Source organism: Lolliginicoccus lacisalsi (assembly GCF_014841105.1).
In the GTDB taxonomy this organism is placed as follows: domain Bacteria; phylum Actinomycetota; class Actinomycetes; order Mycobacteriales; family Mycobacteriaceae; genus Lolliginicoccus; species Lolliginicoccus lacisalsi.
The window spans coordinates 377,740-433,468 of sequence record NZ_JACYWE010000002.1 but is presented as its reverse complement, the minus strand read 5'-3'; the positions used below and the strand labels follow the sequence as shown (position 1 = coordinate 433,468).

Annotated in this window: 55 protein-coding genes, 1 tRNA gene and 1 pseudogene (2 of these 57 running past the window's edge); 34 read left to right on the top strand and 23 right to left on the bottom strand. The window is 69.3% G+C overall.

From position 1 onward, the window contains the following. The 5 genes from proC to HT102_RS05500 form a co-directional block, all read left to right on the top strand. Positions 1-835, top strand: the 3' portion of a protein-coding gene (gene proC, locus HT102_RS05520; protein WP_192038380.1) for a pyrroline-5-carboxylate reductase. It extends 2 nt beyond the left edge of the window; the window shows 835 of its 837 coding nt (coding positions 3-837); its start codon straddles the left edge of the window (only 1 of its three bases is visible, at position 1); it ends in the stop codon at positions 833-835. 231 nt (positions 836-1,066) lie between these two features. After that, positions 1,067-1,252, top strand: a complete 186-nt coding sequence (locus HT102_RS05515) for a helix-turn-helix domain-containing protein (protein WP_192038457.1) — start codon at positions 1,067-1,069, stop codon at positions 1,250-1,252. Positions 1,253-1,477: 225 nt separating this feature from the next. Then, entirely contained in the window at positions 1,478-1,579 is a 102-nt protein-coding gene (locus HT102_RS05510) for a 30S ribosomal protein bS22 (RefSeq protein ID WP_003402602.1), read from the top strand. Between the two features lie 183 nt (positions 1,580-1,762). After that, positions 1,763-2,917, top strand: coding sequence for an NAD-dependent epimerase/dehydratase family protein (locus HT102_RS05505; RefSeq protein ID WP_408611308.1), 1,155 nt, complete (start codon positions 1,763-1,765; stop codon positions 2,915-2,917). 20 nt (positions 2,918-2,937) lie between these two features. Beyond that, positions 2,938-4,062, top strand: coding sequence for a lysophospholipid acyltransferase family protein (locus HT102_RS05500; RefSeq protein WP_192038378.1), 1,125 nt, complete (start codon positions 2,938-2,940; stop codon positions 4,060-4,062). 15 nt (positions 4,063-4,077) lie between these two features. Here the strand turns inward: HT102_RS05500 and HT102_RS05495 are convergent, their stop codons facing one another. Then, positions 4,078-4,989, bottom strand: coding sequence for an HAD family hydrolase (locus HT102_RS05495; protein ID WP_192038456.1), 912 nt, complete (start codon positions 4,987-4,989; stop codon positions 4,078-4,080). 210 nt (positions 4,990-5,199) lie between these two features. Between HT102_RS05495 and HT102_RS05490 the strand changes: the two genes are divergently transcribed. From HT102_RS05490 to HT102_RS05455, 8 genes are all read left to right on the top strand, one after another. Continuing rightward, positions 5,200-5,436, top strand: a complete 237-nt coding sequence (locus HT102_RS05490; protein WP_192038455.1) for a glutaredoxin family protein — start codon at positions 5,200-5,202, stop codon at positions 5,434-5,436. Positions 5,437-5,714: 278 nt separating this feature from the next. Next, entirely contained in the window at positions 5,715-7,073 is a 1,359-nt protein-coding gene (locus tag HT102_RS05485) for a glutamyl-tRNA reductase (RefSeq protein ID WP_192038377.1), read from the top strand. After that, complete coding sequence (hemC, locus tag HT102_RS05480; RefSeq protein WP_192038376.1) at positions 7,066-8,037, top strand: hydroxymethylbilane synthase; 972 nt, start codon at positions 7,066-7,068, stop codon at positions 8,035-8,037. Before HT102_RS05485 ends, hemC begins: the two co-directional genes overlap by 8 nt. A gap of 53 nt (positions 8,038-8,090) precedes the next feature. After that, positions 8,091-9,653, top strand: coding sequence for a bifunctional uroporphyrinogen-III C-methyltransferase/uroporphyrinogen-III synthase (locus HT102_RS05475; RefSeq protein WP_192038375.1), 1,563 nt, complete (start codon positions 8,091-8,093; stop codon positions 9,651-9,653). Positions 9,654-9,715: 62 nt separating this feature from the next. Further along, on the top strand, positions 9,716-10,696 hold the full coding sequence (hemB, locus tag HT102_RS05470) for a porphobilinogen synthase (RefSeq protein WP_192038374.1): 981 nt from the start codon (positions 9,716-9,718) through the stop codon (positions 10,694-10,696). Further along, on the top strand, positions 10,693-11,301 hold the full coding sequence (locus tag HT102_RS05465; RefSeq protein WP_192038373.1) for a hypothetical protein: 609 nt from the start codon (positions 10,693-10,695) through the stop codon (positions 11,299-11,301). The genes hemB and HT102_RS05465 overlap by 4 nt, the downstream gene beginning before the upstream one ends. Beyond that, on the top strand, positions 11,294-11,704 hold the full coding sequence (locus tag HT102_RS05460; protein WP_192038372.1) for a hypothetical protein: 411 nt from the start codon (positions 11,294-11,296) through the stop codon (positions 11,702-11,704). Before HT102_RS05465 ends, HT102_RS05460 begins: the two co-directional genes overlap by 8 nt. Beyond that, positions 11,701-12,153: a hypothetical protein gene (locus HT102_RS05455; protein WP_192038371.1), complete on the top strand. Its 453-nt coding sequence runs from the start codon at positions 11,701-11,703 to the stop codon at positions 12,151-12,153. Before HT102_RS05460 ends, HT102_RS05455 begins: the two co-directional genes overlap by 4 nt. On the opposite strand, the gene HT102_RS05450 is transcribed toward HT102_RS05455, so the two are convergent. Genes HT102_RS05450 through HT102_RS05425 form a run of 6 tightly spaced genes read right to left on the bottom strand, consistent with a single transcriptional unit; the run spans position 12,121 to position 17,249 of the window. Next, positions 12,121-13,041, bottom strand: coding sequence for a 5-oxoprolinase subunit C family protein (locus HT102_RS05450; RefSeq protein WP_192038370.1), 921 nt, complete (start codon positions 13,039-13,041; stop codon positions 12,121-12,123). The two genes, HT102_RS05455 and HT102_RS05450, sit on opposite strands and share 33 nt — an antisense overlap. Further along, positions 13,038-13,688, bottom strand: a complete 651-nt coding sequence (locus HT102_RS05445) for a 5-oxoprolinase subunit B family protein (RefSeq protein WP_225443233.1) — start codon at positions 13,686-13,688, stop codon at positions 13,038-13,040. The genes HT102_RS05450 and HT102_RS05445 overlap by 4 nt, the downstream gene beginning before the upstream one ends. Beyond that, positions 13,669-14,427 (bottom strand): LamB/YcsF family protein, encoded by a 759-nt coding sequence (locus tag HT102_RS05440; RefSeq protein WP_192038369.1) that lies wholly within the window; start codon positions 14,425-14,427, stop codon positions 13,669-13,671. The genes HT102_RS05445 and HT102_RS05440 overlap by 20 nt, the downstream gene beginning before the upstream one ends. Positions 14,428-14,455: 28 nt before the next feature. Beyond that, positions 14,456-15,304, bottom strand: coding sequence for a metal ABC transporter permease (locus tag HT102_RS05435; RefSeq protein ID WP_192038368.1), 849 nt, complete (start codon positions 15,302-15,304; stop codon positions 14,456-14,458). After that, positions 15,304-16,140 carry a metal ABC transporter ATP-binding protein gene (locus HT102_RS05430; RefSeq protein ID WP_192038367.1) on the bottom strand — a complete coding sequence of 279 codons (837 nt, stop codon included), beginning with the start codon at positions 16,138-16,140 and terminating at the stop codon, positions 15,304-15,306. Before HT102_RS05430 ends, HT102_RS05435 begins: the two co-directional genes overlap by 1 nt. Beyond that, positions 16,137-17,249 carry a metal ABC transporter solute-binding protein, Zn/Mn family gene (locus HT102_RS05425; RefSeq protein ID WP_192038366.1) on the bottom strand — a complete coding sequence of 371 codons (1,113 nt, stop codon included), beginning with the start codon at positions 17,247-17,249 and terminating at the stop codon, positions 16,137-16,139. The genes HT102_RS05430 and HT102_RS05425 overlap by 4 nt, the downstream gene beginning before the upstream one ends. A 119-nt stretch (positions 17,250-17,368) precedes the next feature. Here HT102_RS05425 and HT102_RS05420 point away from each other — a divergent pair, with 119 nt between their 5' ends. Further along, positions 17,369-18,457: a LacI family DNA-binding transcriptional regulator gene (locus HT102_RS05420; protein WP_192038365.1), complete on the top strand. Its 1,089-nt coding sequence runs from the start codon at positions 17,369-17,371 to the stop codon at positions 18,455-18,457. Between the two features lie 32 nt (positions 18,458-18,489). Here the strand turns inward: HT102_RS05420 and otsB are convergent. From otsB to HT102_RS05405, 3 genes and pseudogenes are all read right to left on the bottom strand, one after another. Then, positions 18,490-21,036, bottom strand: a pseudogene (gene otsB, locus HT102_RS05415) (trehalose-phosphatase). Continuing rightward, entirely contained in the window at positions 21,033-22,526 is a 1,494-nt protein-coding gene (locus tag HT102_RS05410; RefSeq protein WP_192038364.1) for an alpha,alpha-trehalose-phosphate synthase (UDP-forming), read from the bottom strand. Before HT102_RS05410 ends, otsB begins: the two are co-directional and overlap by 4 nt. Before the next feature lie 79 nt (positions 22,527-22,605). After that, a complete protein-coding gene (locus HT102_RS05405) occupies positions 22,606-22,776 on the bottom strand; it encodes a hypothetical protein (protein ID WP_192038363.1) in 171 nt (56 codons plus the stop codon). Positions 22,777-22,995: 219 nt separating this feature from the next. Here HT102_RS05405 and HT102_RS05400 point away from each other — a divergent pair, with 219 nt between their 5' ends. The 3 genes from HT102_RS05400 to HT102_RS05390 all read left to right on the top strand — a co-directional run bounded on the left by HT102_RS05400 (position 22,996) and on the right by HT102_RS05390 (position 27,054). Then, complete coding sequence (locus tag HT102_RS05400) at positions 22,996-24,732, top strand: ABC transporter ATP-binding protein (protein ID WP_192038362.1); 1,737 nt, start codon at positions 22,996-22,998, stop codon at positions 24,730-24,732. Next, positions 24,732-26,528 carry an ABC transporter ATP-binding protein gene (locus tag HT102_RS05395; protein ID WP_192038361.1) on the top strand — a complete coding sequence of 599 codons (1,797 nt, stop codon included), beginning with the start codon at positions 24,732-24,734 and terminating at the stop codon, positions 26,526-26,528. The genes HT102_RS05400 and HT102_RS05395 overlap by 1 nt, the downstream gene beginning before the upstream one ends. 286 nt (positions 26,529-26,814) lie before the next feature. Next, entirely contained in the window at positions 26,815-27,054 is a 240-nt protein-coding gene (locus HT102_RS05390; RefSeq protein WP_192038360.1) for an MbtH family protein, read from the top strand. Between the two features lie 104 nt (positions 27,055-27,158). On the opposite strand, the gene HT102_RS05385 is transcribed toward HT102_RS05390, so the two are convergent. After that, positions 27,159-27,536, bottom strand: a complete 378-nt coding sequence (locus HT102_RS05385; RefSeq protein WP_192038359.1) for a nuclear transport factor 2 family protein — start codon at positions 27,534-27,536, stop codon at positions 27,159-27,161. Positions 27,537-27,675: 139 nt separating this feature from the next. Here HT102_RS05385 and HT102_RS05380 point away from each other — a divergent pair. Then, positions 27,676-27,748 (top strand) — tRNA-Thr (locus tag HT102_RS05380). A 117-nt stretch (positions 27,749-27,865) separates the two neighbouring features. Here the strand turns inward: HT102_RS05380 and HT102_RS05375 are convergent. Next, on the bottom strand, positions 27,866-29,152 hold the full coding sequence (locus tag HT102_RS05375) for a tetratricopeptide repeat protein (protein WP_192038358.1): 1,287 nt from the start codon (positions 29,150-29,152) through the stop codon (positions 27,866-27,868). A gap of 163 nt (positions 29,153-29,315) precedes the next feature. On the opposite strand from HT102_RS05375, the gene HT102_RS05370 reads away from it, so the two are divergent. Beyond that, complete coding sequence (locus HT102_RS05370; protein ID WP_192038357.1) at positions 29,316-30,026, top strand: dienelactone hydrolase family protein; 711 nt, start codon at positions 29,316-29,318, stop codon at positions 30,024-30,026. A 201-nt stretch (positions 30,027-30,227) separates the two neighbouring features. Here the strand turns inward: HT102_RS05370 and HT102_RS05365 are convergent, their stop codons facing one another. From HT102_RS05365 to HT102_RS05355, 3 genes are all read right to left on the bottom strand, one after another. After that, complete coding sequence (locus tag HT102_RS05365; RefSeq protein WP_192038356.1) at positions 30,228-30,632, bottom strand: hypothetical protein; 405 nt, start codon at positions 30,630-30,632, stop codon at positions 30,228-30,230. Between the two features lie 106 nt (positions 30,633-30,738). Then, positions 30,739-31,473 carry an ABC transporter gene (locus HT102_RS05360; protein ID WP_192038355.1) on the bottom strand — a complete coding sequence of 245 codons (735 nt, stop codon included), beginning with the start codon at positions 31,471-31,473 and terminating at the stop codon, positions 30,739-30,741. A 219-nt stretch (positions 31,474-31,692) separates the two neighbouring features. Next, positions 31,693-32,124, bottom strand: a complete 432-nt coding sequence (locus HT102_RS05355; RefSeq protein ID WP_192038354.1) for an HIT family protein — start codon at positions 32,122-32,124, stop codon at positions 31,693-31,695. A gap of 132 nt (positions 32,125-32,256) precedes the next feature. Here HT102_RS05355 and purD point away from each other — a divergent pair, with 132 nt between their 5' ends. From purD to HT102_RS05320, 7 genes are all read left to right on the top strand, one after another. Continuing rightward, complete coding sequence (purD, locus tag HT102_RS05350; RefSeq protein WP_192038353.1) at positions 32,257-33,510, top strand: phosphoribosylamine--glycine ligase; 1,254 nt, start codon at positions 32,257-32,259, stop codon at positions 33,508-33,510. Between the two features lie 47 nt (positions 33,511-33,557). After that, positions 33,558-34,679 (top strand): pyridoxal phosphate-dependent aminotransferase, encoded by a 1,122-nt coding sequence (locus HT102_RS05345; RefSeq protein ID WP_192038453.1) that lies wholly within the window; start codon positions 33,558-33,560, stop codon positions 34,677-34,679. A gap of 110 nt (positions 34,680-34,789) precedes the next feature. Further along, on the top strand, positions 34,790-35,404 hold the full coding sequence (locus tag HT102_RS05340; RefSeq protein WP_192038352.1) for a TetR/AcrR family transcriptional regulator: 615 nt from the start codon (positions 34,790-34,792) through the stop codon (positions 35,402-35,404). Positions 35,405-35,532: 128 nt separating this feature from the next. After that, positions 35,533-36,972: an adenylosuccinate lyase gene (gene purB, locus HT102_RS05335; protein ID WP_333473291.1), complete on the top strand. Its 1,440-nt coding sequence runs from the start codon at positions 35,533-35,535 to the stop codon at positions 36,970-36,972. An 8-nt stretch (positions 36,973-36,980) separates the two neighbouring features. Next, the gene (locus HT102_RS05330) at positions 36,981-37,397 is read left to right on the top strand and encodes an HIT family protein (protein ID WP_192038351.1); all 417 of its coding nucleotides are present in this window, start codon (positions 36,981-36,983) and stop codon (positions 37,395-37,397) included. Positions 37,398-37,538: 141 nt separating this feature from the next. Continuing rightward, the gene (locus HT102_RS05325; protein ID WP_192038350.1) at positions 37,539-38,444 is read left to right on the top strand and encodes a phosphoribosylaminoimidazolesuccinocarboxamide synthase; all 906 of its coding nucleotides are present in this window, start codon (positions 37,539-37,541) and stop codon (positions 38,442-38,444) included. Then, positions 38,441-40,534, top strand: a complete 2,094-nt coding sequence (locus tag HT102_RS05320) for a S9 family peptidase (RefSeq protein ID WP_192038349.1) — start codon at positions 38,441-38,443, stop codon at positions 40,532-40,534. The genes HT102_RS05325 and HT102_RS05320 overlap by 4 nt, the downstream gene beginning before the upstream one ends. 27 nt (positions 40,535-40,561) lie before the next feature. Here HT102_RS05320 and HT102_RS05315 read toward each other — a convergent pair whose 3' ends face one another. Then, the gene (locus tag HT102_RS05315) at positions 40,562-41,323 is read right to left on the bottom strand and encodes a substrate-binding domain-containing protein (RefSeq protein WP_192038348.1); all 762 of its coding nucleotides are present in this window, start codon (positions 41,321-41,323) and stop codon (positions 40,562-40,564) included. A gap of 108 nt (positions 41,324-41,431) precedes the next feature. Between HT102_RS05315 and HT102_RS05310 the strand changes: the two genes are divergently transcribed. From HT102_RS05310 to HT102_RS05295, 4 genes are all read left to right on the top strand, one after another. Next, on the top strand, positions 41,432-41,923 hold the full coding sequence (locus HT102_RS05310; RefSeq protein WP_192038347.1) for a glutathione peroxidase: 492 nt from the start codon (positions 41,432-41,434) through the stop codon (positions 41,921-41,923). A gap of 108 nt (positions 41,924-42,031) precedes the next feature. After that, a complete protein-coding gene (locus HT102_RS05305) occupies positions 42,032-42,736 on the top strand; it encodes a DUF2334 domain-containing protein (protein WP_192038346.1) in 705 nt (234 codons plus the stop codon). 89 nt (positions 42,737-42,825) lie between these two features. After that, the gene (locus HT102_RS05300; protein ID WP_192038345.1) at positions 42,826-43,578 is read left to right on the top strand and encodes an ABC transporter ATP-binding protein; all 753 of its coding nucleotides are present in this window, start codon (positions 42,826-42,828) and stop codon (positions 43,576-43,578) included. Then, entirely contained in the window at positions 43,578-46,121 is a 2,544-nt protein-coding gene (locus HT102_RS05295) for an ABC transporter permease (protein WP_225443232.1), read from the top strand. The genes HT102_RS05300 and HT102_RS05295 overlap by 1 nt, the downstream gene beginning before the upstream one ends. 221 nt (positions 46,122-46,342) lie before the next feature. On the opposite strand, the gene HT102_RS05290 is transcribed toward HT102_RS05295, so the two are convergent. Beyond that, positions 46,343-46,999 (bottom strand): MBL fold metallo-hydrolase, encoded by a 657-nt coding sequence (locus HT102_RS05290; RefSeq protein ID WP_192038344.1) that lies wholly within the window; start codon positions 46,997-46,999, stop codon positions 46,343-46,345. A 132-nt stretch (positions 47,000-47,131) separates the two neighbouring features. Between HT102_RS05290 and purS the strand changes: the two genes are divergently transcribed. Both purS and purQ read left to right on the top strand, forming a co-directional pair. After that, positions 47,132-47,377 carry a phosphoribosylformylglycinamidine synthase subunit PurS gene (gene purS, locus HT102_RS05285; protein WP_192038343.1) on the top strand — a complete coding sequence of 82 codons (246 nt, stop codon included), beginning with the start codon at positions 47,132-47,134 and terminating at the stop codon, positions 47,375-47,377. Next, positions 47,374-48,051, top strand: a complete 678-nt coding sequence (gene purQ / locus HT102_RS05280; RefSeq protein WP_192038342.1) for a phosphoribosylformylglycinamidine synthase subunit PurQ — start codon at positions 47,374-47,376, stop codon at positions 48,049-48,051. The genes purS and purQ overlap by 4 nt, the downstream gene beginning before the upstream one ends. Before the next feature lie 15 nt (positions 48,052-48,066). Here the strand turns inward: purQ and HT102_RS05275 are convergent, their stop codons facing one another. Next, positions 48,067-49,323 carry a glycosyltransferase 87 family protein gene (locus HT102_RS05275; RefSeq protein ID WP_225443231.1) on the bottom strand — a complete coding sequence of 419 codons (1,257 nt, stop codon included), beginning with the start codon at positions 49,321-49,323 and terminating at the stop codon, positions 48,067-48,069. Positions 49,324-49,582: 259 nt separating this feature from the next. Between HT102_RS05275 and HT102_RS05270 the strand changes: the two genes are divergently transcribed. After that, positions 49,583-50,674, top strand: a complete 1,092-nt coding sequence (locus tag HT102_RS05270) for an acyltransferase family protein (protein ID WP_192038340.1) — start codon at positions 49,583-49,585, stop codon at positions 50,672-50,674. Here HT102_RS05270 and HT102_RS05265 read toward each other — a convergent pair. From HT102_RS05265 to HT102_RS05245, 5 genes are read right to left on the bottom strand one after another with little or no spacing between them, the layout of a single operon-like run. Beyond that, positions 50,671-51,183, bottom strand: a complete 513-nt coding sequence (locus tag HT102_RS05265; protein WP_192038339.1) for a hypothetical protein — start codon at positions 51,181-51,183, stop codon at positions 50,671-50,673. The genes HT102_RS05270 and HT102_RS05265 overlap by 4 nt on opposite strands. Next, complete coding sequence (locus HT102_RS05260) at positions 51,180-52,430, bottom strand: DUF58 domain-containing protein (RefSeq protein WP_192038338.1); 1,251 nt, start codon at positions 52,428-52,430, stop codon at positions 51,180-51,182. The genes HT102_RS05265 and HT102_RS05260 overlap by 4 nt, the downstream gene beginning before the upstream one ends. Next, positions 52,427-53,347: an AAA family ATPase gene (locus HT102_RS05255; protein WP_192038450.1), complete on the bottom strand. Its 921-nt coding sequence runs from the start codon at positions 53,345-53,347 to the stop codon at positions 52,427-52,429. The genes HT102_RS05260 and HT102_RS05255 overlap by 4 nt, the downstream gene beginning before the upstream one ends. A gap of 59 nt (positions 53,348-53,406) precedes the next feature. After that, positions 53,407-53,862 carry a hypothetical protein gene (locus tag HT102_RS05250; RefSeq protein ID WP_192038337.1) on the bottom strand — a complete coding sequence of 152 codons (456 nt, stop codon included), beginning with the start codon at positions 53,860-53,862 and terminating at the stop codon, positions 53,407-53,409. Between the two features lie 29 nt (positions 53,863-53,891). Beyond that, positions 53,892-54,863, bottom strand: coding sequence for a DUF4129 domain-containing protein (locus tag HT102_RS05245; RefSeq protein WP_225443229.1), 972 nt, complete (start codon positions 54,861-54,863; stop codon positions 53,892-53,894). A gap of 166 nt (positions 54,864-55,029) precedes the next feature. Here HT102_RS05245 and purL point away from each other — a divergent pair, with 166 nt between their 5' ends. After that, positions 55,030-55,729, top strand: the 5' end (the start) of a protein-coding gene (gene purL / locus HT102_RS05240) for a phosphoribosylformylglycinamidine synthase subunit PurL (RefSeq protein WP_192038336.1). The gene runs 1,643 nt beyond the window's last position; 700 of the gene's 2,343 nt are visible here — the first part of the coding sequence; it begins with the start codon at positions 55,030-55,032; the stop codon falls past the right edge of the window.

Below are 55,729 nucleotides of genomic sequence, written 5' to 3'. Positions count from 1 at the left end.
GGCGAGCATTGCAGTACTAGGCGGTGGCCGGATCGGCGAGGCATTCCTCGCGGGATCGTTGTCGTCGGGAGTGGACCCCCGGGATGTCGTGGTGTCCGAGAAGTCGGAGAAGAGGGCGAGGGAGCTCAGTCGGCGGTATGGGGTGCGCTCCATGTCGGTGCGCGACGCGGGCGAGGAGGCGAGCACCTTGGTGATCGCCGTCAAGCCGGGTGACGCGGAGGGCGTGGTTGCTGCTCTCGTGGACGTGATCGAGGTCAGCGAGAAGGACAAGCTGGTCGTGTCGCTGGCGGCCGGGCTGACGACGGAGTGGTTCGAGTCGCAGCTGCCTGCTGGCACGGCCGTTGTGCGGGTGATGCCCAATACGCCAATGCTGGTCAACAAGGGCATGTGCGTGGTCGCGGGGGGCCGCTACGCCACCGAGGAGCACCTGGCCGCGGTGTCCACGATGCTCGAGCCGGTGGGCCGGGTGCTGGTGATGCCCGAGTCATCGATGGACGCGGTCACCGCGGTATCGGGATCCGGCCCCGCGTACTTCTTCCTCATGGTCGAGGCAATGGTCGACGCTGCGGTGACGATGGGGCTGCCGCGACCTGCTGCTCTCGAGCTCGTCGTGCAGACGATGGTGGGCGCGGGAGAGATGCTGGTCGGCGAGGAGGAGCGTGGGGGCGCGCTGCCGCTGTCGGTGGCCTCGGACCTGCGCTACGCGGTGACCTCCCCGGGCGGCACGACTGCCGCAGCGCTCGCTGAGCTCGAGCGGCAGGGGTTCCGGGGCGCGGTGCTCGATGCCCTCGGAGCAGCGCGCGCACGCTCGGTGGAGCTCGGGAAGCGCGGTTGAGCGCTGGGGCTGCAGGACGGGGCGCTGAGGGTCCGTTTTGTGCCCTATTTGGGCCCACTCGTCGCATCAGGCACACGTGTCCCGGTAAGCTCGGGGGGACACGCGCGTGTCAACACTGCCGGAGGGGAAGCCGGTGGCGCGCAGCGTGCCGGAGGTGAAACCAGTATGGCCACAGATATGCCGCCCGCGGAGCCCGCGGGACCAGGGCGTGATGAGAACGTGACCCAATCGATGTTCGGCTCGACGCAGTTCCTCACGGTCGCCGAGGTCGCCACGCTCATGCGTGTCTCCAAGATGACGGTCTACCGGCTCGTGCATAGCGGCGAGCTGCCCGCTGTGCGGGTCGGGCGGTCTTTCCGGGTCCACGCGAAGGCTGTCCATGACTACCTGCAGACCGCGTACTTCGATGTGAGCTGATTGCCCGTGCGGGCGGGAAATCGCCCTGGGACCCGCTCGGTTACCAGGTCGCGGTGGATGACCGGTAATATGGTCCTTCGGCGCGTCGGCTGTCGTGCGATCAATGCCGGGTGATGTGCAGCTGGTGCTTATCCGGCTTCCAGCCCGCGTCCTGGTCGGCAGGCGGCGTGATGCGTGCCAAGGCCTATCAAGAGAATTCGTCAAGCAGAACTAAGGGGCACCCATATGGGCTCAGTGATCAAGAAGCGGCGCAAGCGCATGTCGAAGAAGAAGCACCGGAAGCTTCTTCGTCGCACCCGGGTGCAGCGCAGAAAACTTGGCAAGTAGCGGGGGCTAGACCGTTGCCTCCTGAACGGTCTAGTATCACCGCAAGCTGATCGATGCCCAACGTGCCCGCCACGATCATGACGTGGTGGGCACGGGTTTTTTCGGCATCGATCCGGACATGATGCGGTCGCGGTCCCGCAGCGGGATTGTTGACGTCCTCGATCGCGCACTAGGGTAGGAATGGTGAGCACGAAAGTGGAGGAGCAGCAGGTCGTGGCGGAGAACCGTGACGATGGATCCCCCACGGATGCCGTCGGGAGCAACGAGCCCGGCCGGGATGACGCGGGGGCCAAGCCATCTGATGCGCCGCGCGTCGTGCTGGTCACCGGTGCCAGCCGGTTCCTCGGCGGGTTCCTCACCGCCCGGCTCGCTCAGAATCCCGACATCGAGCGGGTCATCGCGGTCGATGCGATACCGCCATCCAAGGACATGCGCCGCCGCATGGGGCGTGCCGACTTCGTCCGCGCGGACATCCGAAATCCACTCATCGCCAAGGTCGTGCGCAACGCCGAGGTCGATACCGTCGTTCATCTCTCCATGGCCTCGCACCCCTCGCGCAGCGGTGGCCGCGCGGCCACCAAGGAGATGAACGTCATCGGCGCGATGCAGTTGCTCGCCGCGTGCCAGAAGTCTGATCACGTGCAGCGCGTGATCCTCAAGTCCTCCTGGTCCATCTATGGATCGAGTGCCAAGGATCCGGCGATGTTCACCGAGGAGATGAGTGCCCGCAAGCCGCCGAAGGGCGGATTCGCGCGCGACTGCCTCGACGTCGAGGGCTATACCCGTTCGCTCGGCCGCCGCCGCCCCGACATCGCCACGACGATCCTCCGGCTCGCGCCGATCATCGGGCCCCGGCTCGAGACCGATCTGACGAGCTACCTGCTGCAGCCCATCGTGCCCACGATCCTCGGACGGGATCCGCGCCTGCAGATGCTCCACGAGGAGGATGCGCTCGCCGCGTTCGAGCGCGCCACGGTCGCCGGTTCGCCTGGCACCTACAACATCGCCGCGGATGGCGTCATTGCCCTGTCGCAGGCCATCCGGCGCGCCGGGGGCGTCCAGGCGCCCCTCGTGCCGCCGATGTTCCCCCTCGTCTCCAGCCTCCAGAAGCGGCTGGGCATGCACGACTACGCGGGAGACCAGCGCGACTACCTGGTCTTTGGCTGCGGGCTCGACACCTTGCGCATGCGCGAGAAGCTCGGATTCCATCCACGGTGGACGACCATGCAGGCATTCGACGATTTCCTCCGCAGCCGGAAGTCGTCCCGGATCATCGATCCGGAGTCCGTCCGTCGGCTCGAATCGAAGGTTGTCGCCGCGGCAGCGCGGTGGGCATGACGCAAAGGGAGAGCACAGGCATGGCCAAGGTGATTCCGCTCCACGGTGATGCGTTCCAGCGCCGAGCCGCTGGGGCCGCCGCAGCGCACGACGCCCCCGGCAACGACCTCATCCAGCAGCATCCGCCGGTGCCGTCCGAGGACACCGATGACGAGGCGACGGCCGGCCAGGAGGAGGCGGCGGGGACTGACCTCACCGCCGAGGAGTTCGACGATCCACGTGCCGCGGGCGATCCCGGAGCAGACGCCGAGGACACCGGGCACTTCGCGCTGCCGATCCCACTGCCGCTCGGTGGATTCCGCAACAAGATCGCTATGCAGGTATCGGACACCGCCGCGTTCCTGCGCCGCCGCATCACGGGCGACTACGAGATCGATGAGTTCGGCTACGACGAGCACCTCAACGACAATGTGCTGCTGCCCCTGCTGCGCCCCATGTACGACAAGTGGTTCCGCGTCGATGTCACCGGCATCGAGAACCTGCCCGAGAAGGGTGCCGCGCTCATCGTTGCCAACCACGCGGGCGTGGTGCCCATCGACGGGCTGATGACCTCGGTGGCGGTGCACGATCGGACCCCCGGCCATCGACCCATGCGGATGCTCGCCGCCGACCTGGTGTTCGACATGCCCGGTGTCTCCAGCGTCGCCCGCAAAGCCGGGCATACGCTCGCCTGCAACCCCGACGCCGAGCGCCTGCTCCGCAATGGCGAGCTCACCGCGGTCTTCCCCGAGGGATTCAAGGGCGTTGGCAAGCCCTACTCCGACCGGTACAAGCTGCAGCGCTTCGGCCGCGGCGGGTTTGTCTCCGCCGCGCTGCGGACGGGCGCGCCGATCATCCCGTGCTCCATCGTGGGCTCCGAGGAGATCTACCCGAAGATCGGCGACTTCAAGACCCTCGCGCGGCTCCTCGGCCTGCCGTACTTCCCGATCACCCCACTGTTCCCGCTGCTCGGCCCCGTCGGCATGATCCCGCTGCCCACCAAGTGGCACATCGTGTTCGGCGAGCCCATCGATACCTCGGAGTATGACTGCGCCGCCGCGGAGGATCCGATGGTGGTCTTCGACCTGACCGACCAGGTGCGCGAGACCATCCAGCAGACCCTTTACCGGGTGCTCGCCAACCGGCGCAACATCTTCCTCGGGTAGCTGGCGCTCGCGGCCTCAGCGCTCGGCGCGGCGGCTCGCGATCGCAGCGATGGTGCCGCCGAGGGCTCCGAGGGCGAGCGCGGTCGGGATGCCAACCTTCGCTGCCTTGCGGCCCGTGCGGAAGTCGCGGATCTCCCAGCTCCGGTCCCGCGCGACGACGCGCAGGTCCGAGTCCGGGTTGATGGCGACGGCCGTGCCGACGGCAGTGAGCATGGGAAGGTCGTTGAAGCTGTCCGAGTAGGCCGTGCAGCGGCGCAGGTTCAGTCCCTCGCGCGCGGCGAGGCCGCGGATCGCGTGCGCCTTGCCGCGGCCGTGCAGCAGGTCGCCGACGAGCCTGCCGGTGAACTTGCCGTCCTTGCTCTCGAGCACGGTGCCCAGCGCTCCGGTCAGGCCGAGCCGCTTGGCGATCACCTGCGCGAGCTCCACCGGCGTGGCGGTGACCAGCCATACCTGCTGCCCAGCGTCGAGGTGCATCTGCGCGAGAGCGCGGGTGCCAGGCCAGATCTTGTCGGCGATGAGCTCGTCGTAGATCTCCTCGCCGAGCTGGGTGAACTCGGCTGTGGAGCGGCCGGCGATGAAGGACAGGGCTTTTTCCTTGCCGCTCGCCACGTCGCGGCTGTTCTCCTTGCCGGTGATCCGGAACTTCAGCTGGGTCCAGCCGGCCGCGGCCATATCGCGCACGGAGATGTAGTTGCGGGAAGCGAGGCCCCGGATGAAGTGGATGGAGGATGCGCCAGCGACCATGGTGTTGTCGACGTCGAAGAACGCTGCGGCGGTGAGGTCGCGGGGGACGGCGCGGTCGCGGGCGTCGTGGGCTGCCTCGTAGAGCGCGTGGGCCATTTCGGCACTAGCCTCGCCCGCGATGTTGAGGCGCTTCTCGGCGATGCTCATGCCGAATGGGCGGTGCGCCTCCCACCGGCTCCGCATCCAATCCGAGCCAGTGCTGAAGAACCCTGTACGGTCCGGCACGTCCCAACCTCCCGATTCGCAGCCTTGCCCATCAGACTAGACGCCTCCACAGTGCCACACACGCCAAAGGCAGCGTGAGGCACGGGGGCTCAGCGGGCAGCCTATGCTCGAGGCGTGGGCATTGAGGATTCCGGGGCAGGTGGAACGGCGGGGGAGCGGTCGGTGGTGATGCTGCTCGGCCGGGCGGGGTGCTCGGCGTGCGTGGCGGCCAGGGCCGCGCTCGAGGAGGTGCTCGAGCCGCTCGGGCTGGCTTTCGAGGAGGTCGACGTCGATGAGGCCGCGGCGCGGGATCCCGAGCTGCGCGAGGAGTACGGGGATCGCGTGCCGGTGGTCCTCCTCAATGGCGTGGAACACAGTTACGGCGAGGTGGATGTGGACCGACTCCGCGCCGACCTGGTGATGTGAGGGTACCCTCAATCGATTGGGGCTGGTCAGGGCGCTTCGCTGACTTGGAAACGGCGATCATCAACCGTTACCGTTAGACAAACAGTGCGACGGGTTTACTGTGGTTAACAGGATATCCACTGGCTGGCAAGGAGCCTTCGAAGTGAGGGAACAGATCACCCACTGGCAGCGTGCGCGCCACCAGGGCGAGGGAACATCGCGAGCGTTCCCACCACTCGACGGCACCAGTGTGTGGACTGCGGGTCCAGGCTCCCGGAACGCGGACCGGTGATGCTGCCGTGAGTATCCTGCTCCTCGGGGTGTCCCACCACAGCGCCCCCGTGCCCATTCTCGAGCGAGTCGCGTTCGCCGAGGCTGACCGCCCCAAGATGCTCGACGCCATCATGTCATCGCCGCACGTCTCCGAGGCGATGGTCATCTCCACCTGCAACCGCGTGGAGATCTACGCCGTGGTCGACGCCTTCCACGGCGGGCTCAACGACGTCACCACCCTGCTTTCCGAGCACTCCGGGCTAGACATCAATGTCCTCTCGCGCCACGCCTACGTGCACTACAGCGAAGCAGCAGTGGAGCATCTGTTCGCCGTGGCCAGCGGGCTCGACTCGATCGTCGTCGGCGAGCAGCAGATCCTCGGCCAGGTTCGCACCGCCTACGCGGAGTCCGACGAGTACCAGGCCGCGGGCAGGGTCGTCCATGAGCTCGCGCAGCACGCCCTGCGCGTGGGCAAGCGCGTCCACACCGAGACAGGCATCGATTCCGCGGGAGCCTCCGTGGTGTCCGTGGCGCTCGACCGGGCACAGAAGATCCACGGCAGCCTCGCGGGCCGCAGCGCCGCTGTCATTGGCGCGGGCGCCATGGCTGGCCTCGCTGTCGCGCACCTCTCCCGGGCCGGCATCACCCGCCTCGACATCGTCAACCGCACGCTCGACAAGGCATCGAACCTCGCCGCGACAGCACGCGAGAACGGGGTCGAGGCCAGCGCCTCCGACCTGTCCGGGCTCGTCGACGCCATCGCGTCGGCCGATGTGCTGGTGACCTGCACGGGCGCGGTGGGCGCGGTCGTCGAGCTCGCCGACGCCCATCAGGCGATGGCCCGCCGCATGGACCGCGAGCTCGTCATCTGTGATCTCGGGCTACCGCGCGACGTCGAGCCCGCCATCGCTGGCCTGCCCCACGTCCACCTGCTCGATATGGAGACCCTGCGGCGCGATCCCGGTGCCGGGGCGGCGGTCGGCGACGCGGAGGCCGCGCACACCATCGTGGCCGATGAGCTCGCCACCTACCTCGGCAACCAGCGGCTCGCCCAGGTGACCCCCACCGTGACCGCGCTGCGCCGCCGCGCCGCCGAGGTCGTGGAGGCAGCGCTGATGCGCCTTGACTCGAAGCTTCCCGCCCTCGAGGATGCCCACCGCGCCGAGATCGCCAACACGGTGCGCCGCGTCGTCGACAAGCTGCTCCACGCCCCCACCGTGCGCGTCAAGCAGCTCGCGTCCTCGCCCGAGGGGGGCAACTATGCCGAGGCGCTGCGGGAGCTGTTCGAGCTGGCGCCCGCCACCACGGCCGCGGTGACCGCCACGGCGCACGAGATCCCCCCGGCAGCTCTCGGGCAAGCGGCACGGAGCCTCGACGATGAGTGAACCGCATCGGCCGCTCCGCATCGGGACCCGGGGCAGCATCCTCGCCCTCACCCAGGCCGGTACCGTTCGTGATGCCCTGATCGCTGCCGGGCACCCCGCCGAGCTCGTGGTCGTTCGCACCGCCGGGGATGCCTCCGCGGAACCCGTGGAGAAGATCGGCGTCGGCGTGTTCACCGCGGCCGTGCGCGACGCGCTCGCTGCCGACGAGGTCGATGTCGCCGTCCACTCCTACAAGGACCTCCCGACCGCAGCCGACCCCCGGTTCGTCATCGCAGCGGTGCCCCCGCGCGAGGATCCCCGCGACGCCCTGGTCTCGCGGGACAACCTCGTGCTGGGCGAGCTGCCGCCGGGCTCGCGGATCGGTACCTCCGCCCCGCGGCGGGCATCCCAGCTCCGCGCGCTGGGCCTTGGTCTCGAGATCGTCCCGCTGCGTGGCAACATCGACACCCGCATCGGCCGTGTGACCTCGGGCGAGCTCGACGCGGTCGTGCTGGCACGTGCTGGCATCGCGCGCGTTGATCGCCTCGGCGAGGTCTCGGAGTCGCTCGACCCGGTGCAGATGCTGCCAGCGCCCGCGCAGGGAGCCCTGGCCGTGGAGTGCCGCAGCAGCGACACCGACATCATCGCCGCGGTCGCCGGGCAGGATGACGCGGACTCCCGCGCCACCGTCGCCGCCGAGCGCGCGCTGCTCGCGGAGCTCGAGGCGGGCTGCACCGCTCCCGTCGGCGCGCTCGCCGTGATCGCCGAATCGCTCGACGATGATGGCAACACCCACCTGGAGCTATTCCTGCGCGCCTGCGTGGTCGCGCTCGACGGTTCCGAGGTGATCCGTTCGTCGCGAACTGGGGCTTTGCACAAAGCCGCGGAAACCGGCCAGGAACTCGCCCGCGAACTGCTTGACTTAGGCGCACGGGACCTCATGCCTGCCACGCGGGAGGCGGATCCTGATCCGCCCGGGCAGTGATCCCCGCAGCCAGCCCCGTGACACACCATTGCGACCTGACTGGAGTTTCGCCGATGAGCCGAGCACGCAAGAGCACACCTGGCCGGATCCTCTTTGTCGGATCCGGGCCAGGCGACCCGGCTCTGTTGACCCTGCGCGCGAAGCAGGTGCTCGAATCCACAGCGGTCGCCTTCGTCGATGCTGACGTGAGCGAGGCCGTGGTCGGTCTCGTCGGCGAATGCCTCTGCGCCGGCGCCGAGGATTCGCCAGCCACCGAGGTCAAGCCAGCCCTCGGCGAGCCCTCCGAGGTGGCTCGCACGCTCGTCGCCGAGGCCCGCAAGGGGCACGATGTGGTGCGGCTCGTGGCGGGCGACCCCATGACCACCGATTCCGTGCTCGCCGAGATCACTGCGGTGGCGCGCACCCAGGTGCAGTTCGAGGTCGTGCCGGGCCTCGCTCCAGGCTGTGTCGTTCCCGCGTACGCCGGCATGCCGCTGGGCGCCGGGCACACCGAGGCAGACGTGCGCTGCAACGTCGACTGGTCCGCGCTCGCCGCCGCCCCGGGCCCGCTGGTGCTCCACGCCACGGCCAGCCATCTCGCCGAGGTGGCCAGCGCGCTCGTCGAGCACGGCCTCGCGCCCCAGACCCCCGCGGCCATCACCATCAGCGGCACCACCTGCAAGCATCGGACCATCGAGGCCACCCTCGCCACTCTCAACACGGCGGGCACGGACCTGCAAGGCGCCCTGATCGTCACCGTCGGCAAGGTCGTCGCGGCCCGCGGCAAGATGTCCTGGTGGGAGACCCGCGACCTGTATGGCTGGACCGTCCTCGTGCCGCGCACCAAGCATCAGGCGGGGGAGATGAGCGAGCGGCTCGTCGACTTCGGCGCCATCCCGATCGAGGTGCCTACGATCTCGGTGGAGCCCCCGCGCAGTCCCGCCCAGATGGAGCGCGCCGTCAAGGGCCTCGTCGATGGCCGGTACCAGTGGGTCGTCTTCACCTCCACCAACGCGGTCAAGGCGGTGTGGGAGAAGTTCGAGGAGTTCGGGCTCGACGCCCGGGCATTCTCCGGAGTCAAGATCGCCTGCGTGGGCGAGGCTACCGCCGAGAAGGTGCGCGCCTTCGGCATCACCCCCGAACTCGTTCCATCCGGCGAGCAGTCGAGCCTCGGCCTTCTCGCGGACTTCCCGCCCTACGACGACGTGCTCGATCCCGTGGACCGGGTGCTGCTCCCGCGCGCCGACATCGCCACGGAGACCCTCGCCGAGGGCCTGCGCGAGCGCGGCTGGGAGATCGACGATGTCACCGCCTACCGCACCGTCCGTGCCGCCCCGCCTTCCGCGGAGATCCGCGAGATGATCAAGACCGGTGGATTCGACGCGGTGCTGTTCACATCCTCCTCCACCGTCCGCAACCTCGTCGGCATCGCCGGCAAGCCGCACCAGCGCACCATCGTGGCCTGCATCGGCCCGAAGACGGCGGAGACCGCGATCGAGTTCGGGCTGCGCGTGGACGTTCAGCCGGAGACCGCGCAGGTCGGCGCCCTCGTTGATGCGCTTGCCGCCCACGCGTCCTACTTGCGTGCCGAGGGGCTGCTGCCGCCGCCGCGCAAGAGGTCCCGCGCGCGCCGCTGATGTAGGCTGCTGACGATCGGGCGGCCTCCCGTCCTGCGACCCTCGATGCCGAGGAAAGGCTGATGTATCCCACGGACCGTCCGCGGCGACTGCGGACCACCCCTGCCCTGCGCCGGCTCGTTGCCGAGCATGACGTGGCCCCGCGCCAGCTGGTGCTGCCCATGTTTGTCGCCGACGGGCTGGCCGAGCCGCGCCCCATCGCGTCGATGCCAGGCGTGGTGCAGCACACCCTGGAGACCGCGCGCCGCGCCGCCGAGGACGCCACCGAGGCAGGAGTGGGCGGCATCATGCTCTTCGGGGTTCCCGAGCCCGCGGCCAAGGACGCTGACGGCAGCGCCGGATGCGACCCCAGCGGCATCCTCAACCGATCCCTGCGCCAGCTGCGCGCCGACCTCGGCGACAGCACCGTCCTCATGGCCGACACGTGCCTCGACGAGTTCACCGATCATGGCCACTGCGGGGTGCTCGACGAGCAGGGGCGCGTCGACAACGATGCCACGCTCGAGCACTACGCCCGGCTCGCCGTCGCCCAGGCCAGTGCCGGGGCGCACGTCGTCTCGCCCAGCGGCATGATGGATGGCCAGGTCGGCCGGATCCGTGGCGCGCTCGACGACGCGGGCCACGCCGATGTCGCCATCCTCGCGTACTCGGCCAAGTACGCATCAGCCCTGTACGGTCCGTTCCGCGAGGCGGTCGGCTCCTCCCTCAAGGGCACTCGGGCAAGCTACCAGCAGGACCCCGCGAACGCGCGCGAGTCACTCCGGGAGGTCACCCTCGATCTCGCCGAGGGCGCCGACATGGTGATGGTCAAGCCCGCGATGATGTACCTCGATATCATTCGCGATGTCGCCGCGGCCTCGACGGTTCCCGTGGCCGCGTACCAGGTCTCGGGCGAGTACTCGATGATCAGCGCCGCCGCCGAGCGGGGCTGGATCGACCTCGACAGGGCCATCCTCGAATCGTTGCTCAGCATCCACCGCGCGGGCGCCGGGATCATCCTCACCTATTGGGCCGCCGACGCCGCGAGGATGCTGTGGCAATGACCCACGATCCCTCCCCGCCACCACCGGACCGCGATCCCTGGAAGGCTCCGCCCCCGCGCGCGAAGAGCCCGGGATCTCCCGGCAAGCCACGCCGCAAGCCCAGCGGCAAGCGGCGCGTGCCCCCGCACGATGTCGTCACCGCGTACCACCTGTGGCTGGTCATCATCCTGCTCGGCGCGCTCGCCATCCCTTTCCGCATGGCCCGCATGGCGCAGGATCTCGACACCCTCGCCGAGCAGTTGCTCGAGCAAACGGAGCAGCAGTCCGCGGACATCGAGCTCACCCTCGAGCAGGCCCGCGTGCTCGCCGGGGTGACCATTGGCATCCTGGGGCTGGCCTTGCTGCTCCTGCTGGGCATCATCCTCCTCGCAGCGCGCGCGATGCTGCGGGGCAAGCAGTGGGGCCGCGTCGGGCTGTCCGCGCTCGCGATAGTCCTCGTCGTCCTCGCCATACCGGTCTTCTTCGTCTCGAGCGGCGAGGGCATCCTCCTGTTCATCGATTCGGGGATCACCGTGGTGCAAGCAGTGTTCGGGGTGGGCGCGATCATCGCGATGCACCGGGGCGAGTCCACCCGTTACTTCCTCGGGGAGGACATCCATGACTGAGCAGCCCGTCCGCCCCACCGTCGTGACGGCCGCCTACTGGTTGTGGTTCGCCGGGTCCGCGGTGCTCCTGCTGATGGGCCTCGCCTGGCTGTTCGTTGACATCGAGACGCTGCGCAGCGAGCAGCCCGAGCTGCAGGACCCGGGCAGGCTGCGCGACCTGCTTCGCATGTTCGGTGGCATCGCTCTCGCTGCCGGGGTGTTCATTGCCTACGTTGCCGGGCGGGTCCGCAAGGGCGAGCCACGGTTCCGCCGGGCCCTGGTCGCTTTCTCCATCATGATCATCCTCTACCAGGCCGCCACGTTCCCCCTCGCCGGGATGTTCGCGCTGCTGGTGATCGTGCCCCTCGCCGCGGCCTGCTACCTCGTGTACCGGCCCAGCGCGCGGACCTGGTTTCCGGAATGACGAGCCCGGCACTCCCGTTCGAGGAGCAGGGCGCGCGCTGGCGGACCCTGCTGGTCGTGCCGGTTGGATGCCTGGTCGGCATATTCGTCGAGGCATTCCTGCCCGGCCCCGTCCACTGGCTTGCCTGGGGAATCGCGGCGGTGCTGGTGGCTCTGGTCCTCGCGTGGCAGATCGCCGCCGCCCGCGCGCACGTCAGCGTGTACTGCGACGAGTGGGTGCTGCGGCAAGGCACCGAGACCATCGGCATCGACACCATCGCGGAAGTACTGCCGCCCGCATCCGGCTACGAGGAGCCCGACTGGTGGGCGGCGCGCGCCCTCGGCGAGCTCCCCACGGTGCCGAGGCGCCGAGCGGGGATCGGGCTGCGGCTGAGCGACGGCAGCACGGTGCAAGCGTGGGCGCGCGATGATGACGCGCTACGGCGCGTGCTCGACGAGCTCGTCGCCTGAGCTGCCGGACTGGTGCTGCCGCCCAGCCACGGCGCGGAAAAGTACCTGGTCACCGGGGCGCAATTGGCCCACCGCATCACTATCGATGACCACTCCAATGACGGGGTACCCGCCGGTGACGGGGTGGTCCCGCAGGAAAACCACCGGCTTGCCGGAGGGCGGCACCTGGATCGCCCCGGGCACCATGCCCTCGCTGGGAATCTCCTGCTCACCGGCACGCTCGAGGGGGCGCGGACCGGCCAGCCGCACGCCCACCCTGCTCGCCTCGTCAGTCACCTCGAACATGCTGCCGCACAGCAGGGTCCAGGCCTCCGGGGCGAACCAGTCATGGCGCGGTCCACGCAGCACCGGCAGCTCCACGGGACCGGCACGGGGCGGGACGATCAAGGGCGGCAGGGACGTCGCCGCCGGCCAGCGATCGCGCCCCTCGCCGAGCTCGAGCAGGTCCCCGGGCTGGAGCGGCGGAGGGCCGAGACCGGAGAGCGTATCGGTGCTGCAACTGCCGAGCGCGCGGTCACCGCGGAACCCGCCTCGTGCCGCGAGGTAGGAACGGCATCCCGCCACGGGGGCCTCGACCGCGAGATGATCGCCAGGCTCGAGCCACAGCAGGTGGTGCGCCGCATGCGCCCTCCCGTTGATGCGTATCGCTGCCGCCGCGCCGGTGACCGCGCAGCACACGGCGTGGAGCGCGCGGGCCTCGAAGCCGCCGAGGGTGATCTCGATGCACGGCATGCCAGGCTGGTTGCCGACGAGGCGGTTCGCGGCCCGGTAGGCGCCCAGGTCCGCGGCGCCCGACCACGTGACTCCCTGCGCGGCATAGCCGGGCCGTCCCTCATCCTCGAGCAGCGCGAGCGGGCCCGTGGCGGTGATCTCGAGCACCGCGGTCATGGCGCGGCCTCCTCGAACCGCACGCGCATGCCGGGGCGAAGCAGGGCCGGTGGATCGCGGTCGGCGTCCCACAGGACCGCGTCGGTGGTGCCGATGAGGTGCCATCCGCCGGGGGAGGAGCGGGGGTAGATGCCGCTGAACTGCCCGGCGAGGCCTACGCTGCCAGCGGGCACCCGGGTGCGGGGGGAGGCGCGGCGCGGCACGGTGAGCGTGTTGTCCTCGTGGGTGAGGTAGGCGAAACCCGGGGCGAACCCACCGAACGCCACGAGCCAGGGCTGGCCGGTGTGGGCGGCGATGATCTCGTCGCGGTCGAGGCCGGTGTGCTGGGCGACATCGGGCAGATCAGGCCCGTCGTAGCGGACGGTGATCGTGATCGTGGTGGTCTCGCGGGGCCCGCTCGCCGCGGGGGAGAGGCCGTCGAGCAACGCGCTGATGCGCGCTCGTGGCAGCGGCATCCCGGGCACGGCGCGCACGAGCAGGGTCGTGGCGGCGGGCACGAGGTCGGCCACGCCCGGAAGCCTGGCCTCGCGCAGCTCCTCGTAGGCGGCATGCACGGTGGCCAGGCTCGCGAGCTCGATGAGGAGCCCGTCGGGGCCCATCCCGAGGAAGCGGGGCGTGGCCCTCGTGTCAGCAGAACGGTCGTACATCGATGCCCTGCCCGGAGAGCGCCTCGCGCACCGCGCGGGCGATGCCGACCGCGCCGGGGGTATCGCCGTGCACGCAGAGCGATTCCGCGCTGATGGCGACGGCCTTGCCGTTGATGCTGGTGATGGTGCCTTCGTGGACGAGCTGGAGGGCGCGATCGGCGATGGCGCCGGGATCGTGCAGCACGGATCCCTCCTCCCGCCGCGAGACGAGCGTGCCGTCATCGTGGTAGGCGCGATCGGCGAAGGCCTCGCTGACGGTGCGCAGCCCCACGGAGCGCGCATGCTCGTGCAGCGCGGACCCGGGCAGGCACAGCACGATCAGGCCCGGATCGTAGCGGGCGACGGCCGCGATCACGGCGCGCGCCTGCTCCTCGTGGTGGACCACCGCGTTATAGAGCGCGCCGTGCGGCTTGACGTAGCGGATTCGGCTACCGGATGCGCGGGCGAGACCATCGAGGGCGCCGAGCTGGGAGAGCACGTCAGCCTCGAGGTCGGGGGGCGCGATATCGATGAACCGCCGGCCGACCCCGGCGAGGTCGGGGTAGCTGACCTGGGCGCCGATGGTGACCCCGCCCGCGGCTGCGGCGGTGCAGGTGTCGAGGAGGGTGCGGGGATCGCCGGCGTGGAAGCCGCAGGCGATATTGGCGCTGGTGACCACGCCGAGCATGGCGGAGTCGTCACCGATGGTCCAGGTGCCGTAGCTCTCGCCGAGGTCGCAATTGAGGTCGATCGCGGGCATGCCTCTACCGTGCCACATCGCGCCCGGTTCAGGGGGTGGCGGCGGCGCGCGAGCCGATGATCCGGCACACCATGTAGATCAGGAACGCGATGCTGGTGACGAACACCGAGACGGGCACGCCGGGCGCGAGCGACAGCACGAGGCCGCCGACGGCGGCGGTGAGCGCGAACACCAGGGTGAGCAGCGTCAGGATGGCGGGGCTCGCGGTGACCCGGCTCGCGGCGGCCGCGGGCGTGACGAGGAGGGAGAGCACGAGGAGCGCGCCAACGATCTGCACGCCGATGGAGACCGTGAGGCCGAGCAGGACGGCGAACACGATCGACAGGGCCCGGACGGGGACACCGCGGGCGGCGGCGACCTCGGGGTCCATGCTGGCGAACAGCAGCGGCCGGTAGACCACGGCGAGGAGGACGAGCACGATCGCGGCGGTGGCGAGCAGCAGGCGCAGGCCGATGCTATTGACCGTGACGACCTGCCCAACGAGGAGCGCGAACTGGTTGACGGTGCGATCGGGGTTGAGCCAGAGGAACAGCACGGCGAGCCCGAGGCCGAAGGACAGGATGACCCCGATGATGGCGTCGCGCTCCCGGGACCGCAGCCCGAGGATGCCAAAGAGCAGCGCCGCGGCGAGGGAACCGATGATGGCGCCGTAGCCGACGGAGATGCCGAGGAGCAGGCCACCGGCCGCCCCGGTGACGGAGAGCTCGCTGGTGCCGTGGACGGCGAAGGACATCTGGCGGGTGATGACCAGGGGCCCGATGAGCCCGGCGAGCACGGCAAGGATGGCACTGGCGAGCAGGGCGTGCTGCACGAAGGGGCGGCCGAGCAGGTCGGCGGTGGTCGAGAAGTCGACGAGCTGGGTGAGGAAGGGCGACATCACTGCTCCGCGTGGTGCTCGTGGCCCGCGCGCCCGAGCAGATCGAGCGCGTCGCCGGTGCCGATGACGACGAGCCGGTCACGCACCGCGATCACCTCGACCTCGGTGCGGTAGAGGTCGGAGAGCACCTCGGAGGTCATCACCTGGTCGGGCGGGCCGACGCGGAAGCGGCCGTCGACGAAGTACACGACCGTGTCGACCATGGGGAGGATGGGGGTGATCTCGTGGGTCACGAACAGCACGGCGGTATCGGCGAGGTGGCGGCGCGCATCGATGAGCTCGGCGACGCGTCGCTGGCTGGCGAGGTCGAGGCTGAGCAGCGGCTCGTCGCACAGCAGCACCCCGGGGTCGGAGACGAGGGCTTGCGCCACGCGCAGGCGTTGCTGCTCGCCGCCGGAAAGCTGGCCGACGGGCATGTCCGCGTAGTCGGCCGCCGCTACCGCGACGATGGCCTCCTCCACGCGCTCGGCCTTCTCGCGCTGCTTCCGCCCGGGGAGGGGGAGCCCCCAGCGGTGGCCGTTGTAGCCGAGGCCGACGAGGTCGCGGCCGCGCAGGCCGAGGCCGCGGTCGAGCGTCTTCTGCTGCGGGATGTAGCCGATGCGGGGATCGCCGACGCGGACGGGCGCGCCGAAGGAATGCGCGGTGCCCGAGCTCAGTGGCTGGACGCCGAGCAGGACTCTCAGCAGCGAGGTCTTGCCGGAGCCGTTGGGGCCGAGGACGGCGACGAACTCCCCAGGGCGCACCGCCAGATCAAGACCCTCCCAGACAGTGCGGTTGCCGAAGCGCAGCTGGGCCGCCCTGAGCTCGATGACATCATCGAGCTGGTGCTCGCTCATTCCTGGTCCAGTGCTTCCGCGACGTCATCGAGGATCGAATCCATCCACTCAAGGTAGCTCATGCCCGCGGGCACGGACTCGGCCACGGCAACGATGGGGGTGCCGTTGGCCTCGGCGCGATCACGCATGATGCGGGTGGTGGGGGACTCGCGGGTCGCGTTGTACATCAGCACGGCGGCCTCCCGGTCGTCGAGGAGATCGCTGAAGGCGGCGGTGACGCTGGCGGCCGGATCGGTGCCGTTCTCGACGGCGAGCACGAACTCGCGCGGCGCGATATCGACGAGGCCGAGCTCGTCGAGCAGGTACTCGGTGAGCGGCTCGGTCTGCGCGACCTCGGTGCCCTCGTGCGCGGCGCGGATGCTGGCGGCGCGGTCCTCGAGCGCTTCGATCTGCTCGGCGAAGGAGGCAGCGTTGGCCTGGTAGGCCTCGGCGCCGTCCGGGTTCATCTCGCTGAGCTGCCCGGCGAGCTCGTCCGCGACAGCGCTCATCGTGTGGAGGTCGAACCAGATGTGCTCGTTGACCGGGCCGTGCCCGTGGCCGTCGTCGTCGCCGTGCCCGTGGCCGTCATCGTGGCCGTGCTCACCCGAGGAAGCGTCGTGGCTGTCTTCGCCATGACTATCCCCAGCTTCGTGGTCACCCTCGTCGTGCGCATCGTGATCGTCGTGATGCGCATCATCAGGCGTCGTGCCTTGATCGTGTCCATCGTGGTCACCAGTATGCCCGGGATCGGCGTCGTGGTCATGCTCGAGGTGGATGTCGTAGGCGTTGATGCTGCGCGGCGCGGGGCTGGTGGATTCGAGCGCGTCCACGACGAACTGGTCGTAGCCGCCGCCGTTGAACAGGACGAGATCAGCGTCCTGGATGGTGGCGATATCGCGGGGGGAGGTCTCGTAGTGGTGGGGGCCCATGGCGGGATCGCTGATGAGGGCCTCGATGGTGAAATCCTCGCCACCAATGATTGTCGCGATGCTGGCCCAGGTGGTGGTGCTGGTGACGATGGTGGTCCCTGTGCTGGACTGATCGTCGGCCGAGGCTCCGCACGCGACGAGGCCGAGCGAAGCCAGCGCGAGCGAGGCGGTAGCGGCACCGATGCGGGTTTGGGCGCGCATGGCTCCCCCTTGTTATCCGAAATGGTTATGGTTTCCATGTCAGTCTACGGGGTGACGGGGCCGGCACGAAAACTCGAATCCGTGCAATGCCTCACACAAGCCCGATAACGTCCACCACTATGTCCCGAACCCCCCGGCCGCGACGACGGGTCACGCTCGCCTCCCTGGCCGCCGAGCTCAAGATCTCGCGCACCACCGTCTCCAACGCCTACAACCGCCCCGACCAGCTCTCGCCCGAGCTGCGCGAGCGGGTGCTCAGCGCCGCCAAGGAGCTCGGATACTCCGGCCCGGACCCCGTCGCCCGCTCGCTGCGCACCCGCCGCGCCGACACCATCGGGCTGCTCCTCGACCAGCCGCTGAGCTACTCGTTCCGCGACCCTGCCGCCGTTGACTTCGTCGCTGGGCTCGCCAACGAGTGCGACGCAGCGGGACGAGCCCTGCTCATCGTGCCCGCCGCCCCCGACCACGAGCCCGGAGCCGCCGCGGATGTCGTCAACAAGGCCAGCGTCGACGGCTTCGTCGCCTACTCGGTTCCCGAGAACGACCCCTACTTCGGCGCCGCGATGGAACGCCACCTCCCCCTCGTCGTCTGCGACCAGCCAGCCGGGATCGACGGCACCGTCCGCGTCGGCATTGACGATCACGCCGCCATGCTCGCGCTCGCCCGCATCGTGCTCGACCTCGGGCACCGCAGCATCGGCATCCTCGCCATGCGCCTCGGCGACAGCAAGCGCGACGGCACCACCCCGCTCGACGCCGCGCTCGCCTCCCGGTACAGCGTCCAGCGCGATCGCATCCAGGCCATCGCCGACGCTGCCGCGCAGCAACCCCACGAGGTGGCCCTCACGATCATCGAGACCGCCAGCCACACGCGGGAGTCCGGGGCGCGGGCCGCGCAGGCCGCGCTCGACCAGGACCCCGGCATCACTGCGCTGCTCTGCACCACCGATGTGCTAGCCCTCGGCGCGATGACCTGGGCCGCCGAGCACGGCATCGTCATCCCGGACGAGCTGAGCGTCACCGGTTTCGACGGCACCGCCGACGCGATGCGCGCCGACCTCACCACCGTCGTCCAGCCCTCGGAGGAGAAGGGACAGCGGGCCGGGGAGATCCTCATGGCCCTCGCCCCCAGCACTGGCAGCCGCGAGGAGCTGCTGGCCACCTCCGTCCACCACGGATCCACCATCGCCGCGCCCCGGCGCCGCTGAGCCAGGCAACGAGGCTGGTGCCCCCTGGCCCCCTATTGGGACAGCAGCGCCGCGCAGCGCAGCAGCCCGATATGGCTATACGCCTGGGGGTGGTTGCCCAATGCTCGCTCCGCCACCGGATCGTATTCCTCGCTAAGCAGCCCGGTCGGCCCGGCCGCCGCCACGAGCTGGGCGAACAGTGCCTCGGCCTGCACACGTTGCCCAGTCAGCAGGTAGGCCTCCACCAGCCAGGCCGCGCAGAGGTGGAAGCCACCCTCGCCGCCGGGCAGCCCATCATCATGGTGGTAGCGGTACACCGTCGCGCCGCTGCGCAGCTCGGCCTCGGTCGCCACGACGGTCGCGGCGAATCGCTCGCTCGACGGATCGATGAGGCCGGACAAGCCAATGTGCAGCGTCGCCGCATCGAGGTCGTCGCCCCCATAGGCCGCGGTGTAGGACCGGATGTGATCATTCCAGCCGCGCCCGCGCACCTGCGCGGAAATGACGTCGCGCAAGGTCTGCCAGCCCGGCGTCACCTCATGATCGAATCGCTCCGCGAGGCGGAGCGCGCGATCCACGGTGAGCCAGCACATCACCTTCGAGTACACATGGTGCCGGGGCGCGCCACGGATCTCCCAGATGCCATGATCCGGCTCCGCCCAGCGCCGCGAGACCGCCGAGACCATCGCCGCGACAAGCTCCCAGTCCCGGCCCGACAAAGGGTCGGCATGTCCCGCCTCGTGCCGGACGATCGCGAGATCATGGATGAGCTCCACGATCGGCCCGAACACGTCGAGCTGCACCTGGTTGTTCGCCGCGTTGGAAACCCGGACCGGCCGCGAGCCCGCGTACCCCGGCAGCGAATCGATCACCGCCTCCGGTGGCAGCGCCCCGCCGTGCAAGGTGTACAGCGGATGCAACCGCTCGGGACCGGGCACCGTATCGAGCACGCGATGCACCCATTCCAGGTATGCCTCCGCCTCGCTCGTCGACCCCACCGCGACCAGCGCGGACGCGGTCATCGCCGCATCGCGCAGCCAGCACTACCGGTAGTCCCAATTGCGCACCCCGCCGATCTCCTCGGGCAGCGACGGCGTCGCGGCAGCGAGGATCCCGCCCGTATCCGAATGCACCAGGCCGCGCAGCGTCAGCGCCGAGCGCTTCATCAGGTCCTGCTTCAGCGGTGGCAGTCGCAGGGTGTCGGCCCAATCCGACCAGTACGCCTCGGCGACCTGCCGCCGCTCGGCCTCGGACAGCGCATGCGGGCCCAGGTCCCAGGTGCCGCAGCGCAGCTCCAGCACCACATCGGCACCGTTCGGCCGCACCACGGCGGTCGCGGATTCCTGCACGCCATCGCTCTTGACCGACCACGTGACACCGGGGGAGCGCAGCACGATCGGATCGTTCGTGCCCTCCACGCGCAGCCCGTCCGCCTCGGCGATGATGCGCACCGGGACCTGCCCGAACTCTGGCCGAGGCGCGAACGTCACCACCGCCGATGCATCGCCGCTGATCACTCGCGTCACGTCCGTGCGCCCGGTGGGCGCGTCATGCGGCAGGTAGTCGGTCACCAGCAAGCTCGACCAGCGCGTCTCCACAGTCATGGTGCCATCGACGTACTGCTGGCTCAGCGGCAGCGACTCCCGCTCCGGGCCGATCGAGAAATGCCCCGACCCGACCCCTCCAAGCAGGTGCGCGAACACTGCCGCGGAATCCGGCTCCGGGTGGCACAGCCAGCTCAGCGTGGCGCTCGGTGTTAGCAAGGCCACCGCCCGCGGGCTCGCGAGCATGGTCAATCGCTCGATCGGCGTGGCGCTATCCCCGTGCAACCAGGTCCGTCGTTCCTCCATGAGGAACGCCAGCGCTAGAGCCACATCGTTGGTCGAGGCGATGCGGTGCGCGGCCAGGGTCTCCCCGTCGCCGACCTTCACCCCCACATCCGGGCCGTGCAGGCGCCGGAATGCCTTCTCGTCGGTGACGTCATCACCGAAGAACACCGCGGCGGACGCACCCTCTTGGTGGCGCAGGATATCGAGGGCCTGGCCCTTGTCGGTGGAGATGACCGCGAGCTCGATCACTGCCTTGCCCTCGGTTACCTGCACGCCGTCCCAGCGGGCGGCGCCCGCGCGCACCGAATCGAGGGCACTGTCCCCGGTCTCGGAACTCTCCGCGCGACGGACATGCAGCGCGATGCTCGCCGGCTTCGCCTCCACCGTCACGCCAGGATGGCGCTCGACGATCGACTCCAGCTCGGCCTGCAGCTCGCGCAGCAGCGCCTTGGCTTCCGCGTTGATCTCGTGGACGAACCCGACCTCGAACTCGGAGCCGTGGCTGCCCACCAGGTGCACCTCGGCGGGAAGCCGCGAGAGCGTCGCGAGATCCCGCAGGGCCCGGCCCGAGATCACCGCGGCCGTGGTGGACGGCATCGTCGCCATCGCCCGCAGGGCCCGGACCGACGCCGAGTTCGGGTATGCCTGGTCCGGGTCGGCGACGATCGGGGCCATCGTGCCGTCGTAGTCGCACGCCACCAGCAGCCGGGGCGTGCGGGCGGCCTGCACCAGCGCGCGGCGCAGCTCTACCGGAAGATCCTGCACGCTCATGGGCGGGACTCCTTGCCCAGCGCGAGGGCATCGAGGAACGAGCGCGCCCAGCGGTCCACATCATGGGCCAGGACTTGCCGGCGCATCGCCTTCATGCGGCGCTTGCCCTCCGCCGGTGCCTGGTCGAGGGCCTCGAGCAGCGTGTCCTTCACGCCGTCGAGATCGTGCGGGTTCACCAGGTATGCCTGGCGCAGCTCCATCGCGGCACCGGTGAACTCGCTCAGCAGCAGCGCCCCGCCGAGATCGTTGCGGCTCGCCACATACTCCTTGGCCACCAGGTTCATCCCGTCGCGGACCGGGGTCACCAGCATCACATCGGCGGCGGCGAAGAACGCGATCAGCTCCTGGCGGGGGATCGGCCGATGGATGTAATGCACCACCGGGCGCCCGACCTCGCCGTAGTCGCCATTGATGCGGCCGACATTGCGCTCGATCTCATCGCGCATCTGGATGTAGTGATCCACTCGCTCCCGCGAGGGGGTGGCGAGCTGGACGAAGACGGTCTCGGACGGCTCGAGGCGCCCCTCCGCGAGCAGTTCCTGCAGCGCCAGCAACCGGATGTTGATGCCCTTGGTGTAGTCCAGCCGATCCACCCCGAGCATGATGCGCCGCGGATTGCCGAGCTCCGCGCGGATCTGCTTCGCCCGCGCCTTCACCGCCTTCGAGCGGGCGAGCTCATCGATCTCCGCCGAGGCGATCGAGATGGGGAAGGCGCCCACCCGCACCGTGCGGAAACCCACCGAGACCTCGCCGAACTTGCTGCGCACCCCCACGGTGCCGCGGGTCGTCGAGTGCCCGGCAAGCCGGTTGGCCAGGTACAGGAAGTTCTGCGCGCCTCCCGGCAGGTGGAAGCCCACGAGGTCGGCGCCGAGCAGGCCGTCGATGATCTCCGCGCGCCAGGGGAGCTGCATGAAGATCTCCACCGGCGGGAAGGGGATGTGCAGGAAGAAGCCGATCGTCAGGTCCGGGCGCAGCATCCGCAGCATCTTCGGCACCAGCTGCAGCTGGTAGTCCTGGATCCATACCGTCGCGCCCTCGCGGGCCACCTCGGCGGTGGCCTCGGCGAACCGCCGGTTGACCTCCACGTAGGTGTTCCACCAGGTGCGATCATAAATGGGCTTGACCACTACATCGTGGTAGAGCGGCCACAAGGTGCCGTTCGAGAAGCCCTCGTAGTAGTCCGCGACCTCGCGCTCGGACAGGCGCACCGGATACAGCGACAACCCATCCTCGACGATGGGCTCGACCTCCGCGTCCGCGACGCCCGGCCAGCCCACCCAGGCGCCCTTGTTGCGCCGCAGCACTGGCTCGAGAGCGGTCACCAGGCCCCCGGGGCTGCGCTTCCACTTATGGGAGCCATCGGGGAGCTGCTCGAGATCAACAGGAAGTCGATTGGCCACCACGACGAGCTGCGCGCCCGGCTCCGGGGTATCGGGGACAGGCACCGCTTCCGCACCGGGCTTGTTGCTGGAGGAAGCTCCAGGGGACATCACGGACACCTCGCTGGCTCGTCGGGCCCAACCTGGCTACCGGGCAGCGGCAACCGTATCGACGATAACCGCTCAGCGATCACTCCGCGCGAGCAGCCGGACCTATTCCCAGCATGGAGAGGAACATGCGGCACTCGTCGGCGTCCTTGGCATGCGCTGCCACGACGCGCTGTGCCTGCCGGGCCGTCTCGTCGGCGAGCGGCTCGATCTCGTCATCAGTGATGACATGGTTCTCGGCCCGTGCAGCCATGCTTGTCCTCCAGTACTGTCACCGTCAGCGTTGTCGTTGCTCGTCACCGGCGGGCCGCCGCCCCGGGCAGTGCCCAGCTCGAGCGGCACGAGCGATCGTGCGTGCCCTACAGCATGACCGAACTGCCGATCCGATGCGAAATTCGGGCATCGAACAGCCAACCAGGGTAGCCATGCGTCGGCTAGTGTCGGCGGGGGATGGCCCCAGCAGGGAGGCGACATGGAGGAATCACCACCACGATCACGGCCCCCCGCGACACGGGGCCGCGAGATCCTGCCGCGAGTGTTCCGCCGCAATCGCTTCCTGTTCCCCATTTCCGTTGTGCTGCTCAGCATCTACCAGTTCGCCGAGACGCTCGTCCCCATCGCGATCGGTCTGCTGATCGACCGCGTGGTGGGCACCGCGGAGACCGAATCGATGCTCGAGTACGGCGCCCTGCTCGTGGGCCTGTTCATCGTGATCGTGGTCTCCTGGCGGCTCGCGCAGCGCCTCCTGCGCCGTGTCGTCGAGTCCGAGGCGCACAGCCTGCGCCTCGAGCTCGTCGCCCGCATCCTTGATCCGCGCGGGATGCGCCGGCGACCGCGGATCGGCCAGCTCCTCACGATCAGCACGCAATCCGCCGACCGCGCCGCCGGCATTCTCGGCGTGGCGGCGAGGGCCGTCGCCGCCCTCGTCGCGGCTGGCGTGGCCGTCGTCGCGCTCCTCGTCATCAATCCAGCGCTCGGCGCCGCCGTGGTGATCGCGACCCCGCTGATCCTCGGCGCGCTCAACCGGGCCGCCCCCGCGCTCACCCGGCACGCCGGGGAGCAGCAGACCGCGGCAGGATGGGCATCGGCCCTCGCGACCGACCTCGTCAGTGGGCTCCGGCCGCTGCGCGGCATCGGCGGCGAGGAGATGGCAGCCCACCGGTACCGCACCCAGAGCCGCATCGCCCTGCGCGCGGCCACCCGGTATACGCGGATCAATGGGCTGTTCACCGGGGCATCGCTCACCGCCAACGGCGTGCTCGCCGTGCTCGTCGCGGGCTACGGCGGCTACCTCGCCCTGGAGGGGACCATCACCGTCGGCGAGCTGATCGCCGTCGTGGGGCTGTCGCAGTTCCTGCCCGGGCCGCTGGGCACGCTGTCCGCCCTGCCGCGCGCCGTGGCCACCGCCCGCGCCTCCGCCCGCAACGTCTCGGCGATACTCGGCGCCGAGTACCTCCTCGAGGAGCGTCGTGCCGATCTGCCCCCGGGCCGGCGCGACGTCGCCCTTCGTGATATCAGCTACAGGTCCCTGCGCGGACTGACCCTCGAGGCGCGCGCGGGCACCCTTCTCGGCATCGTCGCCTACGATCCGCACGACGCCGAGGCGCTCGTGGAGATCCTCTCCGGCCAGGTCCCCCGCACCGGCTACAGCGGTGAGGTGCTGGTGGGGGATATCCGGTTCCAGGACATCGATGCGGAGCAGGCACGGGGCGCGCTCATCGTCGAGCCGCACAGCACGGACCTGTTCACCGGCACCATCGGGTCCAATGTCACCGCGGGCCGCCCCGACGCGACCGGGGACCACGTCGATCGGGCGCTCGCCGCCTCCGCCGCCGACGATGTCGTCTCGTTGCATCACGACGGCCTCGGCCACGCCGTCACCGATCGCGGGCAGAGCCTCTCGGGCGGCCAGCGGCAACGCATCGCGCTCGCTCGCGCCCTCGTCGCGGCGCCCTCCGCGCTGGTCCTGCACGACCCCACCACCGCGGTGGATGCCGTCACCGAGAACACCATCGCCGACGGCCTCGTCGAGTTCCGGCACCGATCCACCCCGCGCGCCCACACGACCATCCTCGTCACCTCCAGCCCCACGCTGCTGGCACGCTGCGACGAGGTGATCGTCCTGCGCGACGGGCAGATCGACGCGACGAGCACCCATGAGGGCCTCGTGCGCTCCAGCGAGGACTACCGCAAGGCGGTGCTGCGGTGATGGCGCGCAAGTCCCCGGCACGCCCGGGCCTGCCGATCGCCACCTCCCGGCAGGCCGCGGTGTGGCTCCGCTCCATGCTGGCGCGCCAGCCGCTGCAGGTGTCGTTCGCGATCCTGTTCTCCCTCATCGGCGCCATCGCCACGATCGTGCCCGTGTATGTGCTCGGCCGGCTCGTCGACGACGTCCTTGCCGACGCGCCCACCTCCCGCATCACCTCGGTCATCGTGCAGATCCTCCTCGCCGCGATCATGGCGGGACTGCTCACCGGCGCCGCGACGTTCCTCGTGGGCAAGACCGGCGAGACCATCCTGGCCAATCTCCGCGAGCGCGCCCTCGAGCATGCCCTGCTGCTGCCGCTGCCCCTGCTCGAGGAAGCGGGCAAGGGAGACCTGCTGACCCGCATCAACGATGATGTCGCCGCCATCGCGCGCTTCGTCCGCAACTCGCTGGCCAGCTTGATGTCCACCCTCACCCTCGTCGTCCTCAGCATCGCCGCGGTCACCACCATCGACTACCGGCTCGGGCTCGGCGCGGCCGTCTCCATCCCCCTCGGCCTGATCGTCCTGCGCCTGCACATGCCACGCACCCGGCGCGCCATCACCCAGGAGCGGCAAGCGACCTCACAGCGCGCCCAGGCGCTCATCGCGGGAATGCAAGGCGTGCCCACCGTCCGCGCCTATGGGCTCGAGCACGAGCAGACCGCCCAGATCTCGGAGGCCTCCGGCCAGGCGCGGGAACAGATCCTCGCCGGCTACCAGTCGCTCTCGCGCTTCGTCTCCGCGGGCAAGGTCGTCCAGTACATCGGGCTCGGTACCGTCCTCGCGATCAGCTTCGTGCTCATCCAGGAGGGCGAGCAGATCACTGTCGGCGAGGCCACCATCGCGGCCCTGCTGTTCTACCGGCTCTTCGCCCCCATGCAGGACATCCTCTTCTCCTTCAACGACATCCAGGCGGCCGGCGAGGGCATGCGCAGGCTTGTGGGACTGATCAACAGCGAGGTCGTGCGCGAGCGCGGCCGCAACGACCAGCCCACTGATTCCACACTCGAGCTCGAGGCCATCAGCCACACCTACGACGGCACCGCCGTCGTCGTGCGCGATGTGAACCTCACCATCGCGGCGGGGGAGCGGGTGGCCCTCGTCGGGTCCACCGGAGCTGGCAAGACCACGGTCGCCGCGATCGCCGCCGGGGTCATCCGGCCAAGCTCCGGCCAAGCCCGCATCGGCGGCGTGGACCTCGCCGAGCTCGGCTCCCGCGATCTCCGCAAGCAAGTGGCCATCATCAGCCAGGAAGTGCACGTGTTCTCCGGGCCCCTGTTCGAGGACCTCCGGCTCGCCAACCCCTTCGCCGGCGACGATGACCTCCAGGCCGCACTGCGCACCGTCGGCGCCCACGCATGGGTGCACAACCTCCCCGAGGGAATCGCCACCATGGTCGGCGAAGGCGGATACCAGCTCACCGCGGCGCAAGCCCAGCAGATCGCCCTCGCGCGGCTCGTCCTTGCCAACCCGCCCGTCGCCGTCCTCGACGAGGCCACCGCCGAGGCAGGCAGCGCCGGGGCCCGCGAGCTCGAGCACTACGCCTACGAGGCAACCCATGGCCGCACCACTCTGATCGTTGCCCACCGCCTCACCCAGGCCGCCCGGGCGGACCGGGTCATCGTGCTCGAGCATGGCTACATCATCGAGCAAGGACCACACAGCGAGCTCCTCAAGCGAGGAGGCCGCTACGCCGAGCTATGGAACGCGTGGGAGGGCCGCGACAAGGACAGCATCAACGACGATGACCTCGAGTGAGGCAACCTGCTCGTCGACGGTCCGGGCGCGAGGGCGGAGCGTGAGAATAATCGCCCCCCGGAAGATCACATGCGAGCACGAACTGCCACTACAACCGATAAGCTGCCACAAGCAACACAACCGTCGGCGCCATCGCCCGGAACATCACCGGACGCGCGATCACGCCCGGCGCGACGAATGGACGGGACCAAACCGTGCCTAGTACGGTATTGGCTGGTCGAGCAGCAGGGACGGGACACCGGACTGACCCGCGCGGGGCGCGACGCTGGAAGCAGAGTGAGGACAGATGAGCACCAATCCTTTTGACGACGAGAACGGCCGCTTCTACGTGCTGATCAACGACGAGGAGCAGCACTCGCTGTGGCCCTCGTTCGCTGACGTGCCCGCAGGATGGAAGGTCGTCTTCGGCGAGGACAGCCGGGCCGCCTGCCTCGAGTATGTGGAGCAGAACTGGACCGACCTCCGGCCCAAGAGCCTCCGCGACGCCATGGCCGCGGACGCCGACGATGACGATGACGACGAATAGAACCAGCAGCATCTCGCCCCGCATCGGCGAGCATCACGCGTAGTGAACCAGCGACCCCCGTGGCATCGAGCCTCCGCCACGGGGGTCATTGGTGCTGATCGCGGCTAGCCGCCATCCACGAGATCGGACTCCCGCAGGCCCGTAGCGGCCAGCGCATCCTCGACCGTGCCATGCCGGAACATCGACGTCACCTGGTCGTCCACCACCCGGAACGCGGAAGCCGCCTCCGCCTCGTCGCCCGGGGAACTGCCAGCGATGTGCTCCTCGACCACCACCACGCCATCATGCGCGAAGATGCGGCCCGGAGAGAGCGTCACCGTCAGCGAGCGAGCCCACTCCCGCAACGCCGCGATGCCCTGGCTCGCATGATCGGCCGCGGCGATATCCACATCATCGCTCGACAGATCCACCAGGGTCTCCCAATCGCGACCATTCAAAGCCTCGTGCCAAGCAAGGACCGTAGCCATATCCGACGTGCTCATGCCTCAACGCTAATACCGCCGCCCAGCATTGGCACGGCCAATCGCGCACAAACCACCACGCGCCGCGCATGGGCCTCCAGGGATTCGGCAACGACCCTTCCAAGCCGCTACTATGATCCCCGGATCCGCCGGATCCACCGCTGGCGTGGCGCAATTGGTAGCGCACCCGACTTGTAATCGGGCGGTTAGGGGTTCAAGTCCCCTCGCCAGCTCTCCCTCCCCAGGGCCAGGCATTCGTGCCTGGCCTTGTTGCATTCGCAGCCTTGTTGCATTCGCAGCCGTGTTGCATTCGCAGCCGTGTTGCATTCGCGGCGGCCTCGTCGTGGGGGCTACCCGTCGTGGCGGGGGAACCGGTGCCGTGCCGATTCGAGGAACGGCGCGAGGCGACCGTGCGCTCCCGTAGAGGCGGCGGTGAGTCGGCTCGGGGCGGGCAGGAACGTGCCGAGCTTGTCGATCCCGTCCACCATGTGCGGCAGCAGCGCCAGCAGTGTCGGGGTGTGCGGCCTGCGCCCCTTGCGAACTGATTCCTGATCGCTGTCGCTGGCGTTGTGGTGGCGGGCGTAGTCGGCGATGGCGCCACGCAGCTCGGCGTGCTCGCTGCCGGGGAGCGCGGCGATGCTCCAGCCGAGCAACTGGGCGAGCACAGGGCGCCACGTCTCGGCGCGCTCCTCGTTCGACTCGTGGATGGCGGTGAGAACGATCGTGGCGGGCAGCATCAGGTTGACGGTGTGGAACAGGATCGCCCCGCGCCGGTACGACTTGCGGGCCTGCTCGTCCCACAGCAGCGCGATGGCGATGTCGCACACAGCGGTGAGGGGGCTGGTGCGGGCGGCGATGCTCGCGGTGCGCGCCTTGTCGTAGTTGTACTCGGCCTCACGGATCTTGTTGCTTCCGGCCTGCAAGGTGGCGAGCTGGGCGAGAGCCTCGGCCTGCAGCGCGTGCCGCTCGACATGCTCGAGCACGGTGGCGGCCTCCTGGTAGAGGCTCAGCGCGGTCTTGGTATCGGCTGCCGCGGCGTGGGCCGCCGCGAGGCGCATCGCGCAATGCCCGGCCTCGGGAGCCTTCTTCGCCTGCATCAGCGCGGTCAGCGCCGCCTTGAAGTGATGCCGGGCCTGGCTGTCATGCAGCGCATACGTCTCCGCGAGCTTGACGTGCGACTTCGCGAGCCACACCGCGGCATTGTGCTCGCGGAAGGCCCCTGCGGCGGCATGGAGGTGCCGGCGCGCATCGTCGATGCGGTCGAGCTTGATGTAGACCTCGCCGAGATGATGATTGGCCACAGCGAGCTCGCCGCTTGTGGCGCTGCGGGTGAAGTGCCGGGCAGCCGTGTGGAACGCCGCCTCGGCCTCCTCGAGCTCGCCCCGGCGCAGGTGCGCCAAGCCGATCGCGGAGTCGCAGATGGCCTGGTACTCCTCCTGGTCATGGCGCCGGGCATGGGCACGCTCGGCACGGGCATCGGCGAGCAGCTGCTCGGTCTCCCCGGCCGCGACCCAGCGCTGCCAGAGCGTCCGCGAGGTCGCGGTGACGGTGGCATGGTCCGTGGCGTCGCGTGCCTCGCGCCGGCGGGCCAGCAGCCCGGTCAGGGTGTCAGCCTGGGGCGGGGCGTCGCTTGCCACGGTGCCTCCTCGGGACGCGGTTTCCTCGCTGGCGGCGTGCCATCGAGGCTCAGGTGACGGTGTTCGGCCACGGTCGTGATCACCGTACGCGAGGCCGACGATTTCCCTGGAGCACGGTCCGTTACTTTTAGGGCACGAACACACTGGCAGTGAGGAGCGCACGGTGAACGAGCAGCGACTGGACACCCCGGCAGGCCCCCTGGACGCCTACCTCTTCCACCCCGAGGAGGGGACCGCGCAAGGACCGCTGCCGGGAGTGGTGGTGGTGCATGACGCGATCGGCCTGAACGACGACACCAAGCAGATCTGCCAGCGCATCGCCAACGAGGGCTACGTGGTGCTCGCGCCGGACCTGTACTCGCGAGGAGGCAAGGCTCGCTGCGTCACCCGCGTGCTCAAGGACCTGTGGGCGCAAGAGGGCCGCACCGTGGACGACCTCCTCGCGGCGCGCGACCACCTCCTTGGCCGCGACGATTGCACCAGCACGATCGGCATCGTGGGGTTCTGCATGGGCGGGGGGTTCGCCATAGTCATGGCACCCAAGGGATTCGAGGCCAGCGCCCCGTTCTACGGCGTGGTTCCGCGCAACCTCGCGGAGGCGGTACAAGGCGCGTGCCCGCTGGTGGCGAGCTTCGGCAAGCGCGACCCCCTGCTCGTTGGGGGAGAGAAGCGCCTGCGGAAGGCCTGTGACGAGCACGGCGTCGAGCTTGATGCCCGCACCTACCCGGGCGTGGGCCACAGCTTTGTCAACAAGCTCGACTACGGCCCCGCCACGCCGCTGCTGAAGATCACTGGATTCGCGTACGGCCACGATGCTGCCGAGGACGCATGGCAGCGGGTCTTCGCGTTCTTCCGCACGCATCTCGCGGACTGAGCCAGGCTCGGGGTGCGGCTTGGGCGGCTTGGGCGGTTTGGGCGGCTTGGGCGGCAAAAGCACCGGAAACTCGCAAACGCGATAGAAGCTGGCCTGGATTTCCCGAGGTTTCTATCGCGTTTGCGGATGCGTCGAGCGGATGGGTCGGGCGGATGCGTCGGGCGGATGCGGCAATCGCGGCCGCGGGCGACGAGCCTGCCCCTAGCTGCCCGTCGCCTGGTTGAACCCGTCGACGAGGACATCGGCGAGCCCACCGACCGCGACGGGACCCAGCCGTCCGCTATGGAGCGGCTCGCCGGGCACCTCGCACCACCACGAGACGGTATGGACGCCGCCGATGACGTAGGGAACTTGCTGGGTGGCAGTGCTGTTCGGAGGCACGATCACCGCGGGGGGCAGGCCGAACCACGACAGCGGCGAGCCGAAGAAATGCAGCAGTCCACCACATGTCGCCGGCGACGAGCTGGTGTTGGTGTACCTGATCTCCAGCGTGGTCTCGTTGAGGCTGGTGGTCTCCACGATAGGTGCCGCGCTAGCGACAGCGGGCGCGGCGAGCAGAGCCGAGCCAGCGGCGAGGGCGGTGACGGCGGCACGGATGCGACGCATGTTTCCTCCAGGGGCGATGGAAATGAATGCCTGGGAATGATCCTATTCCGTTGCCTAGCTCTCTAGGCCGGGAATCATGCGCCCGTATCGCGTCGGCGGGAAACTGCTAGGCGGGGTTCTCGGCGAGGCTCGCGGCCATGTCCACCGCGCGCGGCTTGCGCCGGCGACCGGGCAGCATGGAGACAAGCTCGCCCACCGGGCCGACGGCTCCGTTGACCACTCCCGCGGCATCCTGGAGCGCTCCCACGCTATTGGCGAGGAGATCGAGGCTCGGGCCCAGCCGGTCGAGGCTGTCCGACAGCGAGATGAGCTGGTCGAGGGTGCCGCCCTGCTTGAGCATGCGTTCCATGGAGCTGTTCTCCGACAGGAGGTTATCGAGGAGCCCGTCCTTCTTCAGGAGGTTCTCGAGCGGGCCGTCGGGTTGCAGCAAGCGGTCGAGCGCGCCGTCCTTCTCGAGGATCCGGTCGAGCAGGCCATCCTTGTCAATCAGCTTCTCCACGAGGCCGTCCTTCTCGAGGAGCCGCTCGACGGGCCCGTCCTTCTCGAGCAGTCGATCGAGCAGGCCACCTGGCTCGGTCAGCTTGTCGAGCACACCGTCCTTGGCCATGAGCCGCTCGACGGGCCCGTCAGCATCAAGGACGCGGCCGAGGGCCCGCTCGTCACCAGCGCTCTCCGCGACCTTCTGCAGCAGCGCGAGCGGGCCGCGCGGGCCGATGAGGCGCAGCACCGTGCTGGTCTCGTCAACCACCGCGGCCGCGGTATCGGTGGCGATCCCGATGACCGACCCGGCAAAGGAAGCGCCGGTACGGGCCGGAACGGTGACAAGCGTGAACAAGCTCATTTCCGAATCGTAGGTTTTGCCCGCTCGCCGCGCTGTTGCGCTCATCTCGCTGTGGCCAACATCATGGTCGCCGCCTGGGGGCGCGTGGGTGTTCGCGCGGCCCACCTGCAGCGGCGTCTGTGCGAAAAACGACACCTTTCAGCGCGGGGGCTGTCGTTCTTCGCGCGCTCTCGGGGTGCCGGGGACCGCTTGCCCCGGCGAGCCCCGGCTGACTCCCGCCTAGGACGGCTCCGCCGGCACGTGGTCGCCGTGGCCGAGCTCGCGCAGCGCTGCCCGCAATCGAGCGGCCGCCGCGTCGAGCTCGGCGTCGTCGGCCGCCCGAGCGCGAGAGATATCGAAGCCCTCGATGCTCCAGGCAGGGAAGACATGCAGGTGCAGGTGAGGCACCTCGATGCCGGCGATGAGGAATCCGGCGCGCGGCGCGTCCCATGCCTTCCGCACGCCCTGGCCGATGTGCTGCGCGATGCCGCTGCAGCGCGCGAACAGGCTGGGGTCGACGTCCTGCCACTGGTCGATCTCCGCGCGGGGCACCACCAGGGTATGGCCGGGCGCGACGGGCGCGATGGAGAGGAACGCCACCACGTCGTCGTCCTCCCAGATGAACCTTCCGGGGAGCTCCCCGGCGATGATCTTGCTGAACACGGATGCCATGCCACGAGCATGGTGGATCATCGGGCCGCGCGCCAGCATCCGCGCCAGATTTCCTCGTGGTTGCTGGCCGGTGGGCGGTCGGCCGCGTCCCGGTGCCGGCGATCCGGATCCGAGCACGTAGGCTGGTTCACCGTGCGAGTCCTCGTTATCGGTTCTGGTGCCCGTGAACATGCATTGCTGCTGGCGTTGCAGCGCGATCCGTCGGTGACGGCGCTGATGTGCGCTCCCGGTAATGCCGGAACAGCTGACATCGCGGAGCAGCGCGATGTGGATGCAGCCTCCACTGATGATGTGGTGGCGCTCGTGCGTGACTGGACGCCTGACCTCGTGATCATCGGCCCCGAGGTTCCGCTGGTCCTTGGTGTCGCTGATGCGGTGCGCAAGGTCGGTGTGCCCTGCTTCGGCCCGTCCGCCGCGGCCGCGCAGATCGAGGGCTCCAAGGCTTTCGCGAAGGACATCATGGCCGAGGCCGGGGTGCGTACCGCGCACGCCGAGATCGTCGACACTCCCGCTGCGCTCGATCCGGCGATGGACCGGTTCGGCCCCACCTGGGTGGTCAAGGATGATCGCCTCGCCGGGGGCAAGGGCGTCGTGGTGAGCGCCGACCGCGCCGTGGCGCGCGATCATGCCGCCGAGCTGCTCGAGAAGGGCCACCCGGTGCTGCTCGAGTCCTTCCTCGATGGTCCCGAGGTGTCACTGTTCTGCCTCGTCGATGGCGAGACCGTGGTGCCGCTGCTGCCCGCGCAGGACCACAAGCGCGTCGGCGACGACGATTCGGGCCCCAACACCGGGGGCATGGGTGCCTATGCTCCGTTGCCGTGGCTGCCCGAGGGCATGGTCGAGCAGATCGTGCGGGATGTCGTGGAGCCGGTGGCGCAGCAGATGGTGCAGCGCGGCTGCCCGTTCAGCGGCCTCCTCTATGCCGGTCTCGCGATCGGCAAGGACGGGCCCGCGGTGGTGGAGTTCAACTGCCGCTTCGGCGATCCGGAGACCCAGGTCGTGCTCGACCTGCTCGACAGCCCGCTCGGCGAGGTGCTCAACGCCGTCGCCACCGGGACCCTCGCCGAGCTGCCGCCGCTGCGATGGAAGCCCGGCAGCACCGTCACCGTGGTGCTCGCCGCCGAGAACTATCCGGGCCCGCCACGCACGGGGGACGTCATCACCGGCGCCGGTATCGACGGTGTCCTCCATGCCGGAACCGCCCGCAACGACAAGGGCGATCTTGTCTCCGCCGGTGGCCGAGTGCTCAGCATCGTCGGCCACGGCGCCGACCTCGAGGCAGCCCGCGCGGATGCCTACGACAAGATCGACCGCATCACGCTGCGCGCGGGGCACTACCGCACCGATATCGGCAAGGCAGCAGCCGAGGGCCGCATCTCCCTGTGACACCGACGCGCATCTCGCAGCGATCGAGCATCGCGCCGTTCTACGTCATGGACGTGTGGAAGGCAGCAGCCGAGCGGCAACGCACCCATGGCGACGTCATCGCCCTCGCCGCGGGCCAGCCGTCGACGCCCGCGCCCCGGCCCGTTCTCGATGCTGCCCGCGCGGCGCTCGACCAGCATGTCCTTGGCTATACCGAGTCCACCGGCATCCGGCCGCTGAAGGACACCATTGCCGACTACTACCAGCGCCGCTATGGCGTGAGCGTTGACCCGGACGATGTTGTCATCACCACAGGCTCCTCCGGCGCATTCACGATCCTGTTCCTCGCCGCCTTCGACGTTGGCGACACCATCGTCATGGCGCGGCCCGGCTACCCGGCCTACCGCAATGTGCTCCAGGCGCTCGGCTGCCACGTCCATCAGCTCGATTGCGGGCCCGATACCCGTTTCCAGCCCACGCTCGCCCAGCTAGAAGCCCTCCCCGAGCCCCCCGCGGGGCTCATCATCGCCAGCCCCACGAACCCCACCGGAACCATCATCGACCGCGCCGCGCTCGCCGCCATCGCCGCATGGTGCGAGCACAACGGCACCCTGCTCATCTCTGACGAGATCTACCACGGCATCAGCTACGGCCATCACGACGAGACCTGCGCCTGGAGCCTTTCCCGCAGTGCCGCCGTCATCGGATCGGTCTCCAAGTACTTCTCCATGACGGGCTGGCGCCTCGGCTGGATGCTGCTGCCCCCGCGGTACCGCGACGTCACCAACAGGCTCGCGAGCAACCTCACGGTCTGCCCGCCGGCGATTTCCCAGCATGCCGCCATCGCCGCGTTCACCGAGGAATCGCTCGCCGAGCTGGACGGCCACGTGCAGCGCTACCGCGTCAATCGCGACATCCTCCTCGAGGGCCTGAACAACCTGGGCATCACGCGGCTTGCCCCCGCGGACGGGGCGTTCTACCTCTACGCCGACATCAGCCACCTCACCAGCGACACCATCGACTGGAGCTCGCGGCTGCTGGCCGCCACCGGGGTAGCGGTGGCACCCGGCATCGACTTCGACACCGCGCACGGCCACACCCACATCCGGCTGTGCTTCGCCGGCGCCACCGCTGACATGCACGAGGCCCTTGGCCGCCTCCAGCGCGCGCTGCCGCGCCTAGCGACCTGAGGCAGTGCAAGCGGGGCACGGTCCGGGCGCGATGACTGTCCAGCGGGGCAGTTAGCCAACCGATACGTATTCGCCTGACAACGCGGCATGGCACCTGTGACGATGCGTCGGTGGATCCTGCCTCGACGAACCCTGCCTCGACGCCGAAGGGCGAGCGTCGCAGGCAGGCGCTGATCCTGGCGGCGGCGGACCAGCTCGAGGAGCTCGGGCTCGATGCCGTCACGCACCGGGCAGTGGCGCGGCGCGCTGGCCTCCCGCTCGCCTCGACCACCTACTACTTCGCTACCCGCGATGATGTTCTTGTTGCTGCCCTGGACTTCAGCGGGCAGCGGGAGCTCGAGCTGCTCGAGCGTGGCGTCGCCCCCGATGCCTCGATGGCTCCCTCGCAGCCTCGTGACCTCGCTGCGCTCCTCGCCAGGATCGTTGCCGGCGGTGCCGCGGGTCCGCAGCGCATCCCGGCGCGCGTCGAGCGGATGGTGGCCCTGGTGCGGCGCCCGGCGCTGCGCCCGCACGCGCAGCGGTTCCAGGAGGCGGAGACGGCCATCCTCGCAGAGGTGCTGGCCCGCGCGGGACGGGTCGTTTCCGCGGACGGGATGCGCGCGCTGCGAGCCTTGCTCGATGGCATCGTGCTCGACGTATTGATCAGTGGCGCCGTCGATGCCGAGCAGGTGGTCGCGCGGGCGCTCGAGCCGGTCCTCGACGCGCTAGCGCCCAAAGCCCCCTAAGCGCCCGCCCCTCCGCGCCCGATCGTGAAGATCTGGCCACGCCGGAGGTGGCTGGATCCTCACGATCGGTACCGGGATGCGCCAGGGGGAGTTCGCGGGGCGCGCGCCTGCCACTACACTCGTGGGCTGTGACCACCGAGGATTCCAAGCGCCCCGTGCCCAACGTCCTGGCTACCCGCTACGCGAGCGCGGGGATGACCCACGTGTGGTCGCCGGAGAACAAGATCGTGCTCGAGCGGCAGCTGTGGATCGCGGTGCTGAGCGCCCAGCGGAAGCTCGGGATCGACGTGCCCGCCGGGGTCATCGAGGCCTATGAGGCGGTGGTCGACCAGGTCGATCTGGCATCCATCGCGCAGCGCGAGCGGGTCACCCGCCACGATGTGAAGGCCCGCATCGAGGAGTTCAGCGCGCTCGCCGGTCATGAGCACATCCACAAGGGCATGACCAGCCGCGATCTGACCGAGAACGTCGAGCAGCTCCAGGTCCGCCGCGCCCTCGAGCTCGTCCACGATCGCGGTGTGGCCGTCGCGGCCCGCCTCGCCGAGCGCGCCAGCCAGTACTCCGGGCTCGTGATGGCCGGGCGCAGCCACAATGTCGCCGCGCAGGCCACCACCCTGGGCAAGCGCTTCGCCTCCGCGGCCGAGGAAATCATCGTCGCTCTCGATCGCGTCCGCGAGCTCATCGATCGCTACCCGCTGCGCGGGATCAAGGGGCCCATGGGTACCGCGCAGGACATGCTCGACCTCCTCGGTGGCGATGCTGGCAAGCTCGCGGCCCTCGAGGCGTCCATCGCCGATCATCTGGGCTTCCGCGAGGTCCTCACCAGCGTCGGCCAGGTGTATCCCCGTTCCCTGGACCACGAGGTGCTGTCCGCGCTCGTGCAGCTCGGCGCGGGTCCGTCGTCGTTCGCCCACACCATCCGCTTGATGGCCGGCCATGAGCTCGTGACCGAGGGATTCCAGCCCGGCCAGGTCGGATCGTCGGCGATGCCGCACAAGATGAACACCCGCTCGTGCGAGCGCGTGAACGGCCTGCAGGTGATCCTGCGCGGCTATGGCTCGATGGCCGCGGAGCTCGCTGGTGCCCAGTGGAACGAGGGGGACGTCTTCTGCTCGGTGGTGCGGCGCGTCGCGCTGCCCGATGCGTTCTTCGCCATCGACGGCATGTTCGAGACCTTCCTCACCGTGCTCGACGAGTTCGGCGCCTACCCGGCGGTGGTGGAGCGCGAGCTCGACCGCTACCTGCCGTTCCTCGCGACCACGAAGGTGCTGATGGCCGCGGTGCGCGCGGGAGTGGGCCGGGAGACCGCCCACGAGGCCATCAAGGAGCACGCGGTGGCCGTCGCGCTCGCCATGCGCGAGCAGGGTGCCGAGCAGGACCTGCTGGACCGGCTCGCCGAGGATTCACGCATCCCGCTGGACCGCGCTCAGCTCGAGGAGGCGCTCGCCGACAAGTCGGCCTTCGTCGGTGCCGCGGAGGCCCAGGTGGCCAGCGTGGTGGCGCGGGTAGCGATCCTGGCGGAGCGATACCCGGACGCCGCTGCCTACCAGCCCGCCCCCATCCTCTAGGAGCGCCAGTGGCATGCATCTTCTGCGATATCGTGTCCGGCCGGGCCGAGGCCAGCCGGGTGCACGAGGATGAGCAGGTCCTGGCGTTCATGGATATCCGCCCGATGACGCCCGGGCACCTGCTGGTGATCCCGAAGCAGCACGCCACGAACCTCGCCGAGCTTGATCCCGATCTTGCCGGGCCCCTGTTCGCGACGGCGCAGAGGCTCGCGGCCGCGCTGCGCCGCAGCCCCCTCGAGCCCGCCGGCATCAACCTCTTCCTCGCGGATGGCATCGCCGCGGGCCAGGAGGTCTTCCACGTGCACCTGCATGTGCTGCCGCGCAATCCTGGCGACGGGCTCGGCCTGCGTGGCAGCTTCCAGTGGCCGCACCGCATGACCCTCGACTCCCCGGCTGGGCAGATCCGGAACGCCTTGCCCAGGTAGTCGGCTGCTGACCGCGGGCCCGCCCGCAGCAGCCCGATCATGCTGGCCTCCAGGCCGCCAGAAGGCGGGTTTGGTCACCATTCCGGCAGTTCGCTGGGTTCGGCTCCCAGTTTGTCGGCAGAAAGCACTAGGGTGTACGCCGTGCGTCCTACTTTGGCTGATTACACCCACATCGCGTCCGGCAAGGTTCGCGACCTGTACGACATCGACGGCGAGAGCCTGCTCATGGTGGTGTCCGACCGGATCTCTGCCTATGACCACGTGCTCGAGACCCCGATCCCGGACAAGGGGCGCGTGCTCACCGCGATGAGCGTGTTCTTCTTCAACGAGCTAGGCGTGCCGAACCATCTCGCCGCCGCCGCCGATGACTCGCGCATCCCCGAGGAGGTGCTGGGCCGGGCGCTGATCGTCAAGAAGCTGACGATGATCCCGTTCGAGTGCGTGGCGCGGGGCTACCTGTCCGGCTCGGCCCTCAAGGATTACCAGGCCACCGGATCGGTGTGCGGCGTGACGTTGCCGGAGGGGCTGGGCGAGGCGTCCCGGCTGGAGGAGGCGATCTTCACTCCGGCGACGAAGGCCGCGATCGGCGAGCACGATGAGAACATCACGTTCGAAGCGGTCACGGAGAAGCTCGGCGCGGACCTCGCGTACCGGCTGCGCACGGAGACGCTGGACATCTACCTGCGCGCCTCGACGCTGACCGAGGCCCGCGGCTTGATCCTGGCCGACACGAAGTTCGAGTTCGGGATGGATTCGGGCAACAACCTCATTCTCGCCGATGAGGTGCTCACGCCGGATTCCTCGCGGTTCTGGACGGTGGAGGACTACGAGCCAGGGAAGGTGCAGCCCAGCTTCGACAAGCAATTCGTGCGTGACTGGTTGACCAGCCCGGAATCGGGCTGGGACCGTGACTCCGACAGCCCGCCCCCGCCACTGCCTGATGACGTGGTCGATGCGACCCGCAAGCGCTACATCGAGGCGTACGAGCGGATCTCTGGCCTGTCGTTCGATGAGTGGCTGGGCGAGTCGGCCTGGACCGAGGCATGACGGCTCCGGTGCCGCCGCGCGCCAAGCAGGTCCCGCATCGTCGTGAGCACCATGGCGATGTGGTGATCGACAACTATGAGTGGCTGCGCGACAAGTCCGACCCCGAGGTCATCGACTACCTCGCGTCCGAGAACGCCTACACCGAGCGCCGCACCGCGCATCTCTCGGGGCTGCGGGAGAAGATCTTCACCGAGATCAAGAACCGCACCCAGGAGACCGACATGTCGGTGCCCGTGCGCCGCGGCCCCTGGTGGTACTACAGCCGGACCGTCGAGGGCCAGCAGTATGGCCTGAGCTGCCGATGCCCCATCGCGGGCGAGGATGACTGGACCCCGCCCGCCGTGGAGTCGGGGGCCGGGATGCCCGGCGAGCAGGTGCTGCTCGACGCGAACAAGGAAGCAGAGGGGCACGAGTTCTTCAGCCTCGGCAGCTTCGCTGTCACCGAGGACGGCAACCTGCTCGCTTATGGTGTCGATACCGCCGGGGACGAGCGCTACACGCTGCGCGTGAAGGACCTGCGCACCGATGAGCTGCTCGGGGACGAGATCCCCAACACCTCCCCGGGGGCATTGTGGGACCCGAGCGGCACGTACCTGTTCTATCTGACCGTCGACGAATCGTGGCGTCCCGACACGGTGTGGCGGCACCAGCTCGGTGCGCCGAGCAGCGACGATGTCGTGGTCTTCCACGAGCCCGACGAGCGCTACTGGACCGGCATCGGCATCACGCGCAGCCGCCGGTACCTCGTCATCGAGGTGGGCTCCAAGATCACCAGCGAGGCTCGCGTCCTCGCCGCCGATGACCCCACCGGCGAGTTCACGGTGGTGCTGCCGCGCCGCGAGGGAGTCGAGTACGGCATCGATCATGTCGTCGTCGCGGGGGAGGACCGGTTCCTCATCCTGCACAACGAGGGTGCCGAGAACTTCGAGCTCGCCGACGCGCCCGTCGCCGATCCCACCGCGCAGCGGGTCCTCATCCCGCACCGCGAGGACGTGCGGATCGAGGACGTCGAGTCCTTCCGCGATCACCTCGTGGTGGGCTACCGGCGTGGCGCCATCGCCCGCCTCGCGCTGTGGCCCCTCACTGAGAACGGCTACGGGGACATGCAGGAGATCGACTTCGGCGAGGAGCTCTACACCGCCGGTGCCGGCGCCAACCCCGAATGGTCCGCTCCCTATCTGCGCATCGGTTTCACCTCGTTCATCACGCCCGTGCGGGTGTTCGATTACGAGCTCGCCAGCGGGGAACTGCTACTGCGCAAGGAGCAGCCTGTTCTCGGGGGCTACGATCGGGGCCACTACGAGCAGCGTCGCGAGTGGGCGGTTGCTGAGGATGGCACCCGCATCCCGCTGTCGATCATCCAGCGCACCGACCTGCATAGTCCCGCCCCGGTGCTGCTCTACGGATACGGCTCGTACGAGTCCTGCACCGACCCGTCATTCTCGGTGTCACGGCTCTCCCTGCTCGACCGGGGGATGGCATTCGTCGTCGCCCACGTCCGCGGCGGTGGCGAGATGGGTCGCCATTGGTATGACACGGGCAAGACCCTGACCAAGAAGAACACATTCACCGATTTCATCGCGTGCGCCCGTCATCTGCGCGACACCGGGCACGCCCGCAGCATCATCGCCGACGGCGGTAGTGCCGGTGGGCTGCTCATGGGCGCCGTGGCCAACATGGCTCCCGGGCTGTTCGACGGCATTCTCGCCAACGTGCCGTTCGTCGACCCCCTCACGTCCATCCTCGACCCGTCGCTGCCACTGACCGTCATCGAATGGGACGAGTGGGGCAACCCCCTCGAGGATCCGGCCGTCTACGAGTACATGAAGTCCTACTCGCCCTACGAGAACGTCCTCGAGCAGGACTATCCGCCCATCCTGGCGATCACCAGCATCAACGACACCCGGGTGCTCTATGTCGAGCCCGCGAAGTGGGTGGCGCGCCTCCGCGAGGCTGGTGCCAGCGATGTGCTGCTCAAGACCGAGATGAGCGCCGGCCACGGGGGAGTCAGCGGCCGGTACGAGAAGTGGAAGGAAGTGGCGTTCGAGTTCGCCTGGGTCCTCGACCAGGTGGGGCTTGCCGACGCCTGAAGCCCCGACGCCTGAAGTCCCGACGACCTAGCGGGCAGCGAGCCCGGAATGGTCGAGCGCGTCCTGCGCCTCGTCAGTGCGGAGGAACTCGATGAATCGCTGCGCGGCAGCGCGGTCCGGGGACTCCGCGACCGGTGCGGCGAGGCTCGTGGTGCTCGCGGGGAACGGCAGGTCGAGGATCGTGACGTCCTGCCCGGCAGCGTGGGTGGCGGTGTCGAGGACGAGCCCGGCTTCGGCGCTGCCGTCGATGACGCGCTCGAGGACCTCGCTGGGTGTCTGCTCCTGGAGGTCGGTGTCGATGGCGAGCCCGGCGCGGCGGGCCACAGCGTGGGCGGCTTGCCCGCAGGGGAGCTCCTCGGAGCAGGTGGACACCGCCATCGCGCTGGATACGACGTCGTCGAAGGTGGAATCAGCCCCGCTGGGGATGGCCACGACATAGGTGCTGCGGGCGAGCGTGACGGGATCGCCGCTGACGAGCCCCTCGTCCACCGCCTGCCACATGAGCGACTCATCCTCGGTGATGAGCACATCAATGGCCTCGTCAGCGGTGCGGGGCTGATCGAGAGCGGTGCCGAGTTGCTCCATGGCACCCGGATGGCCGTCGTAGCGGATCGTGATGGCGATGCCGCGGTGCGCGTCCTCGAACTGCCTGGCCACGTCGTCGAGGGCGCCGCGCAGCGAACCGGGCGCGCGCACGGCCAGGGACTCGCTGGGCTGGGTGGAGACGCATCCGGCGGCGAGCACTGCCAGCAGGCCTGCGGCAGCGAGGGTTCCCCAGCGAGCTCTCATGCGGCAAGTCTCACACGGCGGGTAATGCTCTGGTAATCCCGCAACACAATGGTCGCTGCTCCTGGATGAACCCGTGACCTGCCGGACCGTGATCGGTACCTTGGTGGCATGTCGCAAACCGTTGCCTCCCTGCCCCTGCGAACCCTCGGCGGCGAGCCGACCACGCTTGCCGATCTCGGCCCTGGCCCGTACCTGGTGGTCAACGTGGCATCCCGGTGCGGGCTCACGCCGCAGTACCAGCAGCTCGAGGAGATCGCCGGGCGGTACCGCGAGCGCGGGCTGACGGTGGTCGGCGTGCCGTGCAACCAGTTCGGCGGGCAGGAGCCGGGCACGGCCGAGGAGATCGCGACGTTCTGCTCCACCACGTTCGGGGTGACGTTCCCGATGCTGGAGAAGACCGATGTCAATGGCGCGCAGCGGCATCCGCTGTATGAGGTGCTGGCCGCGACCGCGGACGACGCGGGCGAGGCGGGGGACATCCAGTGGAACTTCGAGAAGTTCCTCGTTGATGCGCGAGGCTCGGTGGCCAAGCGCTTCCGGCCGGGCACCATGCCGGATGATCCCGCGGTGACCGGGGCGATCGAATCGCTGCTGCCCTGAGCAGCACATGCCCTTTCGTGGTCCCGGACGCGCCCCTGGCGCGAAACGTTCGCATAGCGGACACCTTGGGGCCAGTAGGCGTACATCCCATGATGTGACCGTGGGACTATGAGCGCAGAACTGTTGGTCTCGGCCTCCGGAATCCGCGATACCACCGTGGATCTCACGGCGAGCTTCCTCGAGGAGCTCCAGAAGCGGGACGTGCCGGTGTCGCTGCTCGTCGCGCCCCGCATGAAGGGCAAGTATCGCCTGCTCAACGCCCCCGGGACGCAGGAATGGCTGCGTGGCGAGCAGGAGCGTGGCGCCTCGATCGTCATGCATGGCTACGACCAGGCCGCGACGAAGAAGCGCCGCGCCGAGTTCGCCACCCTCCCAGCTCACGAGGCGATGCTCCGGCTGATCGCGGCCGATCGCGTCATGGAGGAGGCGGGCCTGCGCACGAGGCTGTTCGCGCCGCCACGCTGGATCGTCTCCGAGGGCGCCCTGATGATGCTGCCGCGCGTCGGGTTCCGCCTGTGCGCCGATCTCACCGCCATCCGCGACCTCGAGCACAACCTCGTCACCCGGGCGCGCGTCCTCGGCGTGGGGGAGGGGTTCCTCTCGGAACCATGGTGGTGCCGCTCGCTGGTGATGACCTCCGAGCGTGTCGCGCGGCGTGGCGGCGTGGTCCGCCTCGCCATCAAGGCCAAGCACCTCCAGCGCTCCGGGCCGCGGCAGGCCTTCCTCGACGCGATCGACCTGAGCCTGCACCATGGCGCGACGCCGACGACCTATCGCTGGCCCTACCGGCGGGCGATCGCGGACGCCGCCTAGCTCTCAGGGTTCCCCCGGAGCCGGGGCATGTTCGAACCGGGGGCATGTTCGTATGGCGCGGGGCCGCCCTGGTTGGAATGATGGGGCGCATGGTCGAGACGAATCCAGGCCGCGATGACATCGCCGCCAGCGCAAGCAGCCTCATGAAGATCTACGGCAGTGGAGACACCCAGGTACGCGCGCTGGACGGGGTCGATGTCGAGTTCGCCCGGGCCCAGTTCACCGCGATCATGGGTCCCTCCGGATCCGGCAAGTCCACCCTGATGCACTGCCTCGCCGGGCTCGATACCGCCACCTCCGGCTCGGTGAACATCGGCGGCACCGAGCTCACCGAGCTCAACGACCGGCAGATGACGCAATTGCGGCGCGATCGCATCGGCTTCGTCTTCCAGGCGTTCAACCTGGTGCCGACCTTGACCGCGCTCGAGAACATCACGCTGCCGCTCGACATCGCGGGACGGGCCGCGGACAACGAATGGCTCGATACCGTCGTGACCCGCCTCGGCCTCGGTGATCGGCTCGATCACCGGCCGAACGAATTGTCGGGCGGGCAGCAGCAGCGCGTCGCCTGCGCCCGCGCCCTCGTGGGCCGGCCCGAGATCATCTTCGGCGATGAGCCGACCGGCAACCTCGATTCCCGTTCCGGGACGGAGGTCCTCGAGATCCTGCGGGCCTCGGTGAATGAGTTCGAGCAGACCGTCGTGATCGTCACCCACGATCCGCGCGCCGCGAGCTACGCCGATCGTGTCGTGTTCCTCTCCGACGGAAACATCGTCGATGAGCTCTACGAGCCCACCACGGACTCCATCATCGACACGATGAAGAACCTGGAGAAGATCTGATGCCGGTGACTGCCGCGCCGTCGCGCGCGCCCATGCGCAAGGTGTCGCTGCGCAACCTCGGGGCCCACAAGCTGCGGTTGTTCCTCACCGTGCTCGCGGTGGTTCTCGGCACCGCGTTCGTGACCGGCTCCTTCGTGTTCACCGACACCTTGAAGAAGACCTTCGACCAGATCTTCACCGGTGACTCGCAGGGCGTCGATGTGCGCGTGGTCGCCGAGAACCAAGCCTCGCTCGGCGTGCCCCTCGACCTCGCCGATCAGATCGCCACGCTGCCGGACGTGCGTGACTCCATCAAGTACGCCGGCGGGCAGGTCATCCTCATCAAGGACGGCTCGGCCGTGCAGACCGGTGGGGCGCCCAGCCAGGGCCAGCCCTATTTCCCGCCGGAGGCCGCGATCGGGCAACCCATCGAGATGGTGTCGGGCGAGCCCCCCTCGAGAGAGGGGGAGGTCATCATCAACACCTCCGGGATGGAGCGGGCCGGGCTCGAGGTCGGCGACGAGGTCGACGTCCTCGTCCCCAACAGCGGAACCGTCACCGTCACCGTCACCGGAACCTACGACCTGCCCGTCGACGTGGGCGGGTTCATCGGGGTGCAGTTCATCGAGCAGCAAGCCCTCGAACTGTTCTCCGACGGTGACCACGTGACCCGCCTCGATCTCGCTGCCGCCGAGGGCGTCTCGCAGGACGAACTGCGCGATCAGGTCGCGGCGCTCGTGCCCGATGGGTTCGAGGTCCTGTCCGGCAGCGAGGCGCGCGACAACCAGCAGAACGAGCTCGAGCAGAACCTCTCGTTCATCAACTACTTCCTGCTCGCGTTCGGCGCCATCGCGCTGGTCGTCGGTACGTTCATCATCTACAACACCTTCGCGATGATCGTCGCCCAGCGGCTCCGCGAGATGGCGCTGCTGCGGGCGATCGGCGCGAGCCGCAAGCAGATCAGCCGGTCGGTGATCTTCGAGGCGCTCGTTGTGGGCATCATCGGCAGCGTCCTGGGCCTCGCCGCGGGCGTCGGGATCGCCTACGGGCTGCGCATCGTCCTCGACGCCACCGGTCTCGGCCTGCCTGGTGGCGCGCTCGCCCTCGAGCCGCGCACCGTGATCGTCGCGCTCGCGGTCGGCATCCTGGTCACCATCGTCAGTGCCTACGCGCCCGCGCGGCGTGCCTCGCGCATCCCGCCGGTCGCGGCGATGCGCGAGGAGAACTCCTCGGCGAGCGACTCCACCCGCGCGCGCACGCTCATCGGCGCCGTGATCGGCGTGCCCGCGCTCGCGCTGCTGATCTGGGGCACCGAGTACACCGGCCAGGCCGGGGCGCTCCGCGTCGGCATCGGCGCTGGCCTGCTGATCCTCGCGGTGCTGCTCGCCACCCCGGGCCTCTCCAAGCCTGCGATCGGCGCGCTGGGCGTGCTCAGCAAGCCGTTCGGGGCGACGGGCAAGCTCGCCCGCACCAACGCGATCCGCAACCCGCGGCGAACCGCGGCGACGGCGTTCGCGCTGACGCTCGGCCTCACCCTCGTCACCGTCATCGGTGTGCTCGGCAACTCGGCGAAGGTCAGCATCGACGACCTCATCGACCAGGGCGTCGAGGCCGACTACGTGCTCAGCGGGCCACAGATGACCGGCGTGCCCGGCGTGGTCGCGCCTGCCGTGGAGCGGGTGCGTGGCGTCGAGAAGGCCGCGGCGCTGAAGATCGCCCCCGGATTCATCGACGGGCAGAATGTTACTGGCACCAGCCTCGTTGGTGGCGTGGATGGTGTCCTTGAGGTCCCCATGATCGACGGCAGCAGCGATCTCGACGGGCGCAGCGTCATGCTCGACGAGGCCACATCCGAGCGGTTCGGCCTGGCCATCGGCGACACCGCCAGCATCGAGCGACCCTCTCGTGATGGCACGGTCGATGCGGAGGTCATCGGCATCTTCGAGCGCAACAGCCTCACCGCGGCGATGGTGCTGTCCGACGAGGCGATGGACGCGCTCATTCCCGCGTTCGTGCAGACCACCATCTTTGTCATGGTCGTCGCCGAGGACGGAACCGACCCGGCCGGGCTGCGCGAGAGCATCGAGCAGGCGGTCGAGCCCTTCGTGGTGGTGCAGGTCATGGACCGCGAGGAGTTCAAGAACTCGCAGGCCCAGCAGATCAACCTCATCCTGTCGCTGCTCTACGCCCTCCTCGCGCTCGCCGTGGTCATCGCGGTCCTCGGCATCATCAACACCCTCGCGCTGTCGGTGGTGGAGCGGCGTCGCGAGATCGGCATGCTGCGGGCCGTGGGCATGCATCGCAAGCAGGTGCGGCGCACCATCTACATCGAGTCCGCACTCATCGCGGTGTTCGGCGCGGCGCTCGGTGTCGCGCTCGGCGTCCTGTTCGGCTGGGCGTTCGTCGAGACCCTTCGTGACGAGGGCCTGCGCATTCTCGCCGTGCCGTGGGGCCAAGTGGTGCTGATGCTCGTCGGTTCCGCCATCGTCGGTGTGCTCGCCGCGCTATGGCCCGCGAACCGGGCGGCGCGCACGAAGCCGCTTGAGGCCATCGCCGACCTGTAGCGCGCGGTCGGCTATTCGGGCGGCGGTCCGTGTGGGCCTCTCGCCGCGGCTCGTCGGGGCTGTCGCCGCAAACGCGATAGAAACCACCCAGAATCCAGGGCGGTTTCTATCGCGTTTGGCGGTTTCCGGTGCTTTTGCTCGCCCGCCGCCGCCGCTGCCGCTGGCTGGCCCGCCGCTGCCGCTGGCTGGCTACCACCGCCACCGCGACCCGGCGCGCGGGGTCAGCCTTCGCTCTCGATACTGGTCTCGACCTCGCTGTCGAGGGCGCGGAAGCGCGTCCCGGGCCGGGCCATCTCGGCAAGCCGGGAGTAGTAGACGCGCAGCCCGGCGTCGGACAGGATGCCTTGGTGCACGGGTATCGCGGTGCCCGGCTGCACGGCACGCAGGTAGTCGATGGCCTCGGCGATGCGCATCCACGGCGCCGCGGCGGGAAGAGCAAGGGCCTCGACCGGTTGCGGAGGCACATACAGCGAATCACCGGGATGCAGGAGCTGGCCCGGTCGCTCCGCCGTGCCGAGCAGGTACGCGACGTTGTCGATGACGGGTATGTCGGGATGGATGATGGCGTGCCGCCCGCCCCCGACGGTGGCTTGCAGGTCTCCGATGGTGATCTGCTGCCCGGGAAGCGCGGCCTGCCAGGCGTCGCCGAGGCTGCTGGCGGTGGAGGGGTCGGCGATGAGCCGGGCGGTGGGGTTGTGCGCGAGCAGATCGGGCAGGCGCGCGGTGTCGATGTGGTCGGGGTGCTGGTGGGTGATGAGGATGGCATCGAGGCCGGTGATGCCCTCGAAGCCGTGGGAGAACGTCCCGGGATCAAGCAGCACTCGGGTGCCGGCGATCTCGGCGAGCAGGCAGGAATGTCCAAAATGGGTCAACCGCATGTGCTCCAGTATCGGGGGAGGGCGGTGGTCGTGGGGATAAACCTGCTTCCGGGAACCGGTACGCTTAGGGTCGGCCGCGCTCCGCGCGTGGTGCAGTGCTTGCAGTGGTGTCGAGGTGGCGAGGAGTGCCGGGTGGCGCGTGTAGTTGTCAGTGTCATGCCCAAGGCTGAGATCTTGGATCCGCAGGGGCAGGCGATCGAGCGCGCGCTGCCGCGCCTGGGGTTCGATGGCGTGCTGTCGGTGCGCCAGGGCAAGCGGTTCGAGCTAGAGGTCGCGGACACCGTGGATGATGAGACGGTGGCGCGCATCGCGGAGTCGCTGCTGGCGAACACCGTGATCGAGGAGTGGGAAGTCGCCCGGGTGGAGGTCGAGGCGTGAGCGCGCGCAGTGGGGTGATCTCGTTCCCGGGCACGCTCGATGATGTGGATGCGGCGCGGGCGGTCCGGCTCGCGGGCGGCGTGGATGTCGCGTTGTGGCATGCCGATGCTGACCTGAAGGGCGTCGATGCCGTTATCGTGCCGGGTGGCTTCTCGTATGGCGATTACCTGCGGTGCGGCGCGATCGCGCGCTTCGCGCCGGTGATGGGCGAGGTCGTCGAGGCGGCTCGCCGTGGCATGCCCGTGCTGGGCATCTGCAATGGCTTCCAGGTCCTGTGCGAGGCGGGCCTGCTGCCCGGCGCGCTGACCCGCAACGAGGGCCTGCACTTCATCTGCCGTGACGAGTGGCTGCGGGTGGAGTCGAGCGCGACGGCATGGACGTCGCGCTACGAGCCGGGCGCGGAGATCCTTGTACCGCTGAAGTCGGGCGAGGGGCGCTACCAGGCTTCGCCGGAGACCCTCGACGAGCTCGAGGGCGAGGGGCGCGTGGTGTTCCGCTACGCGGGCGCTAACCCGAACGGGTCGCAGCGCGGCATCGCGGGCGTGGCCTCGGCGAATGGCCGGGTCGTGGGACTGATGCCCCATCCCGAGCACGCCACCGAGCCGCTGACCGGGCCGAGCGATGACGGGCTGGGCATGTTCCTGTCCGTGCTCGACGGCGTGCTCACTGCCTGACCACACACATGCCAGCTAGCGCGGCACCTCGGCCATCGTGTGATCGATCCTGGCGTTGACGGTGCCCGCGCGAAGCTCGTCGTTGCGGGCGGCGGAGCCCGGCGCCGCGGAGCCCGGCGCCTCGGAGGCTTGAGCACCGGAGCCTGGCGCGCCAGAGGCTGGGACGTGGCGTCGCGCCGCGATGAACGCGGCGCCCAGCAGGACCATTGCCGTCCAGAACTGGCCGTTGCCGACGACGAAGTTGTAGGCGATGCCGGCGATGCTGCTGGGATCGTCGATGGCGAAGCGGTGGGGCGCCACGATGAACACCACGATCGCGGGGATGACCAGTGCTCGCCATGCCCGGTACGCGGGCGCGACAGCGATGGGCAGCAGCACCAGCACATACACCCAGTGGTGGGTGACGGCGAACGGTGCTGCGGCGAGCGAGGCGAGCGCTACCAGGCCGAGCGCCACCACGTGGTCGCCGCGCCGGGTGAACCGCCATGCGCACCACGTCGCTAGGGCAACGATCAGCAGGGCGCCCGCGAGCCAGAGGATGTCCTTGGCGGTGCCGTCGAGCCCGGTCCGGGCCAGCATGCCGGTCAGCGCCTGGTTCGGACCGTAGGAGTGGCCGCCAGCGCGGTCGGTGCGGAAGAACTCGTAGGTCCAGTACCACATCGACGATTCGGGTCGCACGAGGAAGCCGATGAGGATGGTCGCGAGCCCTGTAGCGATGGCGCGAGCCACGGAACCGAGGTCCTTGCGCAGCAGGAACACCAGGCCGAACGCGGCGGGGGTGACCTTGATCGCGGCCGCGATGCCGGTGGCGATGCCGCGGAAGCGCCGGGGGATCGTTCCGGTCAGGTCGGCGACGACCAGGGTGATGAGCACGAGGTTGATCTGGCCGAAGTATTTGGTGGAGAGGATCGGCTCGAGCACCAGCGCTACCCCGAGCAGCGCGGTGGCGACCGTCATGGCGCGCGCGGGCGTCGCGCGCAGCGCGGGCCAGGCGTGGCGGAGCAGCATCAGCAGGATCGCCCAGACCAGGGCCACGCTGGTGATCGTCCAGGCGAGCTGGAGAAGTGGCTCGTCGATGAGCGCGAGCGGCGCGAAGAGCATGGCGGCGAAGGGGGCATAGATGAAGCGCAAGCCGTGGGGGCGCTCGAAGTCGTCGCTGTAGAGGGGGGTCCCGTCGAGGAAGGCTTGCCCCGCGGCCTGGAACACCGCGAGATCGATGAGTTTTCCGGATGCAGCGCTGTGCACCACTGCGCCGACCGCGATGATTGTCATGGTGATCCCTGCCAGGATCATCGGAGAGGCTAGTGAAACGTTCGCGCGCCCATTGTTTCCCTTCATCGATTGCTTATTAATTCGGCTCAAAACATTCTCCAAAGGGACAGTAAAACTGTTGCTCGGTCAATTCAGTGATAACGACGGTACAGAATTGTGACAGATCTGGCACGTGAGCGGGGTCACAAATGGGTGCCGCCTGTTGCGCTCGTGCGCGTACCGTTGAAGGGATGACCCGGCATCAGGCAGGAGGAGCGTTGTGACCACTACGACCACCAAGCAAGCTCCCCGCCTGGTATGGGTGGATGTCGCCAAGGGCATGTGCATCCTGCTGGTCGTTGTGTTCCACTCCACGAATTTTGCTATCACGCGAGGCTACGGCTCCGACTGGTGGGTCGCCTTCAATGCCTTGCTGGAGCCCATCCGCATGCCGTTGTTCTTCCTGGCCTCGGGATTTTTCGCGGCCGGGATCCTGGCACGGTCGTGGAACGATGTGTGGCGCCGTCGCATTGTCCTCATGCTCTATCTGTATGGCCTCTGGGTGGTGCTCCGGTTCGCCTACTTCACGATTGTCCCGGGCGCGAGCCTGACGCGTGAGGAAGAGCATCCCTGGCGGCTCCTGACCGGTATCCTCGTGCCGCACAATGGATTGTGGTTCGTGTATGCACTGGCTGTTTATTTCGCCGCCGCGAAGCTTCTTGATCGCCTCGATGTCCGCTTTCAGGTCGGAATCGCGTTCCTGGTCTCCTGGCTCGCCTACGCGCAGGACATCTTGCCGTGGACCTGGCAGAACATGGCCGCCTATTTCCTGTTCTTCCTCATTGGCGTGCGTGGGCGCGACCTCCTGACCGCGCTGGCCCGGCATGCCTCGCTCGGCCTGGTCAGTGCGCTAGCGCTCGCCTACGCGGGACTGTTCTACCTGTCCCTGCAGGGCGGGCTCGCGGCGACCGCGCTCGGCAGCATCGTGCTGACGCTCCTGGGTCTCGCGGTGGGCGTTCTTGCCGCGGCGAGCATCACCTGGCAGCCCGCGGTGAAGACGCTGGCCTACCTCGGAACCGTTACGCTCCCCATCTACCTGATGCATGAGATCGCGCTGGGAACGATCTCCTACCTGGCGCTGGACAATGGCCTCGTGCCCTCGGTGGGCACGGTGCAGGCCGTGGGACCGATCGCCATCGCTGTCGCGGGCGTCGTGGGCGCCCTGGCGCTGCATCAAGCCCTCACTGCGGCCCGAGCGAATTGGTTGTTCGGCCTCCCGGGCTGGTTGCAGGCACCGCCGCCCACGCGCCCCACCGGGGGGCCTGATGCAAGCAAGCCCGGCGGCAACGAGCTCATCGTCCCCGCGCGCTAGACGCCCCGGTTCCGGGGGAACCGCGTCGCCCGCAGCACCGCGATGCCCATCGCCGCGATCGCTGCCGGGGCGGCGAGCGCGACCATCCACGGCGAGAGCAACGGAACGATGGCCCCGGCCGCGGCCACTACCGTCACCGCCGCGGTGGGCGGGCCGAGCTGGCGCAGCAAGGGGCCCACCGCGATTCCATGGCGCGCGCACCACGCGGTGAGCACATGCAGCAGCGCCGCGCACGCCCCCACGACAATCAGACCGGTGCCCGCGAGCAGGGGCGCTGCCCCCGGTAGCGCGAGCAAGACGATAGCCGCCGCTACTGTCACGAGGGCGCCCGCCCCGCCCCAGCGCGCATGGCTTGCGGCGGCTGCGGAGATGGTGCCGACGAGGGCTACCAGGATCACCACGGGCATCTGGCCAGTCGCAGGAGCTGTCACCGACTGGAGCGCGAGCAAGCCAGTCGCAGCGATCGCCACCCAGCCCGGCACGGCCACGATCAGCGCGGTCCGGATCATCGTCGCCTGCCCCGGCCGGTGTCACGCGTCGTGCGATGCAGCAACCGGAATGCCTGCTGCAGGTCCGCGCCCTCGTCCTCGCTCGCGTTCCAGGTCACCACATGCACGCCCACCGATTCGAGATCCCGAGCGAGCTTGCGCCGCTCGAGCCGCCACAATTGCGCGGTGAGCGGCTCGACGGCTTCCTCGAACGGCAGCGTTCCCGACAGCACATCCACGAGCACGACGGGATGTCCGCGGCGGCGCAGCACCATCAGCGCCAGCGAGAACTGCGACTCGAGCAGCGGCGAGAACGCGATGGCGATCGCGCCTGGTGGTAGCGCATCGAGCGGCGCGAGGGTCCCGGGCACATCAACGGCATCGGTGCTCGCGCCGACGACCACATCGATGATGCGGTAGAACTGCGAGCGCCCCTGCTCGGCGGAGATCCAGTGGGCGCGGGAACCGAGCGTGGTGATCCCGGCCCGGTCGCCGCGCTGCAGGGCGGACTGGGTGATCTGGGTGGCGCCCCGCACGGACCGATCGAGGCTGTCACTGGCTGGGCCCGGCGCGTGCGGATACGTATCGATCAACGCGACGATGTCGGCCGCGCGGTCGGTGAAGCGCTCATTGATGTGCAACCGTCCCGCTCGTGCGCTGGCCTTCCAGTTGATCGCGTGCAGCGGATCCCCGGGCTGGTGCGCGCGGGTATCAGCAAACTCGATGCCCGATCCCCGGCGGCGCGTCAGGTGCGTGCCGATGCGATCTGGCAAGGGCACGCGAGGCAGAGCGATCTGTCGCGGCGCGGCGAGCGGATAGACATGCAGCCGGCTTATGGTGGCCGTGCACTCGGCCGCCCATAATCCATGCGGCGCGATCACGAGGCAGTACAGCTCGACCGGATAGTTGCCCCACCGCGAGGCAGTGGCCGTGAGCTGCTGGGGCTCCCCAGTGGTGGTGACAGCAAGCCCGGGGCGGGGGACGGGCTGGACGTGCAGCGACCCTGCGCCGTCGAGGCTGATGGCATGCTCGAGCGTGACGGTCTCGTCCTCGAACACGCGGTGGGGCGTGCCCTCGGGCGGGGCGGTCACCGCGCGAGCGAGGGGGGCAGCGCGCGATGGGGCAGCGAGCAGGGCCCCGAGGAATGGTGCAGCGAAGAGCGCAACGGCCCACGTGCCCGACACCAGCGCCACCGACAGCGCCAGCGCAGCGCACGCGGCGATCGCGAGCAGCAGCGTCGAGGGTTGCCAGCGGAGGGTGTGCATCATTGCTCCGGGGAGCGGCCGCCGACGCGCGGCACGGGCAGGTGCGCGAGGATCTCCTCGACGACCTGCTCGCCCCGGATGCGGCGCACCCACATCTCCGGCCGCAGGGTGATGCGGTGCGCCACCGCGGGCACCGCCAGCGCCTTGATGTCCTCGGGGATCACGTAGTCCCGTCCGGAGAGGACGGCCCGGCCGCGCGCGAGCTGCACCAGGTCGAGCTCGGCGCGGGGGCTGGCGCCCACCTCGACCTTCGGGTGGGAGCGGGTGGCGCGTGCGAACGAGACGACGTAGCGCAGCACGTCGGGGTGGACCGTGACGTTCTCGAGGGTCTCGCGCATGTCGAGCAGGTCGCCAGCGTCGAGGATCGCCCGGGCTGCCGCGGGACGGGAACCCCGGTCGAGGCGGCGCTGCAGCATGGCCTGCTCGTCTTCCTCCCCGAGGTACCCCACGCTCAGTCGCACCGCGAAGCGATCGAGCTGCGCCTCGGGCAGTGGATAGGTGCCCTCGTACTCGATGGGGTTATCGGTGGCGAGCACGATGAACGGGACAGGCAGCTGGTGGGTGATGCCGTCGACGGTGATCTGTCCCTCCGCCATGGCCTCGAGCAGCGCGGACTGCGTCTTGGGCGGGGTGCGGTTGATCTCGTCGGCGAGCAGCACGTTGGTGAACGCCGGGCCTTCCCGGAACTCGAACGCGCCGGAGCGCATGTCGTAGATGGTGGAGCCGAGCAGATCGGACGGCAGCAAGTCGGGGGTGAACTGCACGCGGGTGAAGCGCAGCCCGAAGGTGGCGGCGAACGACCGCGCGATGAGCGTCTTGCCCAGCCCCGGCAGGTCCTCGATGAGGGCGTGCCCACCGGCGAGCACCGTGATGAGGATGAGGGTGAGGGCCTCGCGCTTGCCGACGACGATCTGCTCCATCTCGGCGAGCACGGCGTTGGCGCGCGCGCTGGTGGTGGCGGCGCTGGAATCGTGGGGGCTCAACTGCGTTCCAATCGGGAGAGGATCTCGGTCAGGGCCGCGCGTCCCGGGCTGGGCCGGGCCGACGCTTGCCGGGCGGGCGCGACCTCGCGCGGATCCACCCACGGCCACAGGGTGCTGCCGAACAGGGCGAGCCCGGTGCTGGTGTAGGTGTCGGGATCATGCTGGGCGTGGAGGTGGAAGGACTCCTCGAACTCGCGGGCAAGCATGGGGCGCAGGTGCAGGTTCCATTCCTGCTCGGTGCCGTCGGCCCATTCGGCGGTGAAGCGGGCGCGCGCGAGCCACCGGTCGAGCAGCCCGCGCTGGGCGGCCCGCGCGTCATCCTCGGCGCTCGCGGGCGGGGCCTCGGTGCCGAAAACGGCGAGCTGGTAGAGCAACGCGAGGAACAGGCAGGCCACGATCAGCGCGGGCAGCGGCAGCAGCAGGTCATGGCGGCCGAGGAGGGCGACGAGCACCTGGCACGCGATGATCGTGCCGATCCCGGTCAGGATGAGCGCGCGGATAGGGTCCTCCTCAGGTCGGCGAGCATGCTCGACAGTGCTGCGGTGGCGGACTGCTGGTCCTCGCGGGTCATGGGGTGCTGGCTGAAGCGGGCCTCGGTGAACAGGTCCACGAGCACCGTGGCTGGCCCCTCGCCCAGGTAGCCGCGCCGCGAGGCACGCTGGATCACCTCGCGCGGGGTGTCGGACTCGCGGGGCGAGGCATCGTCCGAGTCGCGCAGCGCCTGTTCCATCGCGGCATAGCAGGCGATGATCGCCGCGCGCGGGGTGTCGGTGTGCTGGCCGATGGCGGCGAGCCCTTGCTCGGTCGCGGCGCGCAGCGCGGAACCGGGAGGGGCTTGGGCGGGCTCTGTTTCCGTCGGCTCGAGGATGAGGCCGCCGCGGGGCAGTCGCAGCGACAAGCCCATGCCCATCACGAGAAGCGCGAGGAGCAGGGCCGTGCCGAGGAGGTACCACAGCCCCAGGCCTGGTTCGGCCGCGGCGTCGGGCATTTGCTCGTCGGGCATTTGCTCGCCGGGACCGGGCACCCCGGTCGGGGCCGGGCTGGTGGGCTCAGTGGATCCTGGCGCGTAGATGCGGATGGTGGCGGAGGGCTGGCGCAGCATCAGCAGCGCCAGGGTGGCCAGCACGGCGGCGAGCACGAACCACGCGGCGAGGCGCCGGGCGGCGGGCGCGCGGGCCGGGGAGCGGTCCATGCGCCGGATCGGTGAGGCAGGCAGTGGTGGCGGCCGTCCCGGCGGGTGCCGCCACACGAACAGCATCGCCAGCCCCGTGATGGCGATCGCGGCGAGCAGCACCAGGCCGAGCAGGGCGGCCGTCCACTGGTAGGGGAGCAGGGGCCCTCCCGAGGGGGCCGGATGGCGCAGCGCATGGATGACCGCGCCGCACGATAGCCCGGTCGCCGCTATCAGGGTGACCGGTGTGCGGGCTGGAAGCATTTCGGGATCGCCGCGCATGTCCACATCCTGGCACGCGCGGCCCATGCGCCGGGCCTTGTTCCGCCCAGGGATTCCAGCTCATCGCGCGATTCCGGCGTGCCGCGATGATCACGGTAGACTCCACGGTGGCACGCCGCCAGACTCCGCGACGGCGGGCCACCGCGTCGAAAGGACCCCAGCCTCCGTGTCGTCATCAGCACAGCCTGTCTCCGATTCCGTCACCGCCGACCCGCAGCAGGCCCGTATCGATACGGTCGCTCGCGCCGGGGCGACCCCGGACATCCCCCAGCCATACCGGGAGCTGGGACTCAAGGACGATGAGTACACGCGGATCCGTGAGATCCTCGGCCGCCGCCCCACTGATGCCGAGCTCGCGATGTACTCGGTGATGTGGAGCGAGCACTGCTCCTACAAGTCCTCCAAGGTCCACCTGCGCTACTTCGGGGAGACCACCACCGCGGCGATGAAGGAATCGATGCTCGCCGGAATCGGCGAGAACGCCGGCGTGGTCGATATCGGCGACGGCTGGGCCGTCACGTTCAAGGTGGAGAGCCACAACCACCCCTCGTACGTGGAGCCGTACCAGGGCGCTGCCACCGGAGTCGGCGGGATCGTGCGCGACATCCTGGCGATGGGCGCGCGACCGATCGCGGTGATGGACCAGCTCCGCTTCGGCGCGGCCGACCATCCGGACACGCGGCGCGTCGTCGACGGCGTGGTGCGCGGCGTGGGCGGATACGGCAACTCCCTCGGCCTGCCCAACATTGGTGGCGAGACCGTCTTCGACGCGTCCTACCAGGGCAATCCGCTCGTCAACGCCTTGTGCGCGGGCGTGATGCGCGTGGAGGACCTGCACCTGGCGTTCGCCTCGGGCGCGGGCAACA

Bases quoted from the DNA above. Each gene is read 5' to 3' on its own strand.
- HT102_RS05515 (WP_192038457.1), top strand. From the start codon at position 1,067: ATGTTCGGCTCGACGCAGTTCCTCACGGTCGCCGAGGTCGCCACGCTC.
- HT102_RS05510 (WP_003402602.1), top strand. From the start codon at position 1,478: ATGGGCTCAGTGATCAAGAAGCGGCGCAAGCGCATGTCGAAGAAGAAG.
- HT102_RS05500 (WP_192038378.1), top strand. From the start codon at position 2,938: ATGGCCAAGGTGATTCCGCTCCACGGTGATGCGTTCCAGCGCCGAGCC.
- HT102_RS05495 (WP_192038456.1), bottom strand. From the start codon at position 4,989: ATGCGGAGCCGGTGGGAGGCGCACCGCCCATTCGGCATGAGCATCGCC.
- HT102_RS05490 (WP_192038455.1), top strand. From the start codon at position 5,200: ATGCTGCTCGGCCGGGCGGGGTGCTCGGCGTGCGTGGCGGCCAGGGCC.
- hemC (WP_192038376.1), top strand. From the start codon at position 7,066: ATGAGTGAACCGCATCGGCCGCTCCGCATCGGGACCCGGGGCAGCATC.
- HT102_RS05475 (WP_192038375.1), top strand. From the start codon at position 8,091: ATGAGCCGAGCACGCAAGAGCACACCTGGCCGGATCCTCTTTGTCGGA.
- hemB (WP_192038374.1), top strand. From the start codon at position 9,716: ATGTATCCCACGGACCGTCCGCGGCGACTGCGGACCACCCCTGCCCTG.
- HT102_RS05465 (WP_192038373.1), top strand. From the start codon at position 10,693: ATGACCCACGATCCCTCCCCGCCACCACCGGACCGCGATCCCTGGAAG.
- HT102_RS05460 (WP_192038372.1), top strand. From the start codon at position 11,294: ATGACTGAGCAGCCCGTCCGCCCCACCGTCGTGACGGCCGCCTACTGG.
- HT102_RS05455 (WP_192038371.1), top strand. From the start codon at position 11,701: ATGACGAGCCCGGCACTCCCGTTCGAGGAGCAGGGCGCGCGCTGGCGG.
- HT102_RS05450 (WP_192038370.1), bottom strand. From the start codon at position 13,041: ATGACCGCGGTGCTCGAGATCACCGCCACGGGCCCGCTCGCGCTGCTC.
- HT102_RS05445 (WP_225443233.1), bottom strand. From the start codon at position 13,688: ATGTACGACCGTTCTGCTGACACGAGGGCCACGCCCCGCTTCCTCGGG.
- HT102_RS05440 (WP_192038369.1), bottom strand. From the start codon at position 14,427: ATGCCCGCGATCGACCTCAATTGCGACCTCGGCGAGAGCTACGGCACC.
- HT102_RS05435 (WP_192038368.1), bottom strand. From the start codon at position 15,304: ATGTCGCCCTTCCTCACCCAGCTCGTCGACTTCTCGACCACCGCCGAC.
- HT102_RS05430 (WP_192038367.1), bottom strand. From the start codon at position 16,140: ATGAGCGAGCACCAGCTCGATGATGTCATCGAGCTCAGGGCGGCCCAG.
- HT102_RS05425 (WP_192038366.1), bottom strand. From the start codon at position 17,249: ATGCGCGCCCAAACCCGCATCGGTGCCGCTACCGCCTCGCTCGCGCTG.
- HT102_RS05420 (WP_192038365.1), top strand. From the start codon at position 17,369: ATGTCCCGAACCCCCCGGCCGCGACGACGGGTCACGCTCGCCTCCCTG.
- HT102_RS05410 (WP_192038364.1), bottom strand. From the start codon at position 22,526: ATGTCCCCTGGAGCTTCCTCCAGCAACAAGCCCGGTGCGGAAGCGGTG.
- HT102_RS05405 (WP_192038363.1), bottom strand. From the start codon at position 22,776: ATGGCTGCACGGGCCGAGAACCATGTCATCACTGATGACGAGATCGAG.
- HT102_RS05400 (WP_192038362.1), top strand. From the start codon at position 22,996: ATGGAGGAATCACCACCACGATCACGGCCCCCCGCGACACGGGGCCGC.
- HT102_RS05395 (WP_192038361.1), top strand. From the start codon at position 24,732: ATGGCGCGCAAGTCCCCGGCACGCCCGGGCCTGCCGATCGCCACCTCC.
- HT102_RS05390 (WP_192038360.1), top strand. From the start codon at position 26,815: ATGAGCACCAATCCTTTTGACGACGAGAACGGCCGCTTCTACGTGCTG.
- HT102_RS05385 (WP_192038359.1), bottom strand. From the start codon at position 27,536: ATGAGCACGTCGGATATGGCTACGGTCCTTGCTTGGCACGAGGCTTTG.
- HT102_RS05365 (WP_192038356.1), bottom strand. From the start codon at position 30,632: ATGCGTCGCATCCGTGCCGCCGTCACCGCCCTCGCCGCTGGCTCGGCT.
- HT102_RS05360 (WP_192038355.1), bottom strand. From the start codon at position 31,473: ATGAGCTTGTTCACGCTTGTCACCGTTCCGGCCCGTACCGGCGCTTCC.
- HT102_RS05355 (WP_192038354.1), bottom strand. From the start codon at position 32,124: ATGGCATCCGTGTTCAGCAAGATCATCGCCGGGGAGCTCCCCGGAAGG.
- HT102_RS05345 (WP_192038453.1), top strand. From the start codon at position 33,558: ATGGACGTGTGGAAGGCAGCAGCCGAGCGGCAACGCACCCATGGCGAC.
- HT102_RS05320 (WP_192038349.1), top strand. From the start codon at position 38,441: ATGACGGCTCCGGTGCCGCCGCGCGCCAAGCAGGTCCCGCATCGTCGT.
- HT102_RS05315 (WP_192038348.1), bottom strand. From the start codon at position 41,323: ATGAGAGCTCGCTGGGGAACCCTCGCTGCCGCAGGCCTGCTGGCAGTG.
- HT102_RS05310 (WP_192038347.1), top strand. From the start codon at position 41,432: ATGTCGCAAACCGTTGCCTCCCTGCCCCTGCGAACCCTCGGCGGCGAG.
- HT102_RS05305 (WP_192038346.1), top strand. From the start codon at position 42,032: ATGAGCGCAGAACTGTTGGTCTCGGCCTCCGGAATCCGCGATACCACC.
- HT102_RS05300 (WP_192038345.1), top strand. From the start codon at position 42,826: ATGGTCGAGACGAATCCAGGCCGCGATGACATCGCCGCCAGCGCAAGC.
- HT102_RS05295 (WP_225443232.1), top strand. From the start codon at position 43,578: ATGCCGGTGACTGCCGCGCCGTCGCGCGCGCCCATGCGCAAGGTGTCG.
- HT102_RS05290 (WP_192038344.1), bottom strand. From the start codon at position 46,999: ATGCGGTTGACCCATTTTGGACATTCCTGCCTGCTCGCCGAGATCGCC.
- HT102_RS05275 (WP_225443231.1), bottom strand. From the start codon at position 49,323: ATGACAATCATCGCGGTCGGCGCAGTGGTGCACAGCGCTGCATCCGGA.
- HT102_RS05265 (WP_192038339.1), bottom strand. From the start codon at position 51,183: ATGATCCGGACCGCGCTGATCGTGGCCGTGCCGGGCTGGGTGGCGATC.
- HT102_RS05260 (WP_192038338.1), bottom strand. From the start codon at position 52,430: ATGATGCACACCCTCCGCTGGCAACCCTCGACGCTGCTGCTCGCGATC.
- HT102_RS05255 (WP_192038450.1), bottom strand. From the start codon at position 53,347: ATGGAGCAGATCGTCGTCGGCAAGCGCGAGGCCCTCACCCTCATCCTC.
- HT102_RS05245 (WP_225443229.1), bottom strand. From the start codon at position 54,863: ATGCGCGGCGATCCCGAAATGCTTCCAGCCCGCACACCGGTCACCCTG.